The organism is Helicobacter sp. 11S03491-1, assembly GCF_002272835.1.
Taxonomy (GTDB): Bacteria; Campylobacterota; Campylobacteria; order Campylobacterales; family Helicobacteraceae; genus Helicobacter_J.
The window spans coordinates 1-57671 of sequence record NZ_MLAO01000006.1 but is presented as its reverse complement, the minus strand read 5'-3'; the positions used below and the strand labels follow the sequence as shown (position 1 = coordinate 57671).

The following is a 57671-nucleotide window of genomic DNA, read 5'->3' as shown; positions in this document are numbered from 1 at the left end:
GGTATCATCTGTATGGGCGCAAAGAGTTGCCTTGGCGCAATCTCAAAGGAGAAAATGCCCCTTATGGAGTCTATGTTAGTGAAATTATGCTCCAGCAAACACAAGTGGCTACGGTTTTATCAAAATATTACGAACCTTTTTTGAAAGCCTTCCCCACTCTTGAAACTTTGAGCTTGGCAGCAGAAGAAGAGGTTTTGTATTTGTGGCGAGGGCTTGGGTATTATTCACGAGCACGCAATATGCTAAAGAGTGCCAAAATCTGCCAAAAATATCTCCCCGGCGATCCTAAAGAACTCATGAAATTACCCGGCATAGGGAATTATACGGCTAGGGCGATTGCATGCTTTGGTTTTGGCAGGGCAGTAGGGTTTGTGGATGGGAATATCAAACGCTTGCTTTTGAGATTCTTTGCCCTCAAAGATCCAAGCATGAATGAACTCCAAACATATGCCCAAGAAATACTCAACTTTCAAGATAGTTTCAATCATAATCAAGCTCTTCTGGATATTGGGGCAACCCTCTGCACGCCTTTATCTCCAAAATGTGTGCTATGTCCTTTGGAGAAGTGGTGTCAGGGCAAAGATAATCCGCCGGAATATACTCAAAAGTCTAAAATAATCTATGAAAGCATGACTTTAAATCTGGGGGTGTGTATTTGTGATGACAAAATCGGACTCCTCAAAAGCAAGCTTTCTTCCTATAAGGGGTTGTATAATTTTCCTAAAATTCTTGAAACGGGGTTGATTGATCTTCCTTTGATTGGGAGTTTAAGACATTCTTATACGCATTATCGTTTGAGATTGGAAGTTTATTGGGTGTGCGAGATACGCCATCTTGAAGAGGGGATTGAGTTTTTTACTTCTGAGGAAATACAAACACTTCCTATAAGTGGCATGACATTAAAAATCTTGAAACTACTTGAAAAAAATAATCTTTGGAGATAAAAGCCGGAGTAATATTTGGGCTCAGATTATGAGACCCAAATATTTAACTAAAAATTAATTATTTAAGATTGACATGAAGATTTATTTGAAATAAATCCCAAAGGTTATCCCTGCATAAGCGGCATTATAATCCAAGCCATAAGTCATGAAATTAAAATCAAGTTTATAGCCAAGGTGATTATTGATATCATATTTCATGCCGGTGCTAAAACCTGTGCCAATACCATCAAAATTATTTTTATGACCGGTATAGACTCCATTGATTGCATCAGAACTTCTGAGGGCTATATTGGCTCCAAAATATCCAAGTTTATTGCCTTTGGCTACTTGCCATAAATATCTGAATCCGGCTTCATCGCCATTTCTAAAGCTCACATCTTTGTGCTTTTGAGTGAGGTTGAGACGATAATAAAGCTGACCTGTAAAAGAAGAGGTTTTGTCATCTTGTGTGATTCGGCGGATCAGATTAAGCATAAAAGTATGCCCTTTGAAAAAATTCACACTCGAGCTATTGTCATCAAAAATAGCATTATTGATAATATCTGAATTATCTCCAATGACGACTCTAAAATTCTCTCCTTTATACAAGGTAAGCATAGCTCCGATATTAGCGCCGGCAAAATTCATCTCATTGATATGGGTATCTGTATATCTTGAGTCTGAGCTTTGAAAATAACCATTGGCATTTCCAAATATTTCAAGATAATCAAGAATCCCATAGCGGATATTGACATTCAAAAGAGCATCAAGTTGATTCGATCGGAGCTTGTCTTTTGAATAAGTAGGCAAAGAAATAAATTGACCATTTCCAAGCGGGTTTCCATAAAGCATAGGAGCACCTAAGCCGTCTTTTCTATATATCCCCATTCCGGTGATATCCACACCAAGTACAGCTTGATTGCTTTCAAGGACATCTCCCTCCATAGGAGGGGTAGCTTGAGCTAGCCCCAACATACATGTCAAGAATGACACAAATGCTAATAATTTTTTCATAAATTCCTCCTTTAGATCAAAAAATATTAAAATGCAAATGTAAGGCAGCCAACTCCGGCAGTAACTGCACATAAGCCTGCCCCGCTAACAACTCCTACCGGAATCAACCAAGAAGAGTTTTGTTTTACCCAGCTCCAAAAGCCGAAACCTTGAGTATGCTTCATTTCATCATTATCTAACAATACTACATTAACATTAGAGCCAAAAATTATATTTTGTTCTCTATCACTCAATACAGATGAATGAGTATTTTTATAAAATACTGCATTTTGTGCAGCTACAGTATTATTTGATTGTCCATAGACAAAAGAAGTTCCCATAAGTAAGATAGAAATCAATACTATTCGCATTTTTTTATTTATTTCTCCGTATTATTTAATATATATTGACAAATAAATTAAATTTTAGTTGTCATTTTGGAAATTTATTCTATTTTAAATTGCAAGTCAATAAAAAATATAGAGTTATCTTGGAAAAAAGAATCCTTGTTACTATATGAAACATTTTTTTGATAAAAGTTTTATATATTTTCATTTTTAGTTATCTATAAATGAATTATTTTTATCATGATGACTTGTTATAAAAAACATAAAAAATTGGAGTTTTAATGAAAAGATTAATAATTTATTTATTAATTGTCCCTAATCTTTACTCACAAACCCTCAAAGTAGATGAAATGCTCACTAAAAAATCTACTCTGAGATTTGAAGTTTCCTTATATTATGCGAATTTGCAACGGCAAAATAATGTGATAGCCCCTGTGATCGTGGGCTCCGGCATCGGATCTTCTCCCGTATTTACCATACCGGCGATACTAAGCACACAACAAGCCAACCAAGACTATCTCAATCTTGCATTTAATCTCAGATATGGCATTACCAAAGATCTTGAAATATTTGCTTCACCAAGTTTCTTCTATCAACATACCAATATAAGCGATACAGGGTTTTCAAATCAAAATGATTATAATTTTAACAATTTTAACATGGGGCTTATTTATCAAGTCAAAGAGGAGGGCAGGTATCCTGCATTGCTCATTGGCGCTACTCCTATTATGATTGAAAAATCTATCTTCAACAACAATCATGACAAGAATAAACCGGGTAATGTTGATTATTTTAAAAGTTATTCATTCTTTGCTACAAGTTATTACACGGTTGATCCTATTGTATTTTTGATTCAAGGGGGGTATCATCTCAGTCTTCAAAGGAAGTTTGGCAAGCATCATGTAGAGGCGGGGGATGTCCTTAGCCTGAGTCCTATGGTATATTTTGGGATCAACCCATATACTTCGCTTAATTTTGGCATAAGATATGAATACAAGTTCAAAGACAAGATAGACAATCAGGTAGTTATCCATCAAGGCTCATCCATTGCGTATCTTTTTGGGGTAAGTTATGAGATTTCTCCTGATTTGATGATGAGTGTTGATCTCAATAGTCTCAATACAAATTTATATGCGGCTAATAGCGTGAATGTATTATTTTCATACAGAATAAAATGAAAAAGATTATCCTCATTATATTCCGGTGTGTATGGGTGCTAAATGGAGAAGTCTATATCACAGAAGATAATATATTTTTGCAAAAACCACTCAAGTCATGGATAGAGTTTAAAAATGATAACTTAGTCAGACAACAATATGATTATAGCTGTGGTAGCGCTTCTATTGCTACAATTTTGAAGTATTACTATAATGATGGAAACATTACAGAACGTGATGTTATTGATGGGATTTTGAAATCTAAGGGGTATGATAGGACTCAAAATGAAGTTTTGAAAGAAGGGGATAACGTCATTTCTTTTTTGGATTTATCAGAATATGCGAAGTCTAAGGGTTTTAAGGCATTGGGATTTGGGGTTGATTTTGAGAGTTTATCCAAGCTCAAGATCCCTGTGATTATTTTTGTGAGTGTGAGGGATATAGATCATTTTAGTGTTTATAAGGGAATGGATGAAGAGTATGCCTACCTATCTGATCCCAGTTTTGGAAACATCAAAATAAGGCTTGCGATCTTCAAAGAAATGTTTTATCAACGAAAAGATACTTCCTATCCCGGAAAGATATTGGCGATTGTGCCTCAAGATCAAGATGTAGAGATTAACAAGAATTTTATGGACATAAAAAATAACTCAAATTTTCTCTATGACTCTATCAACCGAAATTTAATTTATCAGGGTTTTAGATAATATTTGAATATTAAGATTGGCATCAATAAGAATTAGATTGTAAAAAATATTTATAATTTTTGGATTCGAAATTGTGATGTGATAAAATGTGAAAAATAATATTATAAAATCATTGGTTTTGGGATGTAAAACTATTTTGATACTATCCAAAATAGTGTCAAAAATAGATAGATTAAGGGGTTTTGGAGGTTTTTGATAATACAGATTTGCAAAAAACGACAATATAAATATGCGTGTAGTTTCATAGAAATCTAAACAAAGCTATAACTTTTATTTTAAGCCGGGAATGAATCGGATTGATGTGATATTTTGAAGACAGTGATTTTGCGATATTTTTTTTGTGAGGACAGAGTAGCAAAAATCACAATATAAACATAAGCTTATATTAGAGAAAATCTTGCTACCCCAATATTTGATTTATTTTTGTATTTAAAGTTTTGATAAATTCTATACAATTAGGCTCTAGAGTCTTTAAAGTCGTGGATGACGCTTATACTCCCTTTAATATCACTTAAAATTGCGCAAGCGCTTTCAGCAGCGCTGCCTAATGCGCAAGAGACCATTGAAGTAACCCCTGATGCTATGCCTGCTACATAGATACCTTCTTTAATAAGGTTTCTGTCTGCATGTTTGAGTTTGATTTTTCCGGGTTTGGGCATGAGGGTGTGGGGTTGGCTGATTGATCCTAACCCTTGTATATCAAATTCGTTTGCTCCGGTTGCTAAGACAACATAATCTCCTTCAAAATTTCCTTGAGTGGTTTTGACACAAAAAGCTCCTTTATTGCCCAAAATCTCAGTAGCTTTGGCATCTATATAATTTATTTTGGTAAATTCTTCAATTTGCTTTTTGGTATGGGTAATGATTTGTTCACCTTTGATTGATTTTGGGAAAAAGGGGACATTATAAACTTCTGCTTTTAAGATATCTCCCTTTCCTTCATCAATAATAGTGATGGCGAAGTCTAAATCTTTGTTAATAGCAGATGCCAAGATCAAAGCTGTATTTAATCCTGCGACACTACCACCGACAATAACAATTCTTTTTTTCATTCAAAATCCTTTTTATTACAAAATTTATTGGTTAGCCCGTAACCAGCTTGTAGGCTGTAACGAGCATAGAAAGCAAATAAATGCTTAGTAGCGTTATTCTATGGACTTTGGCGCTAGAGATTTGGATAAGCTTAATCCCTAAATATACCCCCACCATAGACGCTACACCTATATAAAATCCTGCATGGAGGACTTGAGCATCAATGATGTGTTGGCGATGAAGGGATATTGTGCCCGAAATAGAAGAAAAAACAACAAAAAATAAGCCCAATGGAACGCTTTTTTTGGATCCATACCCCAGATAGTATCCCAAAATAGGAACGATCAATAACCCCCCTCCAATCCCTAAAGAAATGGCAAAAATCCCTGTAATCGCACCTGTAAGGATAAGGATAAGACGTTTTTGAAATTGAGATTTTATAGGCGGAGTAGCGTTTGTTGTATTTTTAACATTGAAGGCATATTTGATAAAAGAATAAAAAGTAATACACAAAAATAAAATCGTTAATATTTTTGAACTGATATTTTCAAGAATAAGCCCGCTAAAACTAGCCCCAACCAATCCTCCGATCCCTGCATAAATGCCATCACTGATATCTAAAAGTCTTTTTTTGTAATTGATAATAGATCCAAAAACAGAGGAAAAAATCATCTGCATGATAGAAATGCCTATAGCATGTTGGATGCTATAGCCCAAAATCAACATTATCGGGACAATAATAATCCCCCCACCTATGCCAAAAAATCCTGCTGCTACCCCGGTTATGAGACCAATAACAACATATGCAAAAATATCCAAACCCATAAAATCTCCTGCAAATTTTGTATAATATTACACAATTTTAAATACAAAATAGAAATTTTTAATCGTATTTTCATCTGCTGAAATTATAAAATATTTGATTTAACCCGGTTTTTTTGAAATATTCAAAAATATTTTCATTTTTTGGAATATTTTTGTGGCACTGCATATGATTTATTTTAAAACCTACTTCATTTTGTTTTTTGCAAGAATATCTAATTGAGACCGTGATGAAAAAATCACGAAAGTATCCAAAAAATAATAAATGATGAAATTAATTTGAGTTTGAAAACATTTTATCAGCTAATTATGGTGGATTGTATTTAGCTTTTATCTAATCTTACAAAGGTTGCTTGTTAAAAGTGAGGAATAAAGTTGTTTAAATTTTTAGTCTTAAAATTCGGAATTGATTTTGCTTAAAAGTATTTAGATCTTGCTTGATTTGGGGAGTTTAAATGTGTGTTAGCTATTGTAGTAAGTATATTCAGATTGAATTGTTTGAAAAAAGTCGTTTGCTTCAAAAATTCTTTGAATATACCAAAAAGCATTTTTCTAAGCAATATTATTTATCTTCTTCACTCCTTATTCTTGATGATGGAGAAAGATTTAAAAAAGATTATTTAATCAATTGGGCTTATCATGCAAGCTTACAAGAAGGCAAAATAAAATTAGATACACTCTTGAATAAAAGCTATTTACCCTTGCGTATCAAAATATTGAAACAAAATGATATGCTTCAAAAAATAAATATTTCTCTTCAAATTGTTGGTTTAAATAAGATTATTTTGATACTTAATAAGGAAAATAGAGTTGCAAAACGATATTTGAAATGCTTGTTTGGAAAATATTGTATTTTTGAAACAGAAAATCAAATCCATTTAAATAGCGCGGATGAATCTTTATGGGAATATGTGATTGGGCTTGTGAGTTCCAGAATTATCCATAATGTAGCTATTGATTTTAGTTATGAGGGATTTGGGGGGAGTGCTCATTGTTTTCTCACTCAAGATGAATATAGACTAAGTCAATGTTATAGAGAGCTTGAATCTAAGGTAAGCGATAGTTTTGAGAGTGTAAAAAAGCGTTATTTGTATTTGGCAAGGACTTATCATCCGGATAACGTATATGGCAAAGATGAAGAGATTGTTCAATTCTATTATGATCGTTTTAGAAAAATCAATGAAGCTTATGAAATGATTAAAAAAGTCTCTCAAAATAATCTAATTGAAAAAAATATTTAAAATTTTATTTATTTTAATATTTTTGATAGATGGCATTATTCTTTGGAAGGTATTTTGTCAGTAGATGCAATCGAAAAAATTTTATTCTTATCTCTAGTTTGCTACAATATTTTTTAAAATTTTAATCAAAAGAAATACAATGAATCCACCGGTATTGAAAATAGGTGTTCTTTTAAGACCCTCTACCCCCATACTTAAAGAATCTTTTTTGGATATTCAAAACATATTTCAAAAACAAGGTATTGAGGTAGTGCTTGAGAATGATTCTGCGCAGATGATCGGGATTGAAGGGATGGATTTTGATAAAATGTCTCAAGAGGTCAATGCGCTTGTTTCGCTCGGAGGAGACGGGACGCTTATTGCAGCAATTAGGCGTAGCTACCCTTATAAAATACCTGCTTTTGGCATTAATATAGGTCATTTAGGATTTTTGACAGCCATCAATCCAAAAGAAGTTAAAGAGTTTGCTATGATGCTTGTAAAAGGAGATTATGTTATTGATGAACATATGATGATTGAAGGGACGCTAAAAGGTCCAAATCAAGAAAAGAAACTTTATGCCCTCAATGAAATTCTGATTTCTAAAAAAAATATTCCCGGAATGCTCAAAATTTATGCCAAAATTAATCACGAACCTTTTAATGTTTATTATGCCGATGCGCTTATTGTAGGGACTCCAACCGGTTCTACCGCCTATAATATTAGCGCAGGAGGATCTGTGATTTATCCTTTTTGTAGAAATATTTTACTTACCCCTATTTCTCCGCATTCTCTCACACAAAGACCCATGGTTTTGAGTGATGAATTTGTATTGGAATTTGGTGTAGAAGAGAATTGTATGCTTGTAGTAGATGGGCAAGAAATTGTAGAGATGACAAAAGAAGACACTTTGGTTGTTTGTGCTGCTTGTTTGAATGCTCAACTGATACAAAAGCAAACAAGGAGTTATTTTAAGGTTTTAAAAGAGAAGTTTAAATGGGGCGAAGAATGATCCGCGAATTGATTATTAAAAATTCCGTAGCTTTTGAAAATCTGGATTTAGAGTTTCATAATGGATTTAACGTATTTAGCGGGGCAAGCGGGAGTGGCAAATCTGTTTTGATGGAATCTTTGCTTGGAATTTTTGGTCTAAAAGATACGAATGCAGAATTCATTGAAGCAGATTTGGATGTTTGTTTGAATGATTTTGGGGTTATTTTGGATGAATTTGGACTTTCTCAAGAAGATGAAGGATTAACAATAAGTATCATCAAAAAAGAAAAAACAAGGTATTTTATCAATCATTATGGGAGTTCTAAAAGGCGATTGAGTGAGCTTATGTCAAAATTTGGCAAGCATATCTCCTCAAAGGGCGCAGATGAATTAAAAGTAGAAAATATCCTAAGAGTATTTGATGATTTTATCATTGATAAAAATCCCTCTCATAAAGAATTGTTAGAGAATCTTAGAAAAGAATTTCATTTGTATAATCAGCTCAGAGAAGATTTAAGAGTTTTAGAAGAGGAGGAAAGAAATATTCAAAATCTTAAGGAGTTTGCTGAGTTTGAAATCCAAAAAATTTCATCCATTGCGCCAAAAGAAGGTGAATATGAGAAGTTATTGGAACTAAAAAAATCTCTTTCAAAAAAAGAAAAAATTCAAGAAAGCCTTCAAGATACTCTTTATGTGCTGGAAGAAGCCTCAAAAATTACCCATACACTTGCTTTGATAGGGAAACAAAGCGCTCTTTTTGAAGAAGGACTTTTAGAAGTGAGGGCATTCTTAGATGATGAGAGTCAAAGGCTTGAGACATTAGATGAAATAAACACAGAGGAAATGCTTAATCGTATTGAGTTGCTTGCGGATCTTAATCGAAGATATGGAAGCATTACTCAAGCACTCCATCATTTAGAGGTTCAAAATAAAAAACTTCAAGATTATCAAAATCTAACTCAAGATAAGGCATCTCTTACTAAAAAAATTGATAATTCGCGAAATATTTGCTTTGAATTAGGAAAGCATATTCGGATAAATCGTCAAAAATTCCTTATAGATTTTGAAAAAGAAATACTTTGTCTATGCAAGCAACTGTTACTCAAAGATCCTAAAATTACTCTTAAACCTTGTGATCTCAAAAAAACAGGGTTTGATGAAATAGAATTTAAACTTGAAAATACAACCATTGAATCCCTGAGTTCAGGGGAATATAATCGCATGAGATTAGCAATGATGTGCTTAGATGCAAAAATTAATCATTCCGGGGGTATTTTGGTTTTAGATGAAATTGATGCTAATTTGAGCGGGCAAGAAAGCGAAGGTGTGGCTAAAGTGCTTCAAATGCTTTCAAAAACTTATCAAGTCTTTGCCATTTCGCATCAACCACATATGCCTGTACTTGCAGATTGGCATTATTTGGTTTATAAAGAAAAAGGAAAAAGCCAACTCAAGCTTCTTGACAAACAAGGGAGGATTGAAGAAATGGCCAGAATGATCAGTGGAGTGAATATCACAAATGAAGCTTTGGAGTTTGCTAAAAAAAGATTAGAAGAACATTCTTAAGGAATTTTTATGAAACTTGGGTTGCTTAAAAATATTGCTAAGTTTTTCAGCACTCAAGAAGTGATTGAGAATCTCAAACGAATTGATGATAATTTATTTAAACTTGAGTTAAAAAATAAGATTTTTTATTTTGATATGACAAAAGGAGAGAGTCATATTTTTATCACTTCTACGCTTCTTTTGCCGGCAAAAAAATATAATGCTCCTTTTGATGTATTGCTTAAGAAATTTTGTTCAAGAGCTAGGATTTTAGAGTGCAAAACGGATGGGGATAATCGTATTTTGAAATTTGATTGCAAACAAAGCGGGGCTTATAAAGACATTTTATTTTCTATTCAGTTTGAATTTACAGGTCGGCATACAAACGTTATTATTTTGGATTCACAAAATATTGTTTTGGAAGCTTTGCGGCATATCAATAGTGATAGAAGTTTTCGTGAAGTGCGTATTAATAAAATATTGCAACCTTTGGGACAGCCCCATTATCGAAATTTTGAAAATCATCAAGATCTGAATGATGAAGAGTTGTTGGGGCAACTTGAAAAATTTTATTTAAATATGTTAGAAAAAAAACTTGCCCTTAAAAAGCAAATTTTAATAGAAAATTTTTCTAAAAAGATTCAAAAACTTCAAAAAACACTACAAGATTTGCCTCAAGAAGAAGAAATGGTTGCTACTGCAGATAGACTTGCTAAAGATGCCAATATTGTATTGGCAAATTTAGGGCAAATAAAAAATTTTGTTACTACAATTAAGCTAAAAGATTTTTGGGGTAATGAAGTAGAAATCTCTCTTCCATCAGGGATAAGAACTCCTCAAGAAGGGGTAAATTTAATGTTTTCTCAAGCTAAAAAATTGATTAAAAAGGCTAAAAATACTCATATGCAAGTCCAAAATCTTGAGAGTAAAATTCATTTCTTTAACCAAGAAATGAGGTATATCCAAACAATTACTTCATTACAAGATTTGGTGATTTTAGAGCCTAAAAAAACGGATAAAAAAATATATTCTAAATATGAAGTGATTTTTATTGAAGGGCTAAAAATTTCTATAGGAAGAAATAAAAATGAAAATCAAGCTCTTCTGGAGGAGGCAAGGGCTGATGATATTTGGTTGCATATTCGAGATATTCCCTCTTCTCATATGATTATTCATTGTGGAAAAGGGAAGGTTTATGAAGAAATAATTTATAAAGCCGGACAAATTTTAGTAGGATTAAATTCTATTCAAACAGGAAACTTTAGTGTCGATTATACCAGAAGAAAGTTTGTAAAAATCATTGAAGGATCAAATGTGATTTATGCCAAGCATCAAACTTTTCATTATAAAAAATAAATTTCAAGGATGAAAAAATGGCAATTTCACCTATTGGCAATATAACTTATATCAATCAAAATTCACAAGCAAATTCTACACAACAAGCAAATGCTCTGGGAAGAGCAGATATGACAAATATTTTAAATAAAGAGTTTGAAGATAAAATCAAAGATATACAAGAAGTCCGACCTACTGAGACTTCTGATGCTATCCATCCTGATTCCAAAGGCAATGGAGGGTTAGAACAAGAGCAAAAAAAACAAAAACAACTCTCAGAAAAACAAGAAGACACAAAAGAGGAGTTTATTAAGTCTTCACACATCTTAGATATAAAAGTTTAGATTTTATTTTATAAAATTGTATCCATAATGATTAAATTCCAAAGATTAAATTTTGTGAGATTTTTTAGGCTATTTTAATAGCCTAAAATAAAGTGATTTGGATTAAATAGCATTGTTTTTCTAATTTATTAAATAATTCGAAGTGTGTTTATGGAGCAAAATGGAGACATAAATACATTCTCTCTTCATTTTTTACATCGCAGGATTCTTAGTATTTGCAAATATTTTCAAAATATTTTTAAATTTAGAAAGACAGCTATGATTTAAGCTGTGATAGAATCCTTAATAATTGAGATTTGGAAATGTTTTTAGATTCCGGATTATCCTCATCAAAATATTTCTCATTTATCTTGTTTTGTTAGAAAAAAAGTTATAAAGTATAGTGTTCAATTTTACAAACACCAAACACAAACAACCACATTAAGGATAAACTATGGAACGACAAACCAAAGACAATGCTCTATTTGAACAAATATCTCAAAGGCTTGAGAGACTTTCTAAATTAAGTCCTCATAATCAAGATAAAGACTTAAATACACAATTAAGTAAAAAAGGTATCAACAGAAGAGATTTTATGAAATGGGCAGGGATGATGACTGCTACGATGGCTTTGCCCGCAAGTTTTGTGCCATTGACTGCAAAAGCTGCCCAAATAGCTAACCGTATCCCGGTTATTTGGTTGCATATGGCAGAATGCACGGGTTGTAGCGAAAGTTTGTTGCGCACTGAAGATCCAAGTATTGACAGTATTATTTTTGATTATATCAATTTGGAATATCATGAGACAATCATGGCTGCTTCCGGCTATCAAGCAGAGCAGAATTTAAAAAATGCCATTGCCAAACATAAAGGAAATTATATCCTCATGGTTGAAGGAGGTATCCCACAAGGGACAGAGTATTTCCTCACTATCGGGGCAGATGGACATACAGGGGCAGAAGAATGCAGGGAGGCTGCCCAAGGAGCAGCAGCTATTTTTGCTATCGGGACTTGCTCAAGCTTTGGAGGTGTTCAGGCAGCCTATCCTAATCCTTCAAATGCACAACCTTTGAGTAAAATTATCAATAAACCCATTATTAATGTCCCGGGTTGTCCTCCAAGTGAGAAAAATATTGTAGGGAATATTATGTATTTTGTAATGTTTGGAACATTGCCTGCAGTAGATGCCTATAATCGTCCAATGTGGGCTTATGGTCATAGGATTCATGATTTGTGCGAAAGAAGAGGACATTTTGATGCAGGTGAATTTGTGCAGCATTTTGGAGATGAAAATGCGCAAAATGGTTATTGTCTCTATAAAGTAGGCTGTAAGGGACCTTATACTTTTAACAATTGCTCCAAACTGCGATTCAACTCCCATACAAGCTGGCCTATACAGGCAGGTCATGGTTGTATAGGGTGTTCAGAGCCAAATTTTTGGGATACTATGAGTCCTTTTGAAGAACCCATTGGGAATAGATTGTTCCATACTTCTTATGATGGCATTGGAGCAGACAAAACAGCTAATACAGTGGGGACTGTTATTTTAGCTGCTACAGCTGTGGGTATTGCTGCTCATGCGGTAGTTTCGAGCTTGGTAAAAAATAAAGACGAGCAATAAGGAGTAAAAAATGACAAAACGAATTATAGTAGATCCAATTACAAGAATAGAGGGGCATTTGAGAATTGAAGTGATCGTAGATGAAAATAATGTTATTCAAGATGCATTTTCATCATCAACACTATTTAGAGGGCTTGAAACCATTATTAAAAATCGCGATCCTCGTGATGCAGGGCTTATTGCCCAAAGAATTTGTGGGGTTTGTACTTATTCTCATTACAAAGCAGGGGTAACAGCTGTTGAGGATGCTTTGGGAATTACACCTCCTTTAAATGCTTTGTTGGTAAGGAGTTTGATGAATATTGCCTTGATTTTACATGATCATGTTGTGCATTTTTATACTTTGCATGGGCTTGATTGGTGTGATATTACCTCTGCGCTCAAAGCAGATCCCGCAAAAGCAGCCAAAGTTGCTTTTAAATATACAGATTATCCTCTGGTAGCAGGTGAAGACGAACTCAAAGCAGTGCAAAAAAGAGTTACGGATTTTGTCAAACAAGGGGCATTAGGACCTTTTAATAATGGTTATTGGGGGCATAAAACTTATCATTTTTCTCCTGAACAAAATCTCATTGTCCTCTCACATTATCTGAAACTTCTGGAAATTCAAAGAGAAGCTGCAAAAATGACAGCTATTTTTGGCGCTAAACAACCCCACCCCCAAAGCCTAACAGTTGGAGGTATCACTTCTGTAATGGATGTTATGGATCCTACGCGCTTAGCAGAATGGAAATTTAAATTTGAAAAAGTTGCTGATTTTGTCAATCGTGCTTATTATCCGGATCTTGTTATGGCAGGCAAAGCCTTCAAAGATGAACAATCTGTTATAAAAGGCTGTGGGCTTACAAATTTCATTGCTCACGAAGAGATTTTGCTTTCAAAAGATCACAATCTCCTTAGTAGCGGGGTTGTCTTGAATGGTGATTTGAATAAACTCTACCCTATTGATGAAAATCTTATCAAAGAAGAAGTAACCCACTCATGGTATCAATATGAAAATACTAAAGAAGTGCAACTCCAACCTTATGATGGACAAACAAATCCTAATTATACAGGGTTTAAAGATGGCAAAAGTATTGGTCCTGATGGCAAGCCTATACAGACAAAATTATTGGATTTGGAAGGGAAATATTCTTGGATAAAATCTCCCAGATATAATGGTATGCCTATGGAAGTAGGACCTTTGGCATCAGTTGTTGTAGGTTTGGCTGCAAAAAATCCTTATATCACTAAGATTGCCACACAATTTCTTAAGGATAGTGGTTTGCCTATTGAAGCGCTTTTTAGCACACTTGGACGAACAGCAGCAAGATGCATAGAAGCAAAAGCGATTGCAGATAACGGATTGATGACTTTAAATTCTTTGATAGAAAATTTAAAATCTGATAAGGCAACTTGCGCTGATTATGTTATTGATAAAAACAAAGAATATAAAGGCAGGTATATTGGTCAAGTCCCTAGAGGAATGCTAAGCCATTGGGTAAGGATTAAAAATGGGGTTGTAGAAAATTATCAAGCTGTTGTCCCTTCTACATGGAATGCAGGACCTAGAGATAATAAAGGGCAAAAAGGACCCTATGAGATGAGTCTTATTGGGACAAAAGTGGCTGATATTACAAAACCTTTGGAAATTATTCGGACTATCCATTCATTTGATCCTTGTATTGCTTGTTCAGTTCATGTGATGGATACCAAGGGGAATAAAATTGGTGAATACAAAGTCGATCCTGCGTTTGCAAGGATTTAGGAGGACAAGATGAAAAACTCAATAACTTCAAATGGGAAAAAGTTCCAAGCTTATAAAGAATTTTCAGGACTTACCAGAATATTTCACTGGATAAGAGCATTTGCGATTTTTGGACTTATTTTTACAGGTTTTTATATTGCATTTCCATTTTTGCAATCTCAACCAAGCCCACAACCAACTAATTTTTTGCAAGCTTATATTAGGAGTTGGCATTTATTTTTAGGATTTGCTCTTATTGGCGTATCTATTTTTAGGCTTTATTTGTTTATTTTTGACAGAGCCAGCAGATTAGAGAGAGTCTCATTTTACCAATGTCTCTCTCCAAAAGTTTGGATTGAGCAAATCAAAGTTTATCTTTGGGTAGGCAAACACCCTCACATTAAAGGAGCTTATAATCCTTTACAATTTGTAACTTATTTTATTTTGGCTGTATTAACCTTAATAATTTGTCTTACAGGTGTTGTTTTGTATTATAATGTTTATCATAATGGTTTAGGCAGTGTGCTTGAGGATTATTTTAAATGGTTTGAGGTAATGTGTGGGGGACTTGCAAATGTGAGGTTAATCCATCATATTGTTACATGGGCATTTATTATTTTTATTCCTGTGCATATTTATATGGTTATATGGAATTCTCTAAAATATCCTAATGGTGGAGCAGATGCTATGATTAGTGGTCTGAGATACAAAAAGATTGAAAAAGTAAATAATTGAAAATTTTAATTTTGGGGATTGGGAATATACTTTTTGGAGATGAGGGCATAGGTGTTCATCTTTGTAATTTCTTGAAACTTAATTATGCCTTTAGAGGTGATCATGATATTGATATTATTGATGGAGGGACAATGGCGCAGATGTTAATCCCTATTATCACTTCTTATGATAAGGTTTTGATTCTTGATTGTGTGAGTGTGGATAATGAAAAAATAGGGGAAGTTTATTATTTTGATTTTGATAATGTCCCTAACACGATTACTTGGGCAGGAAGCGCTCATGAGGTTGAAATGCTCCAAACTCTTAAACTTACTCAACTTTTAGGTGATCTCCCACCTGTAAAGATTATTGGCATTGTTCCCCAAGTCATTGGAGAACAAACTGCTTTTAGGCTTTCTGAGGAGGTTAAAAAGGGCGCTGTTGTAGCAGAAAAGTTAGCTGTTGGATATCTTTTAGATTTGGGGGTTGAGGTAGAAAAAATCGGCAATAAAGATCTTCAAGAAATTGCTAATTTTTCTTTTAGGGGTTATTAGAGATGGTTTTTGAGTTTATTTTTAGCACTCAATCAAAATCTCATGCTCGCATATTTGATAAGTTTTTGCAATACCATGCCACATTAAAAAATCTAAAATTTTCTCATTGCTTTGATCTTACAAAGACTCCTTCAGAATATATATTTTTGTTAGATGCTTCAACCCAAGATGCTTTAGATTTTGCTGATGATATAGCTAAAAGATTGCCCTTATCAATCCATTTTCGTTTTTTAGAGTTCAAAATTTCTGAGTGTATTTTGGACAAACCTCAAAAAAAATCTCATAAACAGCCTGAGTTTTTAGATGCCCTTGAAACAAAAGAGATTTTGGACAAAAATTCTTCAAAATTTTGCAATTTGTTTGATTGGGTAAAAAATATTCAATTCTTAGGCAAACAAATAACCCAACCAAGCGATCTTCAAAAGGCATTCAAACAAATCATATTAAAACTTAAAAATAACCAAAGTGTTCTTATCAAAACCTCTAGAGGCATCAAAGAAATCTCATTATCGCAAAAAAGTTTAGATGTGATGTTTTGGGATCTTTGTAATGCTTTGACTTATACGCGTTTGCAAAACCTTGAATCTCAAGTACTCGCAAGCTATGAAAAACCTTCTATGCTATTATGTCCCAAGGAGGTTTTCGCCCCTTTGCTGCTTAAAAATAAAGATACTTTTGAAATACGTGCCATGTTAGCTTATGATATAGTTTTGTCCTTGTTGGGTATATTTGCCTTAGAAGCTGAGATGGGGTATGTATTTGTTAAAAATAGCTCTTCTAAAGAGTTTGATTTGAGTTATGAACATCATAAATTACCTAAAATGAGTGAAATTGTTGTAAGCCAAGAAGGATTTTTGATCTATAAAAAAATCGATAAAAAATCTAAAAATATCTTTGATGTGATTGCGCAGCATTTTGATGATGATAATTCCTCTCTTCCTAAAAATATTCAAAAAAATACTCCTTCTATTATCCATCATCAAAAACTTATCATATTTTTGAGTAAAACACATCCCAGCGGTATTTGGGTCAAGCAAGGGAAAGAATACAAAAGTCTTTTGCCTATTGTTTTTGAAAATAATCCCAAACTGATACTTCAGAAGATAGAAAATCATTATGATGGAGGTGAAAAATTATTGAAGAATTTTTGCAATCATTTTGAAGATATTTTTAGATCCATCCAATCGTTGCCCGATGCATCTATGGAGAGTAAAAATTTGATAGATATATTTTCCAGTGCAGCTTTTGTATTGGGCTATCAAAAACAATTTATATCCAATAATACATGTATTTTAAATCATGCAAAGAAGTTTGTTAGAGATAAGGGTCCCAGAATTGATTTTAAACTTATTAAAGAAAATGATTGTTTAAAGTTAGATTATCCTAAGGTCTTGCGTTCTGCAATGAGTTTTTTGATAGCCGGACTTGATGAGGCAACTCTTAGTTATGGCTTTGTTGATAGTTTGGCTGAATTTTTAGGAAAATTTGCTTTAGATACCAGTATTAATTTTGGCATAAAAAATGCTCTCATATGCGGGGATATGCTTACTCAAAAGGTTTTTTTGGATAAAATGCTGCATTATTTTCCTAAAAGCATTCATCTTGCACTTCCCAAAGAGGGTTATGTTGATTATGATTAAGGTCACTGGAGATATTGATAGTTTAGATTTTGTTCAAAACCAACATAACAATATGAATGCTTTTATCAAAAAAATCTATCAAGGTCATGTTACCAATATGGCAGTAATAGAGATTGATAATTTTAATGGTATTGGGATTGTTTATGGCATCAAAGCAATCACACAAATGGTTAGGAATTTTTATCTGGAAGCGCTGAAATTTTTTCCTCAAAATTATTACAGACTCTATGCGTTAGGTTTTGGACTTTTTGGATTGATAACAACAGATAAGATCCTTTTAAAATCTTTTGTCAAAAAAATCAATGCTTTTAATGATTTGTTTATCCGGCATGAATTTGAAATTAACAAACAAGTTAAAATTTCACTTACACTTCATATCGGCATCTCATCTAAATATATGCAAGATGGGTATTCGAAGTATCGGTTTGATGTCTTAAAAGAAGCTTTTTGCGCTCTTTTAGATGCAAAAAATACTTATAGAGACCTAATTGTATTTGACAAAAATCAAATAAATTCTAAGAATATTCAAGAAAAAATTAGAATTACTAAAATTATCTACCAAGCATTTAGCAATGATTTGTTGATCCCTTATTTCCAGCCCATAGTAGATTTAAAGACAGGTGAAATTTTTAAATATGAAGCATTAGCAAGGATAAAAACTCACCACAATCGTGTCATTTACCCTAAAGATTTTTTAGATGTTTTAAAAAAGACGGTGATTTATGCACGCGCTATCAAACAGCTTATCCAAAAATCTATAAAGATTGCCATTGAAAAACAAATTGATATTTCTATTAATTTGAGTATTGTTGATATAGAAAATTTTGATATTGGGGAATGGTTATTAAACCAGATACAAATCAATCATCTGGGAAAAAGAATTACAATTGAAATTACAGAACAAGAAGGAGCAAAAAATTTTAGCGTTTTTTCAAATTTTTTTAAAAGACTCAAGCAAACAGGCGCTCAAATTGCTATTGATGACTTTGGTTGCGGGTATTCTAATCTTGAAATACTCATGCATATCCCCATTGATTTTATTAAAATTGATGGCAGTTTTATTACAGATATTCATAAAGACGCTCATAAATCCCGGATTGTTATGGGGATTGTAAAATTTGCAAAAGCGCTCCATATTACTACTATTGCTGAGTATGTCATGACTGAAGAAATCTATAAAAAAGTCATGGAATTGGGAGTGGATTACGTTCAGGGTTATTTTATAGGCAAGCCAATAGATTTGAATTAAAATTATGTTAAAATCCAAATAAAATATGGGATTATTTTAAGGATTATTTTAATGAGATTTGAAATGCTTTATAGCAAAATACATCGTGCTAAAGTTACTGATGCGAATCTAAACTATGTGGGATCTGTTACAATTGATGCTAAGCTTGCTCAAAGTGCAGGTTTGTTTGAGGGAATGAAAGTGGAAATTCTTAATATCAACAATGGTGAGCGTTTTAGTACTTATGTAATTTTTGGACAGTCACAAGCAGGTGAAATTTGTCTCAATGGCGCTGCTGCAAGAAAAGTTCAAGTTGGGGATATAATCATTATTGTTTCTTACGCGCAGTATGAAGAATCAGAATTGCTATCTTATCGCCCCACTATTGTAATGGTAGATGCGAACAACAAAATATTATCTATAAAACACGAGGTATAAAATGTTTGATTTAGAACAGTTGAATGGAATTTTTGGTGATATGAAAAAAGAATTTTCAGGCATGGAAGAAAAAATTAAAGATACGATATTTAGTGCAAAAGCCGGAGGAGGGTTGGTAAGTGTGTCCATTAATGGGGCAGGCGAGCTTATAGACATAAGCATTGATGATAGTTTGCTGGAAGATAAGGAATCCTTGCAAATCCTTCTTATTAGCGCTATCAATGATGCTTATAAAAATGTCGAAGAAAACAAAAAATCAATGGCGCTTCAAATGTTTGGAGGGATGAATATATTTGGAAAAAATGATGCCTAAAATATTTATCCTAAAAATTCTACTGGTTTTTGGGTTAGCCGGTAGCGTTTTTGGATATGATTTTTCTCATTGTATGAAATATTATGATATTGCTTCTACGCCCTTAAAGAACACATACTCTATTTCATTAAAAACTCCAAAGAAAAATGTTTCTTTGCTTTTTTCACTCTTGCCCCCACAAGGAGTAAAAGTACTTAAAAGAGATCCTTTTGTGGGGTTGTATTTGATTGAGACTAAAGAAACAAAATATGCTTATCATCTTTTGGACATTGATGGATATGCACGGAGCAAAGAACTTGCTGCAATTGGATCCAAAACTTCTGCAAAAGGAAAGATTTTAAAGTCTCAAAGTGGTTTTATCCATTATGCGCAATTTTCTACTCCTATACCTATAAACGGTGTAGTAAGTAATATTTGTTATCAAATTTATGGGATTGGAGTAGGGGGAAAATATTTTATTGATAAAAAATATATTGATAGATTTCTGAGACAAAATTCGCCTTATTATGGAGATATTGGCATAAGGGTATCTCAAGAAAACAAGTCTATTATTGTTGTTCAAGTAGATCCATTTTTTAAAGAGAATCCATTTTTGCCTAATGATAAGATTATAAGCATCGATAATCAAGCTATCGTTACGCCGGAACAATTTGAATGGAATGTTAGTAATTTGGCTTACCATAAGAATGTAGAGGTAGATGTGATTCGTAACGGGAAACACCAAAAGTTAAAAGTAATTGCAGATAAGCGTTATGGAGGGTTTTTGTTGCCGGATACTTTTTTGGAGAGGTTTGGTATCAAGTTAAATCAAAAACTTGAAATTACGGAAATTGATAAAAGTACTCCCTTAAGGCTTCCTCAATTTCAAGTAGGAGATAGGATTGTTTGGATCAATCATGAAGCTATCATCAAGCCAAATGATGATTCTGAAGAAAAAATAGAAAATTCCTTAAGAAGTGCCTTTTCTCAAGCAGGTATAAAAGGGACTATAGAAGTTTTGATTGATCGTGATGGGCTTGAATTTTATATAAAGTTGTGAAAAAATTATGGATATAAATTTTTATCAAAAAACTTGCTTGGAATTTGAAGAATTTTTGATGCAATCTTGTCCAAAAATAGAAGGATTTCATCCCTACTTTGAACGCGCATTTTGGGAAATGATGTTAAATGGAGGTAAGCGATTTCGTCCTAAGCTTTTATTGAGTATAGTTTGTGCTTATAACCCTTCTTTGAGTAAAAATGCTTTTTTACCGGCGCTTGCTTTGGAATGTTTGCACACTTATTCCCTCATTCATGATGATTTGCCTGCAATGGATAATGCAAATTTGAGACGAGGACACCCTACGCTCCATAAACTTTATGATGAGGCAGGCGCGATACTGGTAGGAGATGGGTTGAATACTTATGCTTTTTATCTCCTCAGCCAAGCTCGACTTGATAATGGGGTCAAAATCAGGCTTATTTCAGAGCTTTCAAATAATGGAGGGATTGGGGGCATGGTTATAGGGCAGGCAATGGATTGTTATTTTGAAAATCAAACTCTTGAGATCTCCAAACTCAAGATAATCCATCATAACAAAACAGCCAAACTTATTGCTACGAGTCTGAAGATGGGAGCTATCATTGCAAATCTTGCGCAAAATACTATAGAGATGTTTTATGAATTTGGGATTGATTTGGGGCTTTATTTTCAGATACGTGATGATGTCATTGATGCAACTCAATCTGAAATACAAGCAGGCAAAACTACCCAAAATGACAAAGAAAAAAATAGTTATGTAAATTTGCTTGGATTAGAGGGGGCAAGGAAGCACGCCAAAGATCTTCAAGAAAATATTTTAAAAAAACTGGAAAATATGACTGAAGGGGCAAGGGTTTGTCTGAATGATTTGTTGGGAGAGTATTTCAAAGAAGGAGTGAGATGAAAAAAATATTACTTACTAATGATGATGGTTATGATTCCAGAGGGTTATTAGCCCTTAAAGAAGCGCTTTGTGAGGTTGCTGAGATACTTGTTGTCGCCCCTTGTAATGAAAAATCTGCTTGTGGGCATGGATTGACATTAACAAAACCTCTAAAACTTGTAAAAGTTGATGATAATTTTTATAAATTAGATGATGGTACACCTGCAGATTGTATTTATCTGGCGCTCAATACAATTTGCAAAGAAGGGTTTTTGCCTGATTTAGTCATATCCGGAATCAATTTGGGTTCTAATATGGGGGAGGATATTACTTACTCAGGGACAGCTGCAGGAGCTATGGAAGGTGTTATACAGGGGGTCCCTTCCATTGCTATTTCTCAAGCAATGCGAGATAAAGATTTGATGAGTGCTTTTGATTTTGCTTTGGCAAAACAAAGCATTCTTGAGATAGTAGATAAGATTTTTAAAAATCAATTTCCTCTTTGTGGGCGAAAATTTTTGAATATAAATGTCCCTCAAATTGATCCATCACAATCCAAGGGTTATCAAATCACTCAAAAAGGATATCGACTTTATGGCAATGAGGCTCATCTCAATCGCAATCCTAGAGGACAAAAATACTATTGGTTAGGGCTTCATCCACTTGCTTGGAATGAAAGAGAATTTCCCAAAGATATGATTTCTGATTTTGCTGCTGTGCATCAAGGTTATGTGTCTGTTACACCCATTACATTGGACATGACAAGCTATGAAGATATAAAATCTTTAAAATCTTGGTTAAAATAATTAATTTGCCGATATTGTTTATATATTTTGTTTTTTGGAGCACCTTATGAGATTTAAAATCCTTACTTTTTCTTTGTTTGTAATGATTTTTTTGGGTTGTGCCAATAAGCTTCATATGGGATATTATTCAGTTATACAGAGAGATTATACTTTTAATGTGCATGCTCCAATTGTGATTGTTTATGACAAAGATGATCTCTTGAGTGCTGCTTATAGTAATCTGGTTATTTATGAACTCCAAAAAAGAGGTTTTACAAGTGTTTATAAACAGACGGATTTGCCAATAAAAAGAGCAAGAAATGCAATTTTTATCAAAGTATTTCGAAGTATTCAACCTTATCCGAATGTGAATTTTAATTTTTCTGTCATTGATGATGGGGTAACCCAGTCTTGTTATTGGTATGGCACTCAATTTTATTGTTCAGGCAAAACAAATAAAATTTTTGCTTTGACGGGTTATTCAGAGAATTTGAATTATCTCTCAAGCTATCATTTTGTTTTGGATTGGTATGATTTAAATCTAAAAAGACGTGTTTTATATGTAGATGGAAGTATCAGGGGTAAGACTTGTGGTTATAGTCTTTTTTTTAGAGATTTGGTGATTCACACAATCAATCGCATTGACTTTACTCGTGGAGAGCGTTATCAATATTACTCTGAACTTCCTTATTATTGGCCTTGTGATTAAAGAAGAATTAGAGAGAATTAATAGGAGTTTTTAATATGGTTATTAGGCGTTCTTTTGGATTTTGTGCTTCGCATATTGTGCGGAATTGCACTTCTAGAAGATGTGCCGGGAGTCTTCATGGGCATAATTACAAAGTCGAGATTTTTGTCAGCGCAGATTCTTTTGATAGCGCAGGCATGGTGCTTGATTTTGGAATTTTTAAGAATCAAATTGCAGACTTTATTGATGGCTTTGATCACGCCCATCATTTTTGGGATAAAGAAAGTTTAGATTTTACTGAGTTTGTAGCCAAACATTCTGCCAGATATGTAAAACTTTCTTTAAACCCCAGCGCAGAAAATTATGCGCTGTTGATATTATTTTATGTAGATAAGATTTTTCAAGCTATGGAATTTGGAAATTCTGAAGGAAATATATGGGTGGAATCTGTGCGTGTTCATGAAACCGATCATGGTTATGCAGAAGCTTTTAAGCAAGACTTATCCAATCCAAATTTTATGAAATATATTCATTTAGATTGTGTTTGGTTTTCAGATGAAATACGTTCAGAGTGGAAGAATCCTCTCATGCTTGAAGATCTCAAAAAATATCATCAAAATCCTTTAAAAAAACCTTTTAAAAATCTTATTCCTCCCCATCAAATCAAAATTCAATGCTAGCTGTTTCGGAGGTTTTTTATAGTTTGCAAGGTGAGGGAGAATTTATAGGTATTCCTAGCGTTTTTTTGAGATTGGGGGGTTGTAATCTTTCATGCCCGGGATTTGGGGGTAGAAGTGATTATAAAGGGATAGAATTTTTAGGTTGTGATAGCATTTATGCTGCTAATCCAAAGTTTTCTCAAGAATGGTATTTTTATCCTAATGCACAAACACTAATTGATAAAATGCAGTCTTTTTCAGATATAAAATTTGATGTAATTCTTACCGGTGGGGAGCCAAGTTTGCATTTTAAGAATCCTATTTTACTTGAAGTGATTGAATATTTTTTGTATAGAGGGCATCGGGTTTGTGTGGAAAGTAATGGCAGTATCGAGTTTATATTTAATCATATTTTGAGAGAGCTTTATTTTACTTTGAGTATTAAATTAAGCAATTCAGGGGAGGTATTAAAAAAACGAATCAAAAAAGAAGCTATTCAAAATATTATTGACAATGCAAAAAGAGTTGTTTTTAAATTTGTTTTAAATGCCAAAATGTGCGAGGATGGTAGTGCTATTGAAGAGATTAAGGCTTTACTTAAAGATCTCAATCTCAAGAATAATCAAATTTATTTAATGCCTCAAGGAGTAAGCTTGGAGGAGCTTGACAAAAATATTTCAAAGATATACCTACTTTGCTTGCAAGAAGGATTTTGTCTCTCTGATAGGTTACATATACGCATATGGGGAGATAAAAGAGGCGTTTAATAAAAAATAAAATAGTTTTTTAAGAATAATTAAAAAAGAGGTTCATCCATTTCTTCAGGTTTAGATAATCCCATAAGTTTAAGAACTGTGGGGGCAATATTGTTGAGCCCACCATTATTTATTTTTGTAACACCTTTGCCCATTACAAAACAATATACATCTCCAACGGTATGATTGGTGAGTATATTTCCCGCATCATCTTTCATTTCTTCGCAATTACCATGATCGCTTGTAATAACAAGAGCATAGTCTAATTTTTTAGCACATTCAAGAATCAGCCCTAATTGAGTATCAATAGTTTCAATGGCTTTAATAGCAGCTTCCATATTGCCGGTATGACCAACCATATCGCCATTAGCAAAATTAACCACAATCAAATCCATACCTTCATTCATAAATTTTTGCACAACCAAAGAGACTTCTTGAGCACTCATCTGAGGGCAAAGATCATAAGTGGCAACTTTGGGGCTGGGGATAAGGACTCGAGTTTCATTGATAAAAGGCTCTTCAATCCCTCCATTGAGAAAAAATGTTACATGAGCATACTTTTCGGTTTCTGCGGTATGGGCTTGTGTGAGATTGGCTTTAGATACAACTTCTGCAAGCGTGTTGTGAATTTTATCCTTTGGAAACAAAACAGGGTAGGGAAATTTTTCATCATAAGGAGTCATGGTAGCAATTTTAAGATTTATTTTTTTGTTTCTTTTGAAATCATTAAAATCAGGATTCCCAATAGCTTCAGTCATTTCTCTGGCGCGATCATTTCTAAAATTAGTAAAAATGAAACCTTCCCCATCTTCCATTCCTCTATAATCTCCAAAACTGACCGGCAAAATAAATTCATCAGTGATATTTTGGGCATACATTTTATCAATATATTCAAGCGGGCTTAAAGAAGTGGGATTTTCTCCTGCAACAATGCTTTCATAAGCAAGCTTGATGCGATCCCATCGCTTATCCCGATCCATAGCATAAAATCTTCCTGAAAGGGTGGCTATTTTGATATAAGGGGAACAGATGTGTAAAGCTTGATCTAAATATGTTTTTACACTTTTGGGTAATACATCACGACCATCGCTAATAAGGTGAAGCCAGACTCTTTTACCCAAAGATTGTAATAATTTTGCAATAACAAGAAGGTGTTTGAGATGAGAATGCACCCCTCCATCACTTGCCAAACCACATAAATGAAATGTCTTGCAAGTTTGAACCAAAGAGATAAAAGCAGGATTACTTTGGATTTGATTATTTTGTATGGCTAGAGAAATTTTTACCAAATCTTGGTGAAGAATTCTACCTGCGCCAATGCACATATGCCCTACTTCTGAATTTCCCATTTGACCATCCGGCAAGCCTACACTCATCCCATATGTTTTGATTAGTGAATGAGAAAGATGACTAAACATCCACTCATAAGTAGGTTTTTTGGCATGATAAAAAGCATTATATTGTGTTTTAGGACTATAGCCTATACCATCAGTGATGACCAAGAGAGTTTTTTGAGCCATTCTTTCTCATTTCCCTTTTGTTTTTTGGTTATGAAACCCGGAAGATATTCTATTATTATTGATTAAATACCATAGCCGGACTTGAATAATTTTTGTCATTTGAGAATCAATCAATACAACATATTTTACCTTGTTTCTCATGGTTTAAAACATAAATTAAACTGATTTATTTCACTAAATTTTATGAATATTTTGTCATGAAGAGTATGGTTTGAACTCTATATTTTAGACAATACCCATAGTATTTTCTGCGATACGATGAAATTGATATGGTTTTATGGAGAGTGGAGAGAAGGGAAAAATATGATAATGAGGTAATCTTTAAGAAAACTTAAAATAAGTTACACTCAGGTTTTATAAATAAATTCTGAAATGATATAAAATTAGAAAATCCTCTTAAAATAACTCATCTTATTTTTAGATTTCAAATAGATAAAATAGATGATGATTTGATAAAATTAGATTTTATCTAATTATAAAAGGATAGATATTGATAGAAAATATAATGAAATTAGCTGTTTTTGACTTCGATTCTACGCTTATGGATGGAGAAACGATTGAATTTTTAGCAAAAAGCTATGGAGTGGAAAAAGAAATTATTCATATCACACAAAAAGCTATGAAGGGTGAATTGGATTTTTATGAGAGTCTTAAATCTCGTGTTGGTTTGCTCAAAGGTATGCAAGAACAAAAAGCTAGGGAAATTTGTCAAACCCTCCCTTTAAATCCCGGAGCCAAAGAAGTTGTTTATGGGTTGAAAAATAAAGGTTATAAAGTTGTGTGCTTTAGTGGAGGATTTCAATTTGCAACTGCTTATTTTAGAGATATTCTTGGGCTTGATGGAGAATTTAGCAATATTTTACATTGTAAAAACGGCAGATTAAGTGGCGAGGTAGGAGGGGAGATGATGTTTGGTTTTTCCAAAGGAAGAATGCTCCAAACTCTTCAAAAACTCCTCAATATCTCACAAGCACAAACTCTTGTTGTTGGTGATGGGGCTAATGATGCCAGCATGTTTGCTTATGCAGACAAAAAAGTCGCTTTTTGCGCAAAAGAAATCCTCAAAAAGCAAGCAAATATTATTATTGACAAAAAAGATTTACAAGAAGTGTTGGCATATGCCTAAGATAATTCCTCATTTATTATTATCATGAATGATTCAATCACGTTATTCAAAGGTTTCAAATTTTTGTTTTTTGAGATTAAAATTTGCAAGATAGATATTTGAATTATTTTAAATAGCCATAATCATGAAGCGCATTAGCCATTTTGACCAAAATAGGACCTGCTTTTCCCCCACTCTGACCATGTTCGAGTAATATGGTGATGACATATCGCGGATTTTTATAGGGGACAAAACCTGTAATCCAAGCGTGGGATCGATGAAAATATTCCATGTCACTTTCTTTTATTCTAACTTTGATTTCTTGGGGGATTTGAACAACTTGTGCGGTCCCTGTTTTGCAAGCAATGGGCACTTTAGATCCTAAGGTGTGTGAATATGCCGTCCCTCCTTTGATGCTACAAGCCTCATACATACCTTTTTGAAGCACATTAAGTTTAGATTTTTGAAAATCATTTAAGACATCTTTTGGTTGGTAATCTAATTCTTCTTTGCCGAAAATTTTAGCAAAATGAGGTGTAGGTAATTTTCCGCTTGCAATCAGGGCAGTATATCTGGCAATTTGCATGGGTGTTACCAAGAAAGCTCCTTGTCCAATAGAAGTAACGATGGTATCTCCTGTGTACCATACTTTCCCATATCGTTTCATTTTCCATTCCGGATCAGGGACGATCCCTACGAATTCATTAGGAATATCTATCCCGGTTTTTTCTCCAAAACCAAGCTCTCTAAGCACACCGGCAATATTACTCATGCCCGCATTTTGAGAAAGTTTGTAAAAATATACATCTACAGATTCTTTAAGTGCCTTGATGAGATCAGATTTTCCATGTCCTGTTGGTTTCCAATCGCGAAATTTTCTTCCTCCAAGCTCAATATAAGCCGGCGTATCAATTTTTGTATTTTCATTGATCCCGGCATACTCTAAAAACGCCAAGCCCATACCCATTTTGATAACAGAACCCGGAGGATAAAGGGCATTAACAAGTTTATTGAGCAGAGGGTTAAAAACATTTTCACGCAATGCATCCCATTTTTGAAAACTAATACCCCCAACAAAATCATTAAGATTGTACTCAGGATAACTCCCTGCTACAAGAATATCACCATTGTGAACATCCATGATAACAATAGCTCCAGTTTTATTTTGAAACTCTTCATCAGCGATTTCTTGTAATCTCATATCAAGGCTAATGATAAGATCATTTTGTGTTTGAGGCTTGGATTCTTCTAGAATTTCTAATTCTTGGTTGAGGGCATTGACGGCTACAATTTTATGTCCGACTTTGCCTTGCAAGAACAGATTATATTGTTTTTCAAGTCCTGTTTTGCCAATAATACCGGTATATTTACTCACAGGATCATTTAAAATATCATTCTCATCCGCAGCTCCTACATAGCCAATGACATGAGAAGCTGAGAGGTTATTAGGGTAGAGTCTTTTTGTGGAAGGTTGTACTAAAATATCAGGATTTTGAATAATTTGAGCATAAACTTCTTGCATTTGGGCATAAGGGATAAAATTAACAACTTTTATAGGAGTATGATTGTAGGCAGAAACTTGTTTTGTGTATGATTTGATAATGTCTTCTTGATTGATGTTTGGAAAATATCCTTTAATGATAGCGATTTGTTTTTGTAGGGAATCATTTTTAAGCAAGGGATTAAATGAAATAGAAAAACCTAATTCATTGATAGCTAAGGGTTCTCCATTCCTATCAAGTATTTGTCCTCTGGCAGGGACCAAAATTTCTTTTTTTGTCATATTTCTTTGGGCAAGTTTCTCAAAATATTGGTGAGATTTGATGGTGAGGACAAATATTTTAGTGATGAGGGATAACCAAACCACTATAAAAATAAAAATGACGATTTTATATTTTATATTTAATTTTTTCATAAATAATTCCCAAACAAGCTTCATAAAATACATAAGATATAAAAATAGAACCCAAGTTTGAACTAAGTGTCCCGCCAAACATTTCTAACAAATACAATGCAAAGAAATAAATAAAATAGATTAAAGGTATGTAGAAAAATATAAAAAATACATTTTCCTCAAAAAGCAAGCGAAATTTTTTTACCACAAGCCAATTAGTAATCACAAAAACAAGGGGCAAAATACCTGCATGTTTGTTGTGATCAAATTCAAAAAATATCAAACAAGCCACAATGCTAAAAGTTACAATCCATCGATTTGTTTTTGAAGTTTGCATATAAAAAACAAAAAGCAAACCAAGCATAGGAGGTAGCCATAAATAAATATCACCCAAACACGTATAAACACAAAAACACACTAAAAGCAAGGATGCTTTTAGAATTTCTTTAAAAGTGCTATTTCTTCGCAAATTGGAAAATGTTTGCATGCAATACAATCCGCCCATATTTTGTGGTTTGGCAAAAGAGATTTTTCAATCACTTCAAAACCTAATTTTTTAAATAATTTATCATGGTAAGTCAAAACTAAAAATTCTGTAATACCAAGAAACTCACCTTCTTGTAATACTTCTGCGACAAGTTTGCTTGCAATTCCTTGTTTGCGATAATTCTCATCTACAACCAGACTTCTTACTTCTGCTAAAATAGGTGAATAGATATGCAAGGCGCAAAAGCCAATAATCTTATCTTGATCTTTAGCAATGAAATAAGAACGCACAGAAGTAGCCATTTCTTCTGCAGAGCGAGGCAAAATAAATCCTTTGCGCACCTCTTGTTGCACAAGCGCGTGCATAGGGGCAATATCCTTTAGGGTTGGTTTTTGTATTGTTAAATCAGTTTGTATCAATTCCAAGCGCTCCCTTAAAAATCATTTCTCGTATTTTTCCTTTGCCACCATATCTTTTGTCTATAATTTTATCATTATTTGATGTTACTACTTTTGCTTTTTGATAAAATTGATGTTGTTCATTTTTGCTTAGCTTGTCAAATTTGGTATAAATGCTTAAGATTTCTTGATCCCCTTTTAAAATATCATTTAAAGCTTTGCAGACATAAGAATCCAGTTCAAGTTGGGTATGGCGCGCATCAATTAAATGGATAAAAAGTTTAATGTTAGTGCGATAATTTAAAAACTCCCAAAGATTTCTCTCCCAATCTTTTTTGATTTGCTTGGAAACCTTTGCATATCCGAATCCGGGTAAATCTACAAAACGAAGAGGAATAGTTTGCGTAGTTTGCAGGGTTTGATCTTCTTTTTTTTCCCAAATTGTGTTAAAAAAGTTAATTAATTGTGTTTTTCCCGGTGTTGTTGAGCTTTTAGCCAGTTTTTTATCCAGCAAAGTATTGATAAAAGTACTTTTGCCTACATTGCTTCTGCCTAAAAATACTACTTCGGTTATATTTGGTGGGGGACATTCTGTGAGCTTTGAAGCAGAAGTGAGAAAATTGGCTTCTTTAATGAAAATCATTTTTCCGGCTTGTCTGATTTGGTTTTTGGAGATTGTTTTTTGGAATCTTTTTGTTGGGTGTCATCAAGATTAAAAATAAATTTAGCCGGTTTGTTTTCACTTCCAATAACATTAGCATAGCCATTTTCATTATTGACAATAATTTCTTCTCCTCTTATTGTGTTTGCTTTGCCTATTTCATTGACTACGGCATTTTGGATCAATCTGTATTCACCGCTTTGGGCATTATAAGTGAGCTTATCTGAATGCCCCTTAATTTCTCTGCCATCTTGCATAAAAATATGGAATTTAACATTCCCTTGGGCTTCATAAGATTGAGGTTTTCTATTTTTGTCTGTATAGATAATAACTTTATCAGCCTCAAGAGTATCTTTGGATTTTTTGATATGCACATCGCCTTCTATGATAGTGATACCTTTAGCATCATTGCTGGAGAATTTTTTAGCTGTTATTTCAAGTGTTTCTTGAGCCCAACCCCACAATACAAATACACAACAAATCAAGAATAGCATTTTTTTCATTTTTGATCCTTCTTTTCGTTTGTGTCTAACAAAATTTTTGAGATAATATCAGTAGCTGTAATATTTTGGATTTTTTTATTATAGATAATATTTTTACCTTCAAAATTACCTTCTAATGTGCTTAAAATAAAACTTCCATTGCCTTTGAAAATCTCTTTCCGATAATCATAAGTGCCGCTTTGACTCCAGAAACTCCCCCCATCACTCTTGATGTAAGTAGCTCCTTTTGGAAAGTGGTAAATATCCCCTTTTTTAACCACTTCTTCTCCGCTTATATACTCATATGATTCTTTGGATTGGGTATTATATCTGCTAGCCAAAAAACCATAAAGCACCTCGTAATCTTTAAATTGTAAAGCCTTGGCGCCTTCAATTTTCATATCTACAGATTTAGCATTAACCTGATACATGTTAAAGTCTTCTAATTCAATTTTTGCTAGAGTTGGGCTTGTTGTATCTTGTAAATATTTCGAAGGCGCGAAGAAAAAAAATGAGCCTAAGGTGATCCCCAAAAGTATCAAGAAAAATTTTGATACACTATTGATAGAGTTTAAGTACTGCATCTTTGAGCCCATCTTTTAAAAGGATATACTCAATCATTTCTCGCACAGCGCCCTTACCTCCATTATTCTGCAAAATTACATCTGCATAATCTTTAAGCCATTTTGCACAATCATGAGGCGCAAAACAGAGCCCACACTCTTTAAACATTGCCAAATCATTTAAATCATCTCCAATGCAAGCAATTTGATGCGTTTCAAGATCGAATTTTTTCTTGAGTTTGGAGAGCGCTTCTGCTTTGGGAATGCCCATATAGACTTCAGAAATTCCCAGTTCCTTTGCTCTAAAAGATGTAATCCCTGAATGTCTGCCTGAGATAATAGCTACTTTTTTATTTAATTTTTGCCAAGCTACTAATGCCAAGCCATCTTTAGCATCAAATGTTTTACTCTCAATAAATTTTTCATCATAAGTAATCCCCCCATCCGTAAGAGTCCCATCAACATCTAAAACAATAAGCTCAATCACAAAGATCCTTTTGTGCTCGGAATTATTATTTGATTATTTTTGATCAATGCCCTTCTTAAGGCAATTCCAAAAGCTTTGAAACTTGCTTCAATAATATGGTGAAGATTTTTACCTCTTTTGAGGTAGATATGCACACATAACCCTGCATTGATCGTTAAGGCACGAAAAAATTCTTCAATTAATTCCACATCAAAATCCCCCACTTTGCCTTTAAAAGCGCCATAAACATCCATATCAAAGACTAAAAAAGCTCGATTGCATATGTCCATATCGCATTCTACACAAGCCTCATCCATTACTACTGCTGCATTTCCAAATCTTTCAATAGCCCTTACAGGGTAGATTTCTTCTCTTAAAAGTTTTCCAAGTACAATCCCACAATCTTCAACACTATGATGATCATCAACATGTCTGTCACCTTGACAAGTAATGCTAAGGTCCATGAGAGAATGCTTTTTTAGCGCTTCTAACATATGATTGAAAAAGCCTATTTGCGTATCAATTTTACCCTCACCGCTGCCATATATTTCCAAATTTGCTTGTATTATCGTTTCTTGCGTATTGCGTTGTATAGTTTTCATTATTACTCCCTGATAATTACTCCGGCGATATTTTTAGATTTAGCAAAGTCAAGTGCTTCATCTTCGCTTTTGAATCCTTCTACAAATACTCTATAGATAGGTTCGCCATTACCGGTTTGCTCTCTTATTTCTACGTGATAAATTCCTTCAATAGATTTTTGAGTTTGCTCTTTGAGAGATTGTGCTCCCTCTTTTTTCCTAAAAGCCCCTACTTGTAAAGAGAAATTTCCTCCCTCAACACTGTTTTTACTATCACCAATTTTAAATTCTTCTTGCAAGCTTTTTGATTGTGCCATATCTTTAGAAACAGAATTTTCATAGTTTTTGGAAATTATCCCTCCAAATCCTAATATTTCAAGCCTGACTTTGGCAGTTCCCTTAGCCACCATATCAATGTCTTTGGCTGCTGCATTTGACAAATCAATAATGCGTCCATCAACAAAAGGACCTCTATCATTGATCCTCACGACAGTGGTTTTGTTATTTTCTTTATTATGGACTTTAACAACAGTATTCATAGGCAAAATTTTACTTGCAGCTGTATGGGCATGCATATTATAAATTTCTCCATTGGATGTTTTTTTGGAATGGAAGTTTGGACCATACCAGCTGGCAATACCATCAAAGATTTCTCCTACATCCACACGTGTAGGATAATACCATTTTCCTGCTATTTGATAGGGTCTCATAGTTGCCCTTTGAATGGCTGCAGAATCACGCATTCCTTCCATCATAGAGGGATTGGGATTATCAAGGTTATTAGAGCCATCAAATCCTGAAGATCCTCCCAAATAGGACTGATTGGCGTAATTGGAGGTATATTTTTTAGAACGATAAGCGCTCAGACCTTCATAATCACTAAATGCACCCATTCCTCCATTATAAACACTTTGAGAAGAACACCCCAAAAATATCCCTACTCCCAAAAATAAACCCCCTCTTTTAAAATGTTCCTTCAATGATTAGCCTCATTTTGAGCAATTTTTTGATAATTCTTTTTGATTACAGGGACAATAAGTTTTTGATTGATAGACAAAAATGAATTTTTAAGATTATTAGTAATTTTAATTTCTTGAATGCTTACTTTATATTTTTTTGATATGGAAGTCAGAGTTTCTCCATGTTTGACTTTGTGGAGGACAAACATTTCATTAGGGTTTTTTTCTTGTGTGAAATTTTGCTTGAAATAAGCAAGCTTTTCATAGGGGATATAAACTGCGTATTCATTGTATCCTGGGGGCAAAAAATTATAACGAAATTGTCGGTTGTATTTTTTGAGATCTTCCAGAGACATCCCTGCACCCTCTGCGATTGCAGATAGCATAGTGCCTGCTTTGATATTGAGACTTGCTAATGTGCTCATAGCTCCACGATTGAGTAGATATTCTCTATCTTCACTTTTTAGTTTTTCAATATTATTGAATGCCAATGACATACTTAGAATCATTTGAATATAGCTTCTTGTCTCTTTGGGGAGGTATTTTTTATGTTCATCCAAAAGCACGTCAATATCTGTGCTTTTAGCTTCCTTAATAGCTTTTTGAAGACGCCCCACACCACAATTATAAGCCATAGCTGCCAAATACCATTTTCCGGTAATTTTATACAAAAATTGAAGGTATTTTATGGCTGCTTGCGTGCTTTTGATAGGATCACGTCTTTCATCAATATAATCATTGATTTTAAGTCCTAATTGTTTGGCTGTATTGGGCATTAATTGCCAAATTCCTGCGGCTTTTTTAGGACTATAGGCTCTTGTAGAAAACTCTGATTCTGCCATCGCTAAAAATAAAAATTCTTGTGGGATTCCTGCTTTGGCTATCATGCTTTTAAGGATAGGGATAAACTCATAACTGGAATCAAATTTTTCTAAAAAATAATCCCATCTTGCTTCTGCAGTATTGGATTTAAGCGAGTTTTTTGCCCTTAATTGGGCTAAAAACGTTCCACTGACTCCAAATGAGTTCAAAACGTTTTCGCTGAATCTATCATAAACTAAACTATCAAAATCTGCTTGTAACATATTTGCTGAAAATAAACAAGTTAGCAAGAAAGTCATTTTAAGTTGCATTCATTTTCCTCATGAGAATATTCATTATTTTACAGATTCAAAAAGATGATTTTACTTGAAAAATACTTAAAGGTAAAATGAATCCATAAAAATATATCTTCATTGATTATATTTTTCCAAATAGTTGATAAGCATTTTGTGTGCTCAAATGTGCAATTTCATCCGGACTCATCATGAGAGTTTCAGAGAGTTTTTGGACAATAAGAGGGATAAACATTGGCTCATTTCGTTCGCCTCGATGTGGATGAGGAGTGAGATAGGGGGCATCTGTTTCAAGCAATAATCTGTTTTTTGGAATTTTTGGCAAGATTTCGATGATTTTTTTCGCATTTTTAAACGTGCAAACACCTCCTATGCCATAATAAAATCTATCTGAAAGTCCTAATAAAATCTCATCTGCATTAAAGCAGTGTAGCACTCCTCTTAAGTTTTTATAAGTATTTAAAATCTCAAAAGCATCTTTGCTTGCTTCTCGAATATGGACAATCAAGGGCAAATCATGCTTTAGGGCTAGTTGGATTTGAGAAATAAATACTTCTTTTTGTAGGGCTTTATAAATGTCTTGATTGGTCTGAGGGAGACGGTAATAATCTAACCCGCATTCTCCAATCCCTACACATTTTGGGTGAGTAGCCCAACAACTAATACTATCTAATGTGCTACTTCCAATCTCATAGGGATGAATACCCGGTGCAAAATAAATATAAGGATGATTTTGCGCAATATCAATGGCTCTAGGTAAGTCTTTTGGATCAGCTCCCGGAATGATGATTTTTTCTATGCCTTTTGATTTTGCTCTAAGGATAACTTCTTCAAAGTCATTTTCATAGCATTGATTATCCAGATGGCAGTGAGTATCAACTAAATAGCTCATTTTTTTCTCATTTGTGGTAGAATTTAAGTTCTTAAAATATTATTTTAGTCAAAAAATTTCAGTATTTGACAACAGAGAGTAAAAAGGATTTTATTTGTTTAGCGGGCTTGTGCGTGAAATTGCAAAAGTGAAAAAATTTCAGAACAATATCTTATCTCTACAGGCTTCTTATAAGCCTCAAATTGGGGATAGCATATCTGTTAATGGAGCTTGCCTTACTGTAGTGAAGAATCATCAAGATGGTTTTGATGTTGAGCTTAGCAAACACACACAAAAACACGTTGCTTTGGAAAATTATCAAGGGTTCATACATATAGAACCTGCGCTATTGGCAAACTCTAGATTTGATGGGCATTTTGTCCAAGGGCATATTGATGGGATTGGGGTTATTCAAAATATTGTTTCAAAAATAAATCAAACTGATTTCATAATTCATGCTTCTAAGGAGGTCTTAGATCTTGTCATTCCTCAAGGTTGTATTGCAGTAGATGGGATAAGTCTTACAGTATCTGATATTTTTCATAATGGTTTCAAACTCACGCTTATTCCCTATACAATGGAACACACTTTGTTTGGTTCTTACAAACTTCACAGAAGGGTCAATATTGAAACAGATGTTTTAGTAAGAAGTGTTGCGCATATTCTTAAAAAACGAGACAAAGATCTTGATTTAAAATCATGGAAAGAAATTGACTCTATTTTGTTGGGTTATTGATGAAGAATAAAACTCTCAAAGCAGCTGCACTTGCTTATAACAGACAAATAGATACCCCTCCAAAAATACTTGCTTCAGGAGTTGGAGAAGTGGCAAAAAATATCATTGCTAAAGCAAAAGAATTTGATGTACCGCTTTTTGCTAATCCGGTTTTGGCAGATTCTCTAACGAATATAACTATTGATGATTGTATTCCTGAAGAGCTTTATCATGGAATTACAGAGATATTTATTTGGCTAGAAAATACGCAGCAAGTTTGTCAATTAAGCAAAGAAGAATAAAACTTCTTAAAGCAGACTTGGACTTGATGGCATAATTTGGACAATTACACAATCACAATAAATAAAGATTTAGATTCAAAAGTATAAAATCTGAATTTATTTTATAAATATCAGCAAGTTTATTTTAAAAAGAGAAAAAATGTTAAGCATGGAATTTATCCCCAAGCAAAAAGATCAGGATTTTGAGATGATAGCCAAATGGCTTGATAAAATTCATTTAGATTTTATCATCATTCCTGATAGCCCCAATCTAAAATCTACGCCGGAAGCCTCTATAGTAGCCCTAATTTTTGAAAAAAAATTAGGCATTCAGTTTATTCCAAGTATTGCAGGTTCAGGTAGAAGAGAAGAAAGAATAGAGAGTCTTTTGCTTGGGTTGAAATATTCAAATATCTTCAATGTAGCTGTTGTTGGAGGGGATTGTTCCGGGATGGGGGAAATAGATGGAGTGGGACTGGCAAAAAAAGCAAAAAACATATTAGGAGAGGAAAGTTTAATCATTTGTGGGAGTAAGGGGACAATTGATTTGGCAAATAAAAAAAATTTAGAAGCAAAAATTTCTAATGGCGCAAACCTCATTATCACTCAGCCTATTTTTCACCCAAAAACAGCGCAAAAATTCTTGAAAGATTTTGAAGATGTGGCTAAGGGAAGTAAAGTAGAGGCAATGATAGGGTTTTTTCCTATCTATGAAGAAAGGTTTTGTATTCAAATTAGAGAGAATAATTTAGGTTTTGATATTCCCTTAGGTTATCAAAAAGATATTGCAAAAAATCCTTTTGAGAGTAATTTGAAACTTTATGAAGAGATGAAAGCCATTTGCCCCCATATCCACATCTCCGGAGCAAAAAACAATTTCTTAAATAATTTTATTTCGTTTTTGCCTTCTTCAAAGGACTTTTAAAAATCTCTTTTTAAAAGCGTCTCTATTTTAAGAATTGTAACAAGCTTATCTTCTCTTTTGCCTACTCCATATACAGGATTATCTTGTTCGACAAGAGTTTCAGGGACCGGATCAATATCAGAATTTTTGATTCGAATTGCCTCTGTGAGTTTATCAATTACAAATCCGGCAATTTCATCATGATGACGCACAACAAGGTAACGAGTATCTTTGTCTTGTTTAGCAGCAGGGATTCCAAACTTAAGTCGCAAATTAATCAAAGGAAATACATTCCCTCTCAGATTAAACACTCCCAAAACATAGTTTGGAGTCCCGGGAACTCTTGTGTATTCTATAGGTTTAACAATCTCAATCACATTTAAAATAGGCACTGCAAATTCTTCATTACCTACAATAAATCCAATAACTTGTAAAATATCTTCAATTTCTTCTTGTTTGTTGATGCGTGTATTATTTTCTTTTTGCTTGTTAAAAATTTCTTTGAGTGTTTTGTTATCATTCATTGCCGGCTCCGGTTAGATTCAATTTTATATTTCTTTTGACGACGTTAGCAAGATATTCAGGAGTATAGGGTTTGGTGATATATTCAGTCATGCCTGATTCAACGCCCAACATACGATCTGTTTTTCTTTTTCGACTTGTAACGGCGATGAGGGGTAAGTTTTTAAATTTATTGTATTTTCTGACTTCTGTTGCAAAAGTATAGCCATCCATTCGAGGCATTTCTATATCAACAAGCACTGCATCAGGAGTTTTGTCGCTATTTTTTATAATTTCAAGCCCTTCGACCCCATTAGAAGCTTCTAAAACAGTAACTCCTAAGGGTTTAAGACATTTTTTCATAATGGCTCGATCGGTATTGCTATCATCAATAGCAAGAATAATATAATCACTGGGAGAATTTTTGATTTTAGAAGATTCAGCTTCATCTAAAAGTTTATTAATGCTTATTTTGATGCTTTTTGCCATTTCCATCATTGCAGCTACGTCCATAATTAATGTAATTTTTCCATCACCCCTCACAGTAGCTCCTGCTATTCCGGGAGTATTTTTGAGATAATAACCTAGAGATTTGATAACGACTTCTTCTTGTCCTATTAAATAATCTACAATTACACCAATTTTTTGGTCAGCAAGACCTATAATCACCACATAAACTTCTTTAGTGGGTTCAAGGACAGAATTTACTTTAAAAATATCTGCAAGACGCACAAGCGAAAGCACTTCATCGCGAAGTCTTAAGACGCTTTTTCCATCAACGGTATAAATTTCATCCTGAGTGACACGCACTGTTTCAAGAACCGAAGAAAGCGGGATAGCATAGTATTCTTCTTGCACGCCTACAAGCAAAGCTTGAATAATTGCAAGAGTGAGAGGGATTTTGAGTTTTTCTGTAGTGCCTTTGCCCTTTTCAGATTCTATTTCAATAATACCATTGAGTTTTTCGATATTTGTTTTGACTACATCCATGCCTACACCTCTTCCTGAGACATTAGAAATAACTTTTGCAGTGGAAAAACCCGGCTTAAAAATAATCCCAAATGCTTCTTTATCACTCATCCCATCAGCTTCTCTTTCTGTGATAATTCCTTTTTCAATAGCTTTTTGTTTGAGCATGTCCGGGTCAAGACCTTTCCCGTCATCAGCAATTTCAATGACAATATGATTGCCTTCGTTATAGGCTTTGAGTTCGACTTTTCCGGTCTCTTCTTTGCCTATGATATTTCTTTCTTCAGGGGTTTCAATACCATGATCACAAGAATTTCGAATGATGTGGATAAGAGGATCTCCAATTTCTTCGACGATAGATTTATCCAGTTCTGTTTCTTCACCTGTGATAACCAAATCAATACTTTTACCAAGTTCTCTGGATAAGTCCCTCACCATTCTTGGAAATTTGTTAAATACTTTTCCTATGGGTTGCATTCTTGTTTTCATTACAGCAAGTTGCAAATCAGTTGTAACCGTTGAAATAGAAGAAACAACTTGGTTGAGTTCTTCTAAAAATCTTTCACCATCAAATCTCTCTTCTACATCGCCATAAATTCGGATCAATCTATTTTTGCCAAGAACAAGCTCACCAATAAGATTCATCAAATGATCCAAGCGACGCACATCAACACGGACGGTTTGTTCTACATTTGTTGATGGAGTTTTATTCTCAGTTGTTTTAGGGGGTTGAGTATTTTTGAGGAGTGAGTTAGGAGACTCTTGTTTTGGAGAAGGTGTTTTTGTCAAGTTATCTTGATTTTTCTTTTGAGCACGTTTTTGTTTATCGGCTGCTTGACGCTTTTGGAGAAGTCTTTGGATTTCTGCTTCGACTTCTTCAGAACTCATATGCTCATAGTCTTTATCCGGTTCATCTGCTAAGGGATTTTCCGGATTTGTTGGTGTTGCCGGATGGGAGGAAGAGGTTTTTTGTTCTATTGATTTTTTTTGATCTGCGTGTTGGTTTTTGAATGGGACTTGGTCTTTTTCATTTGAAATTGCTTGGAGTTTTTTTACTGCATCTGAGATATTAATATTTGTATTAGAATCCGTTCCTGTGTCTCTAATAGTTATTAATAGAGATTTCATTAAGTCAATTGATTCTAAGATGATATCCATAATATCCGGAGTGAGTTTGATTTCACTTTTTCTGGCTTTGTTGAGGACATCTTCCATGTTGTGTGTCAAGCGAGTGAGTGTACCAAAATTCAAAAACGATCCTGATCCCTTGATAGTATGAGCGACTCTAAAAATACGATTGAGGAGTTCTAGATCTTGAGGGTTATTTTCAAGCTCAACCAAGTCTTGATCAAGTTGCTCGACCATTTCAAATGCTTCAATCAAAAAATCCTCCATTATTTCTTGCATATCATCCATCTTGTTACCTCTTTTTTATTTTAAAATTAATTAATAAATTTCTATATATTTTACAATCTTTTCTATAAATTTTCATTTAGCTTAGAATTTTTGAAATTTCATCATAAAATTTATCTGTATCAAATTTAACTAAATAAGCTTTAGCTCCTAATTCTTTTGCTTTTTGCGCACTGTATTTATCACAAATAGAGGAATTGAAAATAACAGGAATATTATAAAATCTTTTGTCATTATGGATTTGTGATAAAAAATGAAATCCATCCATTTTGGGCATTTCTACATCAGAAATAATTAATCTGAGATGGTGAGGGAGGGATTCTTGAAATTTTTCATACAATTTTTCTAATTTGAGAATACCATCTTGCCCATCCATAGCTTCTACAATTTCAAAGCCCATATCCGTAAGATTTTTTGCGATGAGATTTCTGGCAGAAGTGCTATCTTCTAAGAATAAAACAATGCCATTGAATTTGCTTTTTACAGAAGGAGTTGTTTGTTTTTTATTGTTCTCTTCAGTGAGGTTCAAATCAGCAGCAATACTTTCTAAATCAAGAATTAAAAGCGTTTTACCTTCTTCAACTTGCGTAACTCCGGTAATTTTTTCTCTTGAGGTTGTGTTTGAAAAATTAAAATGGGCAGGTTGTATATTTTGCCAGCTAATGCGTCTGATGCGTTTTACACAATCGACCATAAAACCTATTTGAATATGATTGATTTGGGCAATAATGATATTTTTTTCTTTGTTGGAAGGATAAGTGGAGATACCAATCCATTTGCAAAGATCAACCAAAGGGATTAATGTTGATCTCAAATCAAAGACACCTGTGATATAATCAGGGCTTGCAGGGATCTCGAAAATTTCAGGCATTTTGATAATTTCTTGAACTTTAGCGACATTGATACCATAAATACCTTCATAAAGACGATTATCCCTAGTTTCAAAAATCCTAAAATCAATAAGCTCAATTTCGTTTGCATTTAATTGATGCTTTTGGAGATGATCTTTTGCCAAAATATTTCCTCATTGCTTATAGATATGATTGTATAACAAAACTACTTTCTTGGCAATAAAAAGAAGGTAGCGAAAAATATCTTTGAGTGTTTTGTCCAATATGAAAATGTCCCTCTATAATCCCATAAGGAGCGTGTAAATGATTTTTTGCCGCAAATTCAGTATATTTTTGAATTCTTTTTTTGCTAAAAATATCAAATTGTTCGTGATTAAATTTTAATTGAGAAATATTTTTTTTGTGAATCTTTTTTGCGAAGATGTGATAAATGCCCCCAAAGCTTAGTCGATCGATTATTTTTAAAAAACTTAAAAAAAAAGGGTTGGTCAGTGTGTTGATATAGATTTCATATTTTTTACTCAAGAAAATATCCCCATGAGCAAGTAAAAAGTATTTGTTTTCTTGGGTGAATAATGCAGGTTGCAGGGTGCGTGGGTATATTTTCACATTTGGCAACAAATAGCTATCAATCCCAAAATCATGATTGCCTTCAAAATAAAATGTTTCGCATTTTTGGGATAACTCACAAATCAAAGCAAGAAGAGGTTGATTATCTTTCTGACTGGAAGGGACATGCCCTACTAACAGATGAAAAATATCTCCCATAAAAAAAACTTGTGGAGGTGGGGAAAATATGAGATTTTTCAATAATTGAGGGAGTCTTTCATCGCCATTAATATAGTGAGCATCAGCGATAAATAAAGCTCCATCTTTGATTATAGGGATATTAGAGAGTGAATTTTTCATTTTAGCCAATTTTTGGGATGGAGAGATTTTCATCCAAATGACACATTAAATTAGCATTGACAACCCCTTGAGAGCTTGCTCCTCTTAAGAGATTATCTATGGCTGTGTTGATATAAATATCTTTTCCTCTGCATTTGGCAAAAATATCACAAAAATTACTTCCACGTACACTATGAACATCTGCAGGAATATCTCTAATTCTAATAAATGCCTCATTTTCATAGCATTTTTTTAGAATTTCAAGGGGATCTATGGTTTGTTTGAGTGTAGCAAAAATACTTACAAGCATTCCTTGCGTAAAAGGGACAAGATGGGGTACGAAATTGACTTTTACGGGCTTATTGCCCAAAATAGCGCATTTTTCTTCTATTTCGATTTGATGACGGTGTTGGAATGGAGAATAACTGAAAATATTTTCGTTGATTGTGGGGTAATGAGTATTTTGGGTGAGTTGTTTGCCTGCTCCGCTAACCCCACTTTTGGCATCTACAAATATACTGGAGTTTTCCAAATAAGGCAAAAAGGGTATAAGCCCCAGTAAAGTAGCCGTAGGGTAACAACCGGGATTTGCTACTAAAGAGGCTTTTTTGATTTTTTCTCTTGTGTATTCTACTAATCCATAAACAGCCTTAGAGAGATTTTGTGTATCTGTATGCAAGGTTGCATAGTGGGATTCGTAATTTTTTTGTTCCAATCGATAATCAGCTGATAAATCCACTACTTTAACTCCGCAAGCAAGAAGTTCTTTGGCAAAACTCATGGCATTTTTGTGTGGCAAGGCAAGGAAAACTAAAGAACATTTTTTTGAAGCTTCTTTGGGGTTAGCTTTTTGAATTTTTAAGTCAAAAACTCCCTTAAGGGCAGGATGAATATCACAAAGATATTGCTCGCCTTGAGAATTTGCCACATAATTGATTTCAAAAACAGGATGATTTAAGAGTATTTTTATCAACTCTAACCCCGTGTAGCCACTTACTCCAATAATTCCTACAGGGATTTTATTCATATTTTTTCTTTTAAATGATGGTATAAAATTATAGATGAGATTTCTCCCCCGCCCATAAATTGTAAAAATTCTATTTTGTCTCCCTCTTTGGGGAAAGTGCTATGCCATTCTTGTTTTTTAACTACAAGCGAATTCAAAGCTACTGCAACGACTTTTGCTTCAATGCCAAGTGCATCAAGGATGGCTTGTATGCTAAGAGAAGTTCTGAATTCTTGGGTTTGTCCATTGATGATTAATTTCATTTGAATTCTCCATGATCTATATTGACTAAAATATTTTTTATATCAAAATACAAATAATAGTAATTAAGTTTTGATATTTTCCTCAGGTTTATCACTAATTTTTTATTTTTAATGTTACAAAATTATAACCGATAATTGCCGGAAGTCTCATTGTATTGTAAAATTTTAGAAATTTTACAATGTATCTGATTATTTTTTAAACAAATTAAAAAATCGATAAAATCCCCCGGATTTATTCTCTTGTTTGATCCTGGAAACAACCAAATCTCCTTCTTTGGCATCTTTTGTCATGGTTGTCCCGCTTGCTATGAGGACATTAGATTGAATGTTTAGGGGAGCTATGAGTTGCGTATCACTACCCACAAAGACATTTTCTCCTATAATGGTTTTGTGCTTTTTTTTGCCATCATAATTGCAAGTAATCACGCCTGCTCCAATATTGCTACCCTTATCAATTTGGCAATCCCCCAAATAACTCAGATGCCCTGCCTTTACTCCTGTGAGTTTAGAGGCTTTGACTTCTACAAAATTGCCAATATGGGTATTGAATATTTGACAACCGGGTCGTATATGCGCCATAGGTCCTATATCGGAATTTTCAATCAAGCTATCCTCTATAACAGTATGGCTTTTAATTACAGAATTAACAATCTTAGATTTTCCACTAATACATACCCCCGGTTGGATATGGCATTGTCCTTCAAAAACTACATCTGCTTCCAGATATACAGTATGAGGGAGGTGTATTGTAACCCCTTGATTGATTGCTTGATTTCTTAAGCGTTCCAGCATAACATCTTCTGCTTGGGAAAGATGGAGTTTTGAATTGATACCCAGGAATGATTTTTCATCTACAAATACAGGAGTGATGTCTATTTTATCTTTTGAGGCAAGATCAATAATGTCTGTAAGATAAAATTCTTTTTGGGCATTGTCATTATGCAACTTCGGCAAATAAGTTTCCAGGATACTCTTATGGATTGCATAAACCCCTGCATTGGCTGTGGAAATAGTTTTAATAGACTCACAGGCATCTTTTTCTTCAATAATTTTTTGGACTTTTTGGTTCTCTACGATGACGCGTCCATACCCGCTTGGATTTTCAAGGGTGAAGACGCTAAGAGTAATAGGACTTATTGGTAAAAGTATTTTTTCAAGTTCTTCTTGAGTAATGAGGGGCATATCCCCGTTGAGAATAAGAATTTTATCATATTTTGTAGGGAATGGGGTTTGAGATGCCCCCATGAGCGCCCCACCGGTTCCGGGATAGCAATCATAATTTTGCAAATGAAAATTAATTTTATCCAAACAATCTTCAAATGCTTTTTGAGTGGTTTGAATAATCTTATCGTATTGATGAAAAACCACAATATGAATATCATCACTTATCTTTAGAGCTTCTTTTATAGAAAAAAATAGCATTTCTTTACCGCAAATTTTATGCAAGACTTTTGGGAGAGGTGATTTCATCCTTGTTCCTGCCCCTGCTGCTAAGATAATGACAGATACAGACATATTTATTTCCTTTGAGTCAATAATTTATAAAATTTTAACACAATTGTAGCTATATTACGGCTTTATTTTGAGTGAAAGTGGAGGTAGAGATGAGAGTGATATTTGCCATTATCATCGGGATTCTTGCAGGTGTTAGTCTGGGTTATGGAGCTGATGTTAGCATCCCTACAGTGAATCTTTCCCTCTCCGCGCCTTCATCGCCCAAACAGCTTGTTACGACATTAAATATTGTTGTTATTTTAACCTTATTAGTATTAGCACCTTCTTTGGTGCTTGTGATGACAAGTTTTACGCGTCTTATTATTGTTTTTTCATTTTTGCGCACTGCTTTAGGTACCCAGCAATCTCCTCCTACACAAATTTTAGTTTCTTTGGCATTGGTTTTGACATTTTTTATTATGGAGCCGGTAGCAAAAGAAGGCTATCATGCCGGTATCGAACCTTATATGTCTAATAAAATTTCTTATGATGTTGCTTTTGAAAAAACGGTTGCTCCATTTAAAAATTTTATGCTTAAAAATACGCGTGAAAAAGACTTGGCTTTATTTTTTAGAATTCGTAAATTGCCAAATCCTCAGACTATTGAAGATGTTCCTTTGAGTATTCTTGTGCCTGCGTTTATGATTAGTGAGTTAAAAACAGCTTTTCAGATAGGATTTTTATTGTATTTGCCTTTTTTGGTAATCGATATGGTGGTGAGTTCGATTTTGATGGCGATGGGTATGATGATGCTTCCTCCTGTGATGATTTCTTTGCCATTTAAAATATTAATTTTTGTACTTGTAGATGGATTTAATTTGTTGGTGGGGAATTTGGTGGCAAGTTTTAAATAGTTCATTAAATTTAGTTTATAAAACCAATGGTTTATGCCGGCTAAAGCATCACAAACTACTTATTTGTAGGTTTTATAGCAAATCTTGCCATTACACTCTAAGATAAATATTCCTTTTATCTATGTATTCGCGGGATATAATTATTAAAATAATTGAAGCCCTTTAAGCTTGAATGAGTTTATTTCTCTCTATGGCTACGTTATAATGATCCATACAAGCATACAGATCCAGCGTAGAATCATTATAAAATTATCCTTTCGTTTTTCTAAAGTACATGATTGTTTTTGAGGCTATTATGAGATTGAGATAGAGGAGATAAAATTTTTGATATTTTATAATGAGTTTTAAAACTTTGGTGGACCCTGCGGGATTCGAACCTGCGACCGATCGGTTATGAGCCGAGCGCTCTGACCAGCTGAGCTAAGGGTCCTTTTTTGTTGATGTTTTTAAAAGGGTTGGAATTATACTCAAAATTAAACCTAAAGGCAAGCAGGTTTTCTAAGATGGCAAAAAGGACCATAAAGGTAATAAAACTACTCCCTCCATAGCTAAAAATAGGCAAAGGAATACCTACTACAGGAGCTAATCCTATAGTCATTGCAATATTGACACCCATATAAAAAAATATAAGAATTGAAATTGCGCTTGCAACCACTCTCAAACGATAATCTTTGGAGTCTATAAAACAATATGAAAAAATATGCAAAATGAGTAATATATAAAGCCCTACAAGAATCATAGCGCCAACAAATCCAAAGCGTTCTACATAATAGGCAAAGATAAAATCACTTGTTGCAATTGGTAGGAATTTGAGTTGTGTTTGCGTTGAATCTTCTTTGGATTTACCAAAAATACCTCCTGAACCGATTGTAATGACAGATTGTCTGACGTGATAACTTGGCTTTTCAGAAATAAAATCGTTGATTCTTTTGCGTTGGTAATCATGGAGAGAGCCATAAATGAGTGGAGAAGCAACAAGAATAACAATCAAAATAAAAATCCAAATTTTATAATTTACCCCTATCAAAAACAAAACACTAAACCCCATCAACAAAACAACAAGCGCTGTCCCTAAATCAGGTTGTTTGAGTATAAGAAGGGTAGGGAGAATAATGTAAAAACTAATTTTTAAAAAATCTTTAAGATGATAGCCTTCTCTTGGGGGAGGATTATGATAGATAATATTGGCAAGCATTAAAATAATAGCAACTTTTACAGGTTCGCTGGGTTGAAATGAAAGTCCTGTACCCGGAATAACAATCCAGCGCTGAGCGCCAAGTTTGGTTGTCCCATAAATATCTACAGCTAAGAGTAAAAGAATGCAAAGCCAGTAAAAAACACTGATACTTTTCTCTAACTTTCTAAAAGGAATAAAAAAAATAATCCAAAATAATATAAAACCTGTTGCAATATAGATACTTTGCTTGATACTCATGCTTTGGCTAGCTTCATTGATAAGGAAAAAAGACATTGCCACAATTGGAAAAACAATTAAAAGCAATAAAAAATCAAAATGTGTTAAAATCCGCCTGTCAATCATCAAGGGTTTTGCCTTAGGTAGAATATTTTTAATAATTTTAACAAATTTAGGGTAGATATAGCAAATGAAGCAAGTATTTGAAGTTAAAAATTCGCATAAAAGGGTAGATGTCTTTTTGTCTCAAACCCTTGAAATTTCTAAAAGTCAAGCTCTACATTTGGTTAAAAGCTCTCTTGTTTGTATCAATCATATGGTTTGCAAAAAAGGTGGGGAAAGCCTTAAAATTGGAGATAAGGTGATGATTCTTGCTCCCCCTGTTATTCCTTGTGAGAAACCTTCTGAAATACATAGGGATATCGCAATTATTTATGAAGATTCAGAAATTTTGCTACTCAATAAACCTCCCGGTCTTGTTGTCCATAGTGCCCCAAGCGTAAAGGAGGCTACATTGGTAGATTGGCTTAAAATGAAAGGTTTTTCATTATCAAGTTTAAGCGGGGAAGAGCGTTACGGGATTGTTCATAGGTTAGATAAACAAACAAGCGGAGCTATCATCATAGCCAAAACTAACCAAGCCCATGTCAAACTTTCCCAACAGCTTAAAAATAGAGAAATGGGGAGATATTATTTGGCTATCATTGATGGGATTATGCCCCAAAAAATGACGATAGAATGCCAAATAGGGAGACATCCGAAAAATCGTCTCAAAATGGCAAATCTTGATACTTTTAGGCACAAAAGATTGGTATCTCGATATTCTAAAAGTGATTTTATCCCGCTATTAGAGAGCAAAAATGGCAAATTCCAACTCATTGGGGCAAAACTTTATACAGGGAGGACACATCAGATTAGGGCACATTTGCAAACACTCTCAAAACATATTCTTGGGGATAGGCTTTATGGTTATGAATTGGATATGGATATTCGTATTATGTTGCATGCTTATTTGATATATTTTATACATCCTTTGACAGGAAAAAAGATGTTTTTTAAAGTTCCTGTTTTTGATGATATGTTAAAATTTTTAAATGATAATTTTGATAGGATAATTTTAGATGAAGTTACAAGAGAAGATTTCATTTTTCATTGTTTTGACACTTTTTAGTTTATTGGCAGGGTGCGCTTCCATGAATAATAATGTCTTATCGCTTTTTGGCGCAGAAGACAAGATAGATACTCATTTGCCTATCATTAAAAATATCCGAACAATTAATGATGTCAAATCTGTTGGATTTGAGTGGGAAAGTCTTGGTGATGATGATATTTCTTTGATTAATGGTTTTGTGCTTTATCGTGTGCAAAAAGGTGGGGGAATTAAAAAAATCGCTGTGATTAAAAATCCCTTAGCAACTCATTATTATGATAATGCCTTAGCCCCACAGACAAACTACACTTATCAAATCTCTACATTAGGCAAGAATGGGCATGTATCTCCAAGATCGCCTCTTATACAAGTCAAAACTTCATTTATCGATCCTGTTGAGAGTGTTTTTGCTACTCAAAAGTATCCCAAAGAAATAAAAATTATCTGGAGTCCCCACCCCAATCCCAGTATTTCCAGATATATTATCCAAAGACAAAACCAAAAGGGTGAATTTTTGAATATCGGCGTGGTTAAAAATCGCCTTTATGTGGAATATTTTGACAAGGATTTAGAAGATGGCAAAGAATATAAGTATCGTGTGATTGCAGAGAGTTTTGAAGGGGCAAAATCTTTGCCCAGTGTTGTTGGCATTGGAAAAACAAAATCCAGACCTCTCCCTCTTTTGGGACTCAAGGTAAGCACAAATTTAGCCAGAGAAATTCAGATTTATTGGGATAAATCTCCACAAAAAGATGTCATTAAGTATAAAATCTATGCCGGCGCTTCTCCCAAAGATCATTTTAAACTCATTGGGGAGACAACTCAAACAACCTACACAGATAAAATAAACACAGATGGTATCCAAAAATTTTATAAAGTTGTTCCTGTTGATAAAACAGGTATCCAAGGAGAGTTGCCTTTGGTTGCCCTAGAAGGGAGTACTCTAGGCAAACCCCCCACACCTGTTATCTTAAAAGGAGTGGTTGTGAAAGGAGAAGGGATTATTCAATGGCAAAAGATCTCCAATCCTGCTATCAAAAGTTATGCTATTTATCGCTATGAAGATGGTTTTTCTTCCAAACCTCTTCGTTTTAGAGATATTGTTAAAAATGAATTTATTGACAAAGAAATGAAAAAAGGCAAGGTCTATCACTATCAAGTTGTCAGCGTTGATAAAAATGGTTTAGAGTCTTTGCCAAGCAAAGAAGTCAAGCTTCTTGTTAATGAGTAGTTGATGCCTCATTTTTTAGCTCAAGATATTTTTTTAGGAGAGTTGCCTTTTTGTGATGGGGGGTATGAGATTTTGTATGAAGCATTTAGTTTGAAAAATCCCAAAGAGAGTCTCATCAGGGTTTCTTACCAAGCCAATGATTTTTTTGTGAGAAAAATTTCTCGAGACAAAGATATTTTACTCAAAGCTGAGAAAATTACCAAACCAAACCCAATCGGGATTTTGAAAGGTGCTCTTCGTGTGCTGTCAAAAAAGGCTAATGTTATTTGTCATAATCTTAATAATGATTCTCCAAAACAAACACTTCAAAGTAAATTTTTTCTCAAGTCTCAAGAAATTTCAGAGCTTAAACTCAAAGATTTTCAGATTGAGATTGGTTTTGGATCCGGAAGGCATTTGTTAAAAATGGCCCAAGATAATCCAAAACAAATTTATATTGGTATTGAAATACACACACCCTCTATTGAGCAGATTTTGAGACAAATTGAGTTGTCCGGATTAACAAATGTTTATATCGTTTGTGCAGATGCAAGGATTTTGCTTGAGATTTTGCCTCCCAATGAGTGCGAGGCTATTTATGTGCATTTTCCTATTCCTTGGAGCAAGAAGCCTCATCGCCGAGTTTTAAATCCCAGATTTCTCATGCAAGCTAATAGAGTGTTGAAAAAAAACGCTTCATTAGAGCTTAGAACTGATGATGAAGAGTATTTTGAAGATGCCCTCAAGATGGCTTTGAGTTTTCAAAACGCTTGTGTGAGTATTTCTAAAAATCTATCCACGGAAGTGGTGAGCAAATATGAGGCGCGCTGGCAAAAACAGCAAAAAGATATTTTTGATTTAAAAATTTTTTCATTACAAGAAAATCAATCGGATTACAAAATAGAGTATGATTTTAAATTTGATTTTTTAGATCTCAAAAATTTATGTTTTCCTTATCGGCAACAAAAAATAGTCAAAAAAGATTATTTTTTGCATATTTATGATGTTTTTAAAGTTCGTGAAGAAAAAATTATTTTGTTGATAAGTTTGGGGGATTTTCATTGGCCTATCAATAAAATAATTATTTTTGATATGAAAGGGGGGCACTATTTTGGGGGTAATCCTTTGGCAAGTATTGCTAATATCAAGGCACATCAAGAATTATTAAAAATATTAGCGGAGGTTAAATGAGCATTATTATTCGAGCAAAAAACTTACATTTAGCTTATAAAAAAGAAGAGCCCATTATTAGAGATGCTAATTTTGAGATTAAACGCAAAGATTTTGTATTTGTTTCAGGGGCTAGCGGGAGTGGTAAAAGCACACTTTTAAAATCGTTATATGGGAATTTATCGATTTTTGGGGGAACTTTGGAAGTTTGTAATATCAATATTGCACAAGCAGGCAAAAGGCTTATTAATGAACTACGTCGTAATATTGGCATTGTATTTCAAGATTATAAATTGATTGAAGAATGGACGGTAGAGAAAAATATACGTTTGCCTATGGTAATTAGTGGGTATAAAAAAGAAATTTGTGATTCTCAAGTGGAAAAACTTCTTTCGCATGTTGATTTGCTTTATAAGTCCAATCGTTACCCCCTTGAACTCAGTGGAGGAGAACAGCAAAGAGTGGCAATGGCAAGGGCTATTTCTCATAGACCTTTGTTGATATTAGCTGATGAACCTACAGGAAATTTAGATGATTATTCCAGTGATATGATTTGGAGTTTGTTAAAAAGCGCTAATGAACAATTAGATGCAACTGTTGTGGTGGTAACCCATAGAATTCCGGATCGTCTCAATATCCATTACAGGAAACTCAATATCATAGATGGAGAAGTGTATGAATACTCTTAAAAGACATTTTTCATTGATTGTGCCTTTGTTGGCATTGCTTTTTAGTCTGCAGAGTATTGTTTTGGTTAATCGTGCCATATCCATTAAAGAGGATAGACTCTCTCAAAGTTATTCAATATTGTTAGCTAGCAATCAGAAATTAAGTTTTGATTTTATAGCCAAAAATATCAAAGAATCTAAAGGTCTTTCGTTGATTAACCCTGATTTTTTGCTCGAACGAATCAAACAAAATATAACAGAGGCTAATATTGCTGATATTAAAAAAGATCTCCCTTTTTTCTATTCGCTTAAACTTTCGATTTTTCCTGATCAAAAAAGACTTCAAGCTATTAATCAAACCCTCCTTAAAATACCCGGAGTTACCAAAGTAGAAGCTTTTAGCAAAACACATAACCAAGTCTATAGACTTTTATTTTTGATTAAAATCAATGTTTGGATTTTTGCTTCACTCATTACAATTTTATCTGTTTTGCTAATTATTAGGCAAATTCAAATTTGGCGTTTTGAGCATAGCAGGCGAATGGAGATTATGGGATTTTTGGGGGCATCTGTTTGGATTAAGAATAAAGTATTATTTCAACTAGCCCTTATAGATTCTATTGTAACAAGTATTTGTATTAGTTTAGGGACTTTTTACTTGTCTTTGCAAGGTGGGTTCAAAGAAATGATTGCAGCTCTTGAAATACAAGGAGATATTTTTAGATTTGGTGAGGATTTTTTGATGCTTTTATGTGTCTCTATAGCTATTTGCGTGTTTTGTGTGTGGGCTGTCATCATTTCCCAAAGGAGATCTTAAGTGGGATTGTATCGATTTTTTTTAATTTTTGGAATTGCGATTTGTTTGCATGCAGCAGGGATTGAAGACATTAATAAAAATATTAGCACCAACCAAACTAAACTACAGAAAAAAAATCAAGAAAAAGCCACTATTAGCAATCTTCTAAATACGCTTGGAAATACGATCAACCAAAAACATACCCAAATCAAAGAACTTAACAAGCAAATTGAAGATGTCCAAAAAAATATCAACAAAAATCAATCTCAAAATTCTCTTCAAGAAAAAGAACTTCAAAACTACAAAAGTACTCTTGAAAATCTTGAAAAACAAAAGGTTAAGATTCAAGATGACATGACTAATATTTTGATTAAAGATATGGCATTTATTATGGTATTAAACCACCGAAGTCCTATTTCTCCGGATGATATTATCCTTCAAGAGATTTTTAAAACCCTCAATAAAGATTCCAAAAACAAAATGGAGCTTTTGAGTAAGCAAGAGGCTTCTATCAATACCCAAATTTCTCAAATTTCCCATAATATCAATAAAATTAGCTTATTTATCAATAACCAAAAAGATAAAAAACAAAAACTTCAAACCATGATTGGACAGCAAAAAAAACTGATGAGTAATTTAAAATCTGAATTGGAAGCTTATGATAAAAAACTCAAAGATATTGATAATGAAAGAAAAAGTCTTGATAGTATCCTCTCAAAATTAAACATTTTGAAACAAAATAAAGAAAAAGAGTTGTTGGCAAAAAAAGCTCAAGAAGAACAAGCCAAAAGGGCAAATCCAAAACTTAGCACAATTGACTCCAACCAATTGCAAGCCCCCCTTGATGTTAAACAAATGGCAAGCTCTTATCGAAGTATCTCAACAATGAAATACAAAGGGCAAAAGACAATTTCCCCTCTTTCAAGCTATGATGTAGAACAAAAATTTGGACCTTATTTTGACCCTGTTTATAAATTGAAAGTTTTTAATGAATCTGTAACTTTGGTTTCTAAGGTTCGCAATGCTGTTGTGAGAAATATTTTTGATGGGAAAGTAGTTTATGCCAAAGAAGTGCCCATTTTGAAAAAAGTAATTATCGTTGAACATGCAAATCAAATGCATACAATTTATTCTCAGTTGGATAAAATTGCCCCCACAATCAAGCCGGGGTTACGAATCAAAAAAGGTTATGTAATCGGCAGAGTAGAGCAAAAATTGGGTTTTGAAGTTACGCAAAAAGATAAACATATCGATCCGTTAGAAATAATTTCAAAAAGTAAATAAAAAAAAATTTCAAATAGACGATATTAGAAGTGGAGTTATATATGTTAGGAGGAAATGATGATAGATAATATACAAGGAAGTTCAGCTTCATCATTGCAAAATAAGTTAATTAGTCTTGCAAGTAATGCAGGCAGACCTATGAAAAATAATAGGAATGCTCAAATATCTTCAATGAAGCAAACTCAAGAAATAGATGCTTATCATGAAGGCATACGCCAAAATGATTTGAAACAAGAGTTAATAGCGCTTGGCAATGAGCTTAATAAAGAAATGAAACGGATTAATACAGACATAAATTTTAACTATAATGATGATATTCGAGGCTTAGTTGTTACAGTAAGGGAAGATAATGGAGATAAAATTATTCGTGAAATTCCTTCAAAAGAAGCCATTGAGCTTATGAAAAAAATGCACGATATTGTTGGGCTTATTTTTGACAAAAAAGGCTAATAGTGTTGCTTTTTAAGGAGTAGCTTGTGGCAATGGGCAAACTTAGCTCCCTGGGAATAGGGAGTAGTGTTTTAAATTATGATGTAATTGACAAATTAAAAAAGGCTGATGAGAAAACAATGGTTGCTCCCATTGATAAAAAAATGGAGCAAAATGTTGAAAAACAAAAAGAGCTTGTTGAAATAACAACATTAATCAGCAACCTGAAAGCCCCTGTTAAAAACCTCTCTGATTATTCACCTTATATTGCCAGAACAAGCAATGTTACAGGCGATGCTATCAAGGCAAGTGTTGGGGCAGGAGTGCCTATACAAGATATTAAAATTGATGTAGAAAGTATGGCACAAGGGGATATTAATGAAGTAGGGACTAAATTTTCTTCAAGAGATGATGCTTTCAGTAAGCGTGATATTAAACTCAAATTTTTTACAAATGGCAAAAATTATACCATTGACATTAAGGCCGGCATGAGTGTAGGAGATGTAGCTCAAGCAATTACAGATGCTACAAAAGGCGAGGTTACAGGCATCATTATGAAAACAGGAGGGGCGAACCCTTATCAATTAATGATCAACTCTAAAAATACAGGCGAAGATAGTCGTATTTATTTTGGATCTATTATCACTTCTAACCCTATTCCAAGCACTCCTATAAGTTTGGGAGAAGGTGATTTTGCCTTGAATATCAAAGATAAAAATGGCAACAATCAGACATTAAATATCATTTTTGATATGAAGGAGAATATGTCAGCTCAAGATAGAGCAGAAGCTTTAAAAAATGCTATCAAAGAGGCAATCAAAGACAATCCGGATACCAAAGATTTGCTGGATTCCGATATCAATATCGGGCTTACAGACAATGGTAAATCTCTAGTCTTCAACGATAGAAGAGGTTATGAAATTTCACTCAGTGGCAATAAAGTTGGCGCACTTGGTTTTGAGAGCATTCAATCCCAACAAGATAATCTTTTGGAGTCCAATGTAGCTGTCAAATCAGGGCATTTAGAGGGTATTATCAATATAGGATCAGTCCCCCTAAATCTATCCAAAATGACAAAAAAAGGCAATACAAGCGAACAAAACGCAAAGATTATTGCTGATGCTATAGAAAATATTGCAGGCATGCATGCTAAAACAGATGGGGCAGGTAAATTGATTCTTAATTCTGAAATAGGGGAGATGCGCATTACCCCCCAAGATGATGCAGGTAAGCAAGCCATTAAAGAGTTAGGGTTACAACAAGGATTGATACAAAATTATTCCAAAATTGAGAGTGAGGTTTTCAAATTTAAAAACCTTCAGAGTGCCTCTGATGCAAAATTTACCTATAATGGCGTGAGTATTAGGCGTCCAAGCAATGAGATTAATGATGTTATCAATGGCGTTTCCTTAAGTCTTCAAGGAACTACAGAGCCCGGTAAGCCTGCTATTATTAGTATCGGTAGAGATAATCAGGCTATTATTGATAATATCAAGGAATTTGTCAAAGCCTATAATGAACTTATCCCCAAATTAGATGAAGTAACGCGTTATGATCCGGAGACCAGGATTGCAGGTATTTTCAATGGAGTCGGGGATATTCGCATGATTCGATCAAGTATCAATAATCTTTTTTCTTATACGATGGGTGGAGGAGGTGATTTGCAGAGTTTGGTTAAGTATGGTTTGAGTATTGATGATAAATCCAAAATGATTTTAGATGAAGCCAAGCTTTCTAGCGCTATTAATGCCAATCCTCAGCAAGTCCAAGATTTTTTCTATGGCACAGATAAGAAAAATATCGAAGGGAAAGAAGTGCATCAAGATGGTGTTTTTGTACAATTGAATAAAGTTTTAGCAGGTTTGGTCGATGGTAGTAATGCAAAACTTAAAGTCTATGAAGATTCTCTGGATAGAGATGCTAAGAATCTAACCAAAGACAAAGAAAATGCGATGAATCTTTTAAAAACAAGGTATGACATTATGGCAGATAGATTTGCTGCTTATGATAATCAGATTGCCAAAGCAAACAATTCATTTAATGCAGTTCAAATGATGATAGACCAGTCAGTTGCCAAAAAGAAATAAGCTAAAATTTAAGGAAGTTGAATGCGAAGTGGAAATGCTTATAGTTTATACCAGCAAAATTCAGTTTCGGTTGAATCCCCTGCTAAATTGATTGAAATGCTTTATGAGGGCATTTTGAGATTTGCTTCGCAAGCACGCAGGCACATGGAAGCTCAAGACATTGAGAAAAAAATTTATTATATTAATCGTGCTACAGATATTTTCACTGAATTGTTAAACATACTTGATTATGAGAAAGGTGGGGAAGTGGCTACTTATTTGACAGGACTTTATACCCATCAAATCAAGCTATTGACTCAAGCAAATGTGGAAAACAATTCTCAAAAAGTTGAGATGGTTATTAATGTCGCTAAAGGATTGCTTGAGGCATGGAGAGAGATACATCAAAATGAATTGGGCAGATAGCCTTAAAATAGCTCTTCTGGAGAAAAATACTCAAAAAGCATATGAATTAATCACACACTTACCTGAAAAGTCTTTTAAAGACATGGAAGATCTTTTGGTTGCCCAAGAGTTGATTTCACAAACTATTGAGATGCTTGAGGGTGATCAAGAAAATCTCAAAAAACAAATGTTCCAAATCAAAATGGCAAAAAAATTTTTGGAGTAAATTTTTGCTCAAGAAGAGTTGTTTATCAAAATTTACATAGTTTAAATTTTTCACAAAACAATCAAGCTTTATTGTCCTTATCATAAAAATATATTTAAAGTTGATGGGTATTTTTGAGGTGGGTTGGAAGTTGGGTTTGCTTGAAGTCTGTGAAAAATATAATATCAGTGGATATATTGCATGGGAAAAACACAAACATTCTTAATCATCAATGATTTGGCAAAACTAAATTTATCAATGCCAAATGAGGTTATATAATTTAAAAGACTCTTTTTGCAAGCGATGTTATGGCTTTGTATAAAATTTTCTCCTCCCTCCCCAACTAGAAATTTAATAACCATGGACTTACAATGGGTAAAAACAGGAGGAGAATATCTATTTCTTGGAAATTCATCTCAAACTTACAAGCTTTTGTTTGCAAAACCTTTCCTAGCTTGCTTATCAAACTCATTAAAATAGTTTGTTTTAATCTATGGATTGCAACCTTTGATTTTATCTAACTTTAAATCAAACCTTATAATCAAGTTTTTAATCTATCTTTTTGGGTTTGTGAATGTTTTGAAGTTTGGTTAATTACTTTATTATTTGACTAAGAATCATTAAAGGAAGCTATCTAAATTTCTAAAAAGAGGCACTCTCCTTTTCTCTGAATTTCTTAAGGATCAAAGAGTCCTATGGGAAACCCCAAGAGGAATCTAAGATTAGCCTTTTTATTTGATCTCTTTCAAAGGAGCAATAGCATTTTTTCCTTGAAGGATACTAGCGACTTCATTAGCAGTTTTTTGATTTTGCAAAGCACCTTGCTGCGTCTTGAAAGTCCCCAAGAGATAGTTTTTGAATAAGACTTTGTTTGTTGTGCTTTGTGTATTGGGCACGTCTTTGTAAGTATATTCGATCACATAGGGATAATTTTTTAAGAGTTTTTCTTGATCGGGATTGAGGGCTGTTTTTTCCGGGATAGAATAAACTTCCAGATAATACCCTGCAGGGATTTTATTAGTTTGCTTGTTGCTAAAAGAAGGGGTTTTGGTGCCAGATGGATTGCGCAGCGCGGTATTTAAGCCTTTCTTCCCAAAAGCATACCTTCCCCCGATAGAAACAAGATAATTTTGTTGGTAATGAGTCCCTAAGAATCCTGCATCCACATCCGCATAAACTCTCCAATGATCTGTCAGGATAGAGTTGATCCC

General features: G+C 33.8%; 62 protein-coding genes and 1 tRNA gene (1 of these 63 running past the window's edge). 37 read left to right on the top strand and 26 right to left on the bottom strand.

The annotated features are described in order from the left end of the window. Positions 1-944 carry the 3' portion of an A/G-specific adenine glycosylase gene (locus BKH45_RS05435; RefSeq protein WP_180675662.1) on the top strand. Its footprint begins 31 nt before the window's first position, so the window shows 944 of its 975 coding nt (coding positions 32-975); the start codon falls outside the window, past its left edge; it ends in the stop codon at positions 942-944. 81 nt (positions 945-1025) lie between these two features. On the opposite strand, the gene BKH45_RS05430 is transcribed toward BKH45_RS05435, so the two are convergent. Together BKH45_RS05430 and BKH45_RS05425 are read right to left on the bottom strand one after the other, a co-directional pair. After that, complete coding sequence (locus BKH45_RS05430; protein ID WP_095274468.1) at positions 1026-1937, bottom strand: hypothetical protein; 912 nt, start codon at positions 1935-1937, stop codon at positions 1026-1028. Positions 1938-1963: 26 nt separating this feature from the next. Next, positions 1964-2287 (bottom strand): hypothetical protein, encoded by a 324-nt coding sequence (locus tag BKH45_RS05425; protein WP_095274467.1) that lies wholly within the window; start codon positions 2285-2287, stop codon positions 1964-1966. Between the two features lie 257 nt (positions 2288-2544). Between BKH45_RS05425 and BKH45_RS05420 the strand changes: the two genes are divergently transcribed. Together BKH45_RS05420 and BKH45_RS05415 are read left to right on the top strand one after the other, a co-directional pair. Beyond that, positions 2545-3441 carry a hypothetical protein gene (locus BKH45_RS05420; protein WP_095274466.1) on the top strand — a complete coding sequence of 299 codons (897 nt, stop codon included), beginning with the start codon at positions 2545-2547 and terminating at the stop codon, positions 3439-3441. Next, on the top strand, positions 3438-4127 hold the full coding sequence (locus BKH45_RS05415) for a C39 family peptidase (RefSeq protein ID WP_095274465.1): 690 nt from the start codon (positions 3438-3440) through the stop codon (positions 4125-4127). The genes BKH45_RS05420 and BKH45_RS05415 overlap by 4 nt, the downstream gene beginning before the upstream one ends. A gap of 455 nt (positions 4128-4582) precedes the next feature. Here the strand turns inward: BKH45_RS05415 and BKH45_RS05410 are convergent, their stop codons facing one another. After that, positions 4583-5179: an NAD(P)/FAD-dependent oxidoreductase gene (locus BKH45_RS05410; protein ID WP_095274464.1), complete on the bottom strand. Its 597-nt coding sequence runs from the start codon at positions 5177-5179 to the stop codon at positions 4583-4585. 31 nt (positions 5180-5210) lie between these two features. After that, positions 5211-5984 carry a sulfite exporter TauE/SafE family protein gene (locus BKH45_RS05405; RefSeq protein ID WP_095274463.1) on the bottom strand — a complete coding sequence of 258 codons (774 nt, stop codon included), beginning with the start codon at positions 5982-5984 and terminating at the stop codon, positions 5211-5213. A 452-nt stretch (positions 5985-6436) separates the two neighbouring features. Between BKH45_RS05405 and BKH45_RS05400 the strand changes: the two genes are divergently transcribed. The 19 genes from BKH45_RS05400 to BKH45_RS05315 all read left to right on the top strand — a co-directional run bounded on the left by BKH45_RS05400 (position 6437) and on the right by BKH45_RS05315 (position 24434). Then, positions 6437-7222 (top strand): DnaJ domain-containing protein, encoded by a 786-nt coding sequence (locus BKH45_RS05400; RefSeq protein WP_095274462.1) that lies wholly within the window; start codon positions 6437-6439, stop codon positions 7220-7222. Between the two features lie 139 nt (positions 7223-7361). Next, positions 7362-8213 carry an NAD(+)/NADH kinase gene (locus BKH45_RS05395; protein ID WP_095274461.1) on the top strand — a complete coding sequence of 284 codons (852 nt, stop codon included), beginning with the start codon at positions 7362-7364 and terminating at the stop codon, positions 8211-8213. Continuing rightward, positions 8198-9760, top strand: a complete 1563-nt coding sequence (locus BKH45_RS05390) for an AAA family ATPase (protein ID WP_257874501.1) — start codon at positions 8198-8200, stop codon at positions 9758-9760. The genes BKH45_RS05395 and BKH45_RS05390 overlap by 16 nt, the downstream gene beginning before the upstream one ends. 9 nt (positions 9761-9769) lie before the next feature. Then, positions 9770-11095, top strand: a complete 1326-nt coding sequence (locus BKH45_RS05385; protein ID WP_095274459.1) for an NFACT family protein — start codon at positions 9770-9772, stop codon at positions 11093-11095. Between the two features lie 17 nt (positions 11096-11112). Beyond that, positions 11113-11418, top strand: a complete 306-nt coding sequence (locus BKH45_RS05380) for a hypothetical protein (RefSeq protein ID WP_095274458.1) — start codon at positions 11113-11115, stop codon at positions 11416-11418. Positions 11419-11851: 433 nt separating this feature from the next. After that, a complete protein-coding gene (locus BKH45_RS05375) occupies positions 11852-13018 on the top strand; it encodes a hydrogenase small subunit (RefSeq protein WP_095274457.1) in 1167 nt (388 codons plus the stop codon). Between the two features lie 10 nt (positions 13019-13028). Next, complete coding sequence (locus BKH45_RS05370) at positions 13029-14765, top strand: nickel-dependent hydrogenase large subunit (protein WP_095274456.1); 1737 nt, start codon at positions 13029-13031, stop codon at positions 14763-14765. A gap of 9 nt (positions 14766-14774) precedes the next feature. Next, positions 14775-15479, top strand: a complete 705-nt coding sequence (cybH, locus tag BKH45_RS05365; protein ID WP_095274455.1) for a Ni/Fe-hydrogenase, b-type cytochrome subunit — start codon at positions 14775-14777, stop codon at positions 15477-15479. Then, positions 15476-16012 (top strand): HyaD/HybD family hydrogenase maturation endopeptidase, encoded by a 537-nt coding sequence (locus tag BKH45_RS05360; protein ID WP_095274454.1) that lies wholly within the window; start codon positions 15476-15478, stop codon positions 16010-16012. Before cybH ends, BKH45_RS05360 begins: the two co-directional genes overlap by 4 nt. A gap of 2 nt (positions 16013-16014) precedes the next feature. Next, a complete protein-coding gene (locus BKH45_RS08735) occupies positions 16015-17652 on the top strand; it encodes a hypothetical protein (protein ID WP_143428384.1) in 1638 nt (545 codons plus the stop codon). Further along, positions 17645-18901 carry an EAL domain-containing protein gene (locus BKH45_RS05355; protein WP_180675651.1) on the top strand — a complete coding sequence of 419 codons (1257 nt, stop codon included), beginning with the start codon at positions 17645-17647 and terminating at the stop codon, positions 18899-18901. The genes BKH45_RS08735 and BKH45_RS05355 overlap by 8 nt, the downstream gene beginning before the upstream one ends. Positions 18902-18952: 51 nt before the next feature. Further along, positions 18953-19318, top strand: coding sequence for an aspartate 1-decarboxylase (gene panD / locus BKH45_RS05350; protein WP_095274452.1), 366 nt, complete (start codon positions 18953-18955; stop codon positions 19316-19318). A 1-nt stretch (position 19319) separates the two neighbouring features. Further along, on the top strand, positions 19320-19631 hold the full coding sequence (locus BKH45_RS05345) for a YbaB/EbfC family nucleoid-associated protein (RefSeq protein ID WP_095274451.1): 312 nt from the start codon (positions 19320-19322) through the stop codon (positions 19629-19631). Further along, positions 19624-20670, top strand: a complete 1047-nt coding sequence (locus tag BKH45_RS05340) for a PDZ domain-containing protein (RefSeq protein ID WP_095274520.1) — start codon at positions 19624-19626, stop codon at positions 20668-20670. Before BKH45_RS05345 ends, BKH45_RS05340 begins: the two co-directional genes overlap by 8 nt. Before the next feature lie 7 nt (positions 20671-20677). Then, positions 20678-21556, top strand: coding sequence for a polyprenyl synthetase family protein (locus BKH45_RS05335; protein WP_095274450.1), 879 nt, complete (start codon positions 20678-20680; stop codon positions 21554-21556). After that, a complete protein-coding gene (gene surE, locus BKH45_RS05330) occupies positions 21553-22341 on the top strand; it encodes a 5'/3'-nucleotidase SurE (protein WP_095274449.1) in 789 nt (262 codons plus the stop codon). The genes BKH45_RS05335 and surE overlap by 4 nt, the downstream gene beginning before the upstream one ends. A gap of 46 nt (positions 22342-22387) precedes the next feature. Next, positions 22388-23029, top strand: a complete 642-nt coding sequence (locus BKH45_RS05325) for a hypothetical protein (RefSeq protein WP_095274448.1) — start codon at positions 22388-22390, stop codon at positions 23027-23029. Positions 23030-23064: 35 nt separating this feature from the next. Continuing rightward, positions 23065-23688 carry a 6-pyruvoyl tetrahydropterin synthase family protein gene (locus BKH45_RS05320; protein ID WP_095274447.1) on the top strand — a complete coding sequence of 208 codons (624 nt, stop codon included), beginning with the start codon at positions 23065-23067 and terminating at the stop codon, positions 23686-23688. Next, positions 23682-24434, top strand: a complete 753-nt coding sequence (locus tag BKH45_RS05315; RefSeq protein ID WP_095274446.1) for a 7-carboxy-7-deazaguanine synthase QueE — start codon at positions 23682-23684, stop codon at positions 24432-24434. Before BKH45_RS05320 ends, BKH45_RS05315 begins: the two co-directional genes overlap by 7 nt. Before the next feature lie 29 nt (positions 24435-24463). On the opposite strand, the gene gpmI is transcribed toward BKH45_RS05315, so the two are convergent. Next, positions 24464-25942: a 2,3-bisphosphoglycerate-independent phosphoglycerate mutase gene (gpmI, locus tag BKH45_RS05310; RefSeq protein WP_095274445.1), complete on the bottom strand. Its 1479-nt coding sequence runs from the start codon at positions 25940-25942 to the stop codon at positions 24464-24466. Between the two features lie 505 nt (positions 25943-26447). Between gpmI and serB the strand changes: the two genes are divergently transcribed. Further along, a complete protein-coding gene (gene serB, locus BKH45_RS05305; RefSeq protein WP_095274519.1) occupies positions 26448-27068 on the top strand; it encodes a phosphoserine phosphatase SerB in 621 nt (206 codons plus the stop codon). Between the two features lie 103 nt (positions 27069-27171). Here serB and mrdA read toward each other — a convergent pair whose 3' ends face one another. The 11 genes from mrdA to BKH45_RS05250 all read right to left on the bottom strand — a co-directional run bounded on the left by mrdA (position 27172) and on the right by BKH45_RS05250 (position 35545). Beyond that, complete coding sequence (gene mrdA / locus BKH45_RS05300; RefSeq protein WP_095274444.1) at positions 27172-28962, bottom strand: penicillin-binding protein 2; 1791 nt, start codon at positions 28960-28962, stop codon at positions 27172-27174. Further along, positions 28937-29428 (bottom strand): hypothetical protein, encoded by a 492-nt coding sequence (locus BKH45_RS05295; RefSeq protein WP_143428383.1) that lies wholly within the window; start codon positions 29426-29428, stop codon positions 28937-28939. Before BKH45_RS05295 ends, mrdA begins: the two co-directional genes overlap by 26 nt. After that, positions 29377-29793, bottom strand: a complete 417-nt coding sequence (locus BKH45_RS05290; protein WP_095274518.1) for an N-acetyltransferase — start codon at positions 29791-29793, stop codon at positions 29377-29379. Before BKH45_RS05290 ends, BKH45_RS05295 begins: the two co-directional genes overlap by 52 nt. Before the next feature lie 40 nt (positions 29794-29833). Next, on the bottom strand, positions 29834-30469 hold the full coding sequence (gene yihA, locus BKH45_RS05285) for a ribosome biogenesis GTP-binding protein YihA/YsxC (protein ID WP_095274442.1): 636 nt from the start codon (positions 30467-30469) through the stop codon (positions 29834-29836). Continuing rightward, positions 30466-30990, bottom strand: coding sequence for a lipopolysaccharide transport periplasmic protein LptA (gene lptA / locus BKH45_RS05280; RefSeq protein ID WP_095274441.1), 525 nt, complete (start codon positions 30988-30990; stop codon positions 30466-30468). The genes yihA and lptA overlap by 4 nt, the downstream gene beginning before the upstream one ends. After that, a complete protein-coding gene (locus tag BKH45_RS05275) occupies positions 30987-31553 on the bottom strand; it encodes a hypothetical protein (RefSeq protein ID WP_095274440.1) in 567 nt (188 codons plus the stop codon). Before BKH45_RS05275 ends, lptA begins: the two co-directional genes overlap by 4 nt. Further along, positions 31528-32019, bottom strand: a complete 492-nt coding sequence (locus tag BKH45_RS05270; RefSeq protein ID WP_095274439.1) for an HAD hydrolase family protein — start codon at positions 32017-32019, stop codon at positions 31528-31530. Before BKH45_RS05270 ends, BKH45_RS05275 begins: the two co-directional genes overlap by 26 nt. Beyond that, positions 32016-32600 (bottom strand): imidazoleglycerol-phosphate dehydratase HisB, encoded by a 585-nt coding sequence (gene hisB / locus BKH45_RS05265; protein WP_095274438.1) that lies wholly within the window; start codon positions 32598-32600, stop codon positions 32016-32018. The genes BKH45_RS05270 and hisB overlap by 4 nt, the downstream gene beginning before the upstream one ends. Positions 32601-32602: 2 nt before the next feature. Continuing rightward, on the bottom strand, positions 32603-33472 hold the full coding sequence (locus tag BKH45_RS05260; RefSeq protein ID WP_095274517.1) for a septal ring lytic transglycosylase RlpA family protein: 870 nt from the start codon (positions 33470-33472) through the stop codon (positions 32603-32605). A gap of 83 nt (positions 33473-33555) precedes the next feature. Beyond that, positions 33556-34671 carry a lytic transglycosylase domain-containing protein gene (locus BKH45_RS05255; RefSeq protein WP_095274437.1) on the bottom strand — a complete coding sequence of 372 codons (1116 nt, stop codon included), beginning with the start codon at positions 34669-34671 and terminating at the stop codon, positions 33556-33558. A gap of 106 nt (positions 34672-34777) precedes the next feature. Continuing rightward, positions 34778-35545 (bottom strand): TatD family hydrolase, encoded by a 768-nt coding sequence (locus BKH45_RS05250; protein WP_095274436.1) that lies wholly within the window; start codon positions 35543-35545, stop codon positions 34778-34780. A 94-nt stretch (positions 35546-35639) separates the two neighbouring features. On the opposite strand from BKH45_RS05250, the gene ribE reads away from it, so the two are divergent. The 3 genes from ribE (at position 35640) to BKH45_RS05235 (ending at position 37445) form a co-directional block, all read left to right on the top strand. Beyond that, the gene (gene ribE / locus BKH45_RS05245; protein ID WP_095274435.1) at positions 35640-36260 is read left to right on the top strand and encodes a riboflavin synthase; all 621 of its coding nucleotides are present in this window, start codon (positions 35640-35642) and stop codon (positions 36258-36260) included. Then, the gene (locus tag BKH45_RS05240; protein ID WP_095274434.1) at positions 36260-36541 is read left to right on the top strand and encodes an EscU/YscU/HrcU family type III secretion system export apparatus switch protein; all 282 of its coding nucleotides are present in this window, start codon (positions 36260-36262) and stop codon (positions 36539-36541) included. The genes ribE and BKH45_RS05240 overlap by 1 nt, the downstream gene beginning before the upstream one ends. Positions 36542-36680: 139 nt before the next feature. Further along, positions 36681-37445, top strand: a complete 765-nt coding sequence (locus tag BKH45_RS05235) for a methylenetetrahydrofolate reductase (protein ID WP_095274433.1) — start codon at positions 36681-36683, stop codon at positions 37443-37445. Here BKH45_RS05235 and BKH45_RS05230 read toward each other — a convergent pair. From BKH45_RS05230 to glmU, 7 genes are all read right to left on the bottom strand, one after another. After that, positions 37442-37948, bottom strand: a complete 507-nt coding sequence (locus BKH45_RS05230; RefSeq protein WP_095274432.1) for a chemotaxis protein CheW — start codon at positions 37946-37948, stop codon at positions 37442-37444. The two genes, BKH45_RS05235 and BKH45_RS05230, sit on opposite strands and share 4 nt — an antisense overlap. Next, positions 37941-40310 carry a chemotaxis protein CheW gene (locus BKH45_RS05225; RefSeq protein ID WP_095274431.1) on the bottom strand — a complete coding sequence of 790 codons (2370 nt, stop codon included), beginning with the start codon at positions 40308-40310 and terminating at the stop codon, positions 37941-37943. The genes BKH45_RS05230 and BKH45_RS05225 overlap by 8 nt, the downstream gene beginning before the upstream one ends. A gap of 76 nt (positions 40311-40386) precedes the next feature. After that, positions 40387-41322, bottom strand: coding sequence for a chemotaxis protein (locus BKH45_RS05220; protein ID WP_095274430.1), 936 nt, complete (start codon positions 41320-41322; stop codon positions 40387-40389). A gap of 16 nt (positions 41323-41338) precedes the next feature. After that, a complete protein-coding gene (locus BKH45_RS05215) occupies positions 41339-42067 on the bottom strand; it encodes a metallophosphoesterase (protein ID WP_180675648.1) in 729 nt (242 codons plus the stop codon). Between the two features lies 1 nt (position 42068). Further along, positions 42069-43073, bottom strand: a complete 1005-nt coding sequence (gene argC, locus BKH45_RS05210) for an N-acetyl-gamma-glutamyl-phosphate reductase (protein ID WP_095274428.1) — start codon at positions 43071-43073, stop codon at positions 42069-42071. Next, positions 43070-43315 carry a sulfur carrier protein ThiS gene (thiS, locus tag BKH45_RS05205; RefSeq protein WP_095274427.1) on the bottom strand — a complete coding sequence of 82 codons (246 nt, stop codon included), beginning with the start codon at positions 43313-43315 and terminating at the stop codon, positions 43070-43072. Before thiS ends, argC begins: the two co-directional genes overlap by 4 nt. A gap of 189 nt (positions 43316-43504) precedes the next feature. Next, positions 43505-44830: a bifunctional UDP-N-acetylglucosamine diphosphorylase/glucosamine-1-phosphate N-acetyltransferase GlmU gene (gene glmU / locus BKH45_RS05200; protein WP_095274426.1), complete on the bottom strand. Its 1326-nt coding sequence runs from the start codon at positions 44828-44830 to the stop codon at positions 43505-43507. An 89-nt stretch (positions 44831-44919) separates the two neighbouring features. On the opposite strand from glmU, the gene fliP reads away from it, so the two are divergent. After that, positions 44920-45663 carry a flagellar type III secretion system pore protein FliP gene (gene fliP / locus BKH45_RS05195; protein ID WP_095274425.1) on the top strand — a complete coding sequence of 248 codons (744 nt, stop codon included), beginning with the start codon at positions 44920-44922 and terminating at the stop codon, positions 45661-45663. 353 nt (positions 45664-46016) lie between these two features. Here the strand turns inward: fliP and BKH45_RS05190 are convergent. Both BKH45_RS05190 and BKH45_RS05185 read right to left on the bottom strand, forming a co-directional pair. After that, positions 46017-46093, bottom strand: a tRNA-Ile gene (locus tag BKH45_RS05190). After that, entirely contained in the window at positions 46055-47206 is a 1152-nt protein-coding gene (locus tag BKH45_RS05185; RefSeq protein ID WP_180675660.1) for an FtsW/RodA/SpoVE family cell cycle protein, read from the bottom strand. Before BKH45_RS05185 ends, BKH45_RS05190 begins: the two co-directional genes overlap by 39 nt. A gap of 61 nt (positions 47207-47267) precedes the next feature. Between BKH45_RS05185 and BKH45_RS05180 the strand changes: the two genes are divergently transcribed. From BKH45_RS05180 to BKH45_RS05135, 10 genes are read left to right on the top strand one after another with little or no spacing between them, the layout of a single operon-like run. Beyond that, entirely contained in the window at positions 47268-48248 is a 981-nt protein-coding gene (locus BKH45_RS05180) for an RluA family pseudouridine synthase (protein ID WP_095274424.1), read from the top strand. Continuing rightward, entirely contained in the window at positions 48199-49458 is a 1260-nt protein-coding gene (locus BKH45_RS05175) for a fibronectin type III domain-containing protein (protein ID WP_095274423.1), read from the top strand. The genes BKH45_RS05180 and BKH45_RS05175 overlap by 50 nt, the downstream gene beginning before the upstream one ends. Before the next feature lie 3 nt (positions 49459-49461). Beyond that, complete coding sequence (gene trmB / locus BKH45_RS05170) at positions 49462-50628, top strand: tRNA (guanosine(46)-N7)-methyltransferase TrmB (RefSeq protein ID WP_095274422.1); 1167 nt, start codon at positions 49462-49464, stop codon at positions 50626-50628. After that, positions 50625-51296, top strand: coding sequence for an ABC transporter ATP-binding protein (locus tag BKH45_RS05165; RefSeq protein WP_095274421.1), 672 nt, complete (start codon positions 50625-50627; stop codon positions 51294-51296). Before trmB ends, BKH45_RS05165 begins: the two co-directional genes overlap by 4 nt. Then, the gene (locus BKH45_RS05160; RefSeq protein ID WP_095274420.1) at positions 51283-52092 is read left to right on the top strand and encodes an FtsX-like permease family protein; all 810 of its coding nucleotides are present in this window, start codon (positions 51283-51285) and stop codon (positions 52090-52092) included. The genes BKH45_RS05165 and BKH45_RS05160 overlap by 14 nt, the downstream gene beginning before the upstream one ends. Next, a complete protein-coding gene (locus BKH45_RS05155; protein ID WP_257874500.1) occupies positions 52093-53355 on the top strand; it encodes a peptidoglycan DD-metalloendopeptidase family protein in 1263 nt (420 codons plus the stop codon). It begins immediately after the preceding gene. Positions 53356-53409: 54 nt separating this feature from the next. Next, positions 53410-53805 (top strand): FlaG family protein, encoded by a 396-nt coding sequence (locus BKH45_RS05150; RefSeq protein ID WP_343286793.1) that lies wholly within the window; start codon positions 53410-53412, stop codon positions 53803-53805. Between the two features lie 26 nt (positions 53806-53831). Continuing rightward, positions 53832-55871 (top strand): flagellar filament capping protein FliD, encoded by a 2040-nt coding sequence (gene fliD / locus BKH45_RS05145; protein ID WP_095274419.1) that lies wholly within the window; start codon positions 53832-53834, stop codon positions 55869-55871. Between the two features lie 21 nt (positions 55872-55892). Then, positions 55893-56276, top strand: coding sequence for a flagellar export chaperone FliS (gene fliS, locus BKH45_RS05140; protein ID WP_095274418.1), 384 nt, complete (start codon positions 55893-55895; stop codon positions 56274-56276). Then, a complete protein-coding gene (locus BKH45_RS05135) occupies positions 56260-56481 on the top strand; it encodes a hypothetical protein (RefSeq protein WP_095274417.1) in 222 nt (73 codons plus the stop codon). Before fliS ends, BKH45_RS05135 begins: the two co-directional genes overlap by 17 nt. A 710-nt stretch (positions 56482-57191) precedes the next feature. On the opposite strand, the gene BKH45_RS08835 is transcribed toward BKH45_RS05135, so the two are convergent. Then, positions 57192-57671, bottom strand: a 480-nt coding sequence (locus BKH45_RS08835; RefSeq protein WP_180675646.1) for a hypothetical protein, incomplete at its 5' end; no start/stop codon positions are given.

Bases quoted from the DNA above. Each gene is read 5' to 3' on its own strand.
- BKH45_RS05215 (WP_180675648.1), bottom strand. From the start codon at position 42,067: ATGAAAAATTCACTCTCTAATATCCCTATAATCAAAGATGGAGCTTTA.
- glmU (WP_095274426.1), bottom strand. From the start codon at position 44,830: ATGTCTGTATCTGTCATTATCTTAGCAGCAGGGGCAGGAACAAGGATG.
- BKH45_RS05255 (WP_095274437.1), bottom strand. From the start codon at position 34,671: ATGCAACTTAAAATGACTTTCTTGCTAACTTGTTTATTTTCAGCAAAT.
- BKH45_RS05150 (WP_343286793.1), top strand. From the start codon at position 53,410: ATGATGATAGATAATATACAAGGAAGTTCAGCTTCATCATTGCAAAAT.
- BKH45_RS05160 (WP_095274420.1), top strand. From the start codon at position 51,283: ATGAATACTCTTAAAAGACATTTTTCATTGATTGTGCCTTTGTTGGCA.
- BKH45_RS05175 (WP_095274423.1), top strand. From the start codon at position 48,199: ATGAAGTTACAAGAGAAGATTTCATTTTTCATTGTTTTGACACTTTTT.
- lptA (WP_095274441.1), bottom strand. From the start codon at position 30,990: ATGAAAAAAATGCTATTCTTGATTTGTTGTGTATTTGTATTGTGGGGT.
- BKH45_RS05240 (WP_095274434.1), top strand. From the start codon at position 36,260: ATGAAGAATAAAACTCTCAAAGCAGCTGCACTTGCTTATAACAGACAA.
- BKH45_RS05430 (WP_095274468.1), bottom strand. From the start codon at position 1,937: ATGAAAAAATTATTAGCATTTGTGTCATTCTTGACATGTATGTTGGGG.
- BKH45_RS05340 (WP_095274520.1), top strand. From the start codon at position 19,624: ATGCCTAAAATATTTATCCTAAAAATTCTACTGGTTTTTGGGTTAGCC.
- BKH45_RS08735 (WP_143428384.1), top strand. From the start codon at position 16,015: ATGGTTTTTGAGTTTATTTTTAGCACTCAATCAAAATCTCATGCTCGC.
- mrdA (WP_095274444.1), bottom strand. From the start codon at position 28,962: ATGAAAAAATTAAATATAAAATATAAAATCGTCATTTTTATTTTTATA.
- argC (WP_095274428.1), bottom strand. From the start codon at position 43,073: ATGAATAAAATCCCTGTAGGAATTATTGGAGTAAGTGGCTACACGGGG.
- BKH45_RS05415 (WP_095274465.1), top strand. From the start codon at position 3,438: ATGAAAAAGATTATCCTCATTATATTCCGGTGTGTATGGGTGCTAAAT.
- BKH45_RS05225 (WP_095274431.1), bottom strand. From the start codon at position 40,310: ATGGATGATATGCAAGAAATAATGGAGGATTTTTTGATTGAAGCATTT.
- BKH45_RS05320 (WP_095274447.1), top strand. From the start codon at position 23,065: ATGGTTATTAGGCGTTCTTTTGGATTTTGTGCTTCGCATATTGTGCGG.
- fliP (WP_095274425.1), top strand. From the start codon at position 44,920: ATGAGAGTGATATTTGCCATTATCATCGGGATTCTTGCAGGTGTTAGT.
- gpmI (WP_095274445.1), bottom strand. From the start codon at position 25,942: ATGGCTCAAAAAACTCTCTTGGTCATCACTGATGGTATAGGCTATAGT.
- BKH45_RS05335 (WP_095274450.1), top strand. From the start codon at position 20,678: ATGGATATAAATTTTTATCAAAAAACTTGCTTGGAATTTGAAGAATTT.
- BKH45_RS05380 (WP_095274458.1), top strand. From the start codon at position 11,113: ATGGCAATTTCACCTATTGGCAATATAACTTATATCAATCAAAATTCA.
- BKH45_RS05425 (WP_095274467.1), bottom strand. From the start codon at position 2,287: ATGCGAATAGTATTGATTTCTATCTTACTTATGGGAACTTCTTTTGTC.
- BKH45_RS05295 (WP_143428383.1), bottom strand. From the start codon at position 29,428: ATGCAAACATTTTCCAATTTGCGAAGAAATAGCACTTTTAAAGAAATT.
- BKH45_RS05345 (WP_095274451.1), top strand. From the start codon at position 19,320: ATGTTTGATTTAGAACAGTTGAATGGAATTTTTGGTGATATGAAAAAA.
- BKH45_RS05180 (WP_095274424.1), top strand. From the start codon at position 47,268: ATGAAGCAAGTATTTGAAGTTAAAAATTCGCATAAAAGGGTAGATGTC.
- BKH45_RS05370 (WP_095274456.1), top strand. From the start codon at position 13,029: ATGACAAAACGAATTATAGTAGATCCAATTACAAGAATAGAGGGGCAT.
- BKH45_RS05325 (WP_095274448.1), top strand. From the start codon at position 22,388: ATGAGATTTAAAATCCTTACTTTTTCTTTGTTTGTAATGATTTTTTTG.
- BKH45_RS05135 (WP_095274417.1), top strand. From the start codon at position 56,260: ATGAATTGGGCAGATAGCCTTAAAATAGCTCTTCTGGAGAAAAATACT.
- surE (WP_095274449.1), top strand. From the start codon at position 21,553: ATGAAAAAAATATTACTTACTAATGATGATGGTTATGATTCCAGAGGG.
- serB (WP_095274519.1), top strand. From the start codon at position 26,448: ATGAAATTAGCTGTTTTTGACTTCGATTCTACGCTTATGGATGGAGAA.
- BKH45_RS05395 (WP_095274461.1), top strand. From the start codon at position 7,362: ATGAATCCACCGGTATTGAAAATAGGTGTTCTTTTAAGACCCTCTACC.
- BKH45_RS05230 (WP_095274432.1), bottom strand. From the start codon at position 37,948: ATGAATGATAACAAAACACTCAAAGAAATTTTTAACAAGCAAAAAGAA.
- trmB (WP_095274422.1), top strand. From the start codon at position 49,462: ATGCCTCATTTTTTAGCTCAAGATATTTTTTTAGGAGAGTTGCCTTTT.
- BKH45_RS05385 (WP_095274459.1), top strand. From the start codon at position 9,770: ATGAAACTTGGGTTGCTTAAAAATATTGCTAAGTTTTTCAGCACTCAA.
- hisB (WP_095274438.1), bottom strand. From the start codon at position 32,600: ATGAAAACTATACAACGCAATACGCAAGAAACGATAATACAAGCAAAT.
- BKH45_RS05375 (WP_095274457.1), top strand. From the start codon at position 11,852: ATGGAACGACAAACCAAAGACAATGCTCTATTTGAACAAATATCTCAA.
- BKH45_RS05405 (WP_095274463.1), bottom strand. From the start codon at position 5,984: ATGGGTTTGGATATTTTTGCATATGTTGTTATTGGTCTCATAACCGGG.
- BKH45_RS05400 (WP_095274462.1), top strand. From the start codon at position 6,437: ATGTGTGTTAGCTATTGTAGTAAGTATATTCAGATTGAATTGTTTGAA.
- fliS (WP_095274418.1), top strand. From the start codon at position 55,893: ATGCGAAGTGGAAATGCTTATAGTTTATACCAGCAAAATTCAGTTTCG.
- BKH45_RS05315 (WP_095274446.1), top strand. From the start codon at position 23,682: ATGCTAGCTGTTTCGGAGGTTTTTTATAGTTTGCAAGGTGAGGGAGAA.
- BKH45_RS05290 (WP_095274518.1), bottom strand. From the start codon at position 29,793: ATGCACGCGCTTGTGCAACAAGAGGTGCGCAAAGGATTTATTTTGCCT.
- BKH45_RS05390 (WP_257874501.1), top strand. From the start codon at position 8,198: ATGGGGCGAAGAATGATCCGCGAATTGATTATTAAAAATTCCGTAGCT.
- BKH45_RS05275 (WP_095274440.1), bottom strand. From the start codon at position 31,553: ATGCAGTACTTAAACTCTATCAATAGTGTATCAAAATTTTTCTTGATA.
- BKH45_RS05410 (WP_095274464.1), bottom strand. From the start codon at position 5,179: ATGAAAAAAAGAATTGTTATTGTCGGTGGTAGTGTCGCAGGATTAAAT.
- thiS (WP_095274427.1), bottom strand. From the start codon at position 43,315: ATGAAATTAATCATCAATGGACAAACCCAAGAATTCAGAACTTCTCTT.
- BKH45_RS05260 (WP_095274517.1), bottom strand. From the start codon at position 33,472: ATGGGTGCATTTAGTGATTATGAAGGTCTGAGCGCTTATCGTTCTAAA.
- cybH (WP_095274455.1), top strand. From the start codon at position 14,775: ATGAAAAACTCAATAACTTCAAATGGGAAAAAGTTCCAAGCTTATAAA.
- BKH45_RS05355 (WP_180675651.1), top strand. From the start codon at position 17,645: ATGATTAAGGTCACTGGAGATATTGATAGTTTAGATTTTGTTCAAAAC.
- BKH45_RS05235 (WP_095274433.1), top strand. From the start codon at position 36,681: ATGTTAAGCATGGAATTTATCCCCAAGCAAAAAGATCAGGATTTTGAG.
- BKH45_RS05165 (WP_095274421.1), top strand. From the start codon at position 50,625: ATGAGCATTATTATTCGAGCAAAAAACTTACATTTAGCTTATAAAAAA.
- yihA (WP_095274442.1), bottom strand. From the start codon at position 30,469: ATGATTTTCATTAAAGAAGCCAATTTTCTCACTTCTGCTTCAAAGCTC.
- BKH45_RS05420 (WP_095274466.1), top strand. From the start codon at position 2,545: ATGAAAAGATTAATAATTTATTTATTAATTGTCCCTAATCTTTACTCA.
- panD (WP_095274452.1), top strand. From the start codon at position 18,953: ATGAGATTTGAAATGCTTTATAGCAAAATACATCGTGCTAAAGTTACT.
- BKH45_RS05250 (WP_095274436.1), bottom strand. From the start codon at position 35,545: ATGAGCTATTTAGTTGATACTCACTGCCATCTGGATAATCAATGCTAT.